This window comes from Pedobacter lithocola (assembly GCF_042650845.1).
In the GTDB taxonomy this organism is placed as follows: Bacteria; Bacteroidota; Bacteroidia; order Sphingobacteriales; family Sphingobacteriaceae; genus Pedobacter; species Pedobacter lithocola.
The window spans coordinates 57672-115342 of the sequence record NZ_JBHSBW010000001.1 but is presented as its reverse complement, the minus strand read 5'-3'; the positions used below and the strand labels follow the sequence as shown (position 1 = coordinate 115342).

General features: G+C 35.6%; 45 protein-coding genes (1 of these 45 only partly in view). 30 read left to right on the top strand and 15 right to left on the bottom strand.

The window, feature by feature from the left end:
• Positions 1–110 precede the first annotated feature (110 nt).
• The 3 genes from ACFOWA_RS00470 (at position 111) to ACFOWA_RS00460 (ending at position 3376) form a co-directional block, all read left to right on the top strand.
• Entirely contained in the window at positions 111–1292 is a 1182-nt protein-coding gene (locus ACFOWA_RS00470; RefSeq protein WP_378980859.1) for an asparagine synthetase B, read from the top strand.
• Between the two features lie 451 nt (positions 1293–1743).
• Positions 1744–2481 (top strand): porin family protein, encoded by a 738-nt coding sequence (locus ACFOWA_RS00465; protein WP_378980762.1) that lies wholly within the window; start codon positions 1744–1746, stop codon positions 2479–2481.
• Between the two features lie 223 nt (positions 2482–2704).
• On the top strand, positions 2705–3376 hold the full coding sequence (locus ACFOWA_RS00460) for a porin family protein (protein WP_378980760.1): 672 nt from the start codon (positions 2705–2707) through the stop codon (positions 3374–3376).
• A 63-nt stretch (positions 3377–3439) separates the two neighbouring features.
• Here the strand turns inward: ACFOWA_RS00460 and ACFOWA_RS00455 are convergent, their stop codons facing one another.
• From ACFOWA_RS00455 to lpxK, 3 genes are read right to left on the bottom strand one after another with little or no spacing between them, the layout of a single operon-like run.
• On the bottom strand, positions 3440–5479 hold the full coding sequence (locus ACFOWA_RS00455; RefSeq protein ID WP_378980758.1) for a putative porin: 2040 nt from the start codon (positions 5477–5479) through the stop codon (positions 3440–3442).
• Positions 5466–6281 (bottom strand): purine-nucleoside phosphorylase, encoded by an 816-nt coding sequence (locus ACFOWA_RS00450; protein ID WP_378980756.1) that lies wholly within the window; start codon positions 6279–6281, stop codon positions 5466–5468. Before ACFOWA_RS00450 ends, ACFOWA_RS00455 begins: the two co-directional genes overlap by 14 nt.
• Positions 6253–7314, bottom strand: a complete 1062-nt coding sequence (lpxK, locus tag ACFOWA_RS00445) for a tetraacyldisaccharide 4'-kinase (protein ID WP_378980754.1) — start codon at positions 7312–7314, stop codon at positions 6253–6255. Before lpxK ends, ACFOWA_RS00450 begins: the two co-directional genes overlap by 29 nt.
• Before the next feature lie 276 nt (positions 7315–7590).
• Here lpxK and ACFOWA_RS00440 point away from each other — a divergent pair, with 276 nt between their 5' ends.
• The 10 genes from ACFOWA_RS00440 to ACFOWA_RS00395 all read left to right on the top strand — a co-directional run bounded on the left by ACFOWA_RS00440 (position 7591) and on the right by ACFOWA_RS00395 (position 17459).
• The gene (locus ACFOWA_RS00440) at positions 7591–8730 is read left to right on the top strand and encodes a sterol desaturase family protein (protein WP_378980752.1); all 1140 of its coding nucleotides are present in this window, start codon (positions 7591–7593) and stop codon (positions 8728–8730) included.
• 98 nt (positions 8731–8828) lie between these two features.
• The gene (locus ACFOWA_RS00435; RefSeq protein WP_378980750.1) at positions 8829–9962 is read left to right on the top strand and encodes an NAD(P)/FAD-dependent oxidoreductase; all 1134 of its coding nucleotides are present in this window, start codon (positions 8829–8831) and stop codon (positions 9960–9962) included.
• Entirely contained in the window at positions 9962–10675 is a 714-nt protein-coding gene (locus ACFOWA_RS00430; RefSeq protein WP_378980748.1) for a methyltransferase domain-containing protein, read from the top strand. The genes ACFOWA_RS00435 and ACFOWA_RS00430 overlap by 1 nt, the downstream gene beginning before the upstream one ends.
• Positions 10672–11724: a type III polyketide synthase gene (locus ACFOWA_RS00425; RefSeq protein WP_378980746.1), complete on the top strand. Its 1053-nt coding sequence runs from the start codon at positions 10672–10674 to the stop codon at positions 11722–11724. Before ACFOWA_RS00430 ends, ACFOWA_RS00425 begins: the two co-directional genes overlap by 4 nt.
• 1 nt (position 11725) lies before the next feature.
• Entirely contained in the window at positions 11726–12175 is a 450-nt protein-coding gene (locus tag ACFOWA_RS00420) for a 3-hydroxyacyl-ACP dehydratase FabZ family protein (RefSeq protein ID WP_378980744.1), read from the top strand.
• Positions 12165–13442 carry a beta-ketoacyl-[acyl-carrier-protein] synthase family protein gene (locus tag ACFOWA_RS00415; protein ID WP_378980742.1) on the top strand — a complete coding sequence of 426 codons (1278 nt, stop codon included), beginning with the start codon at positions 12165–12167 and terminating at the stop codon, positions 13440–13442. The genes ACFOWA_RS00420 and ACFOWA_RS00415 overlap by 11 nt, the downstream gene beginning before the upstream one ends.
• Positions 13435–13695 (top strand): acyl carrier protein, encoded by a 261-nt coding sequence (locus ACFOWA_RS00410; protein WP_378980740.1) that lies wholly within the window; start codon positions 13435–13437, stop codon positions 13693–13695. Before ACFOWA_RS00415 ends, ACFOWA_RS00410 begins: the two co-directional genes overlap by 8 nt.
• Complete coding sequence (locus tag ACFOWA_RS00405) at positions 13685–14140, top strand: 4'-phosphopantetheinyl transferase family protein (RefSeq protein WP_378980738.1); 456 nt, start codon at positions 13685–13687, stop codon at positions 14138–14140. Before ACFOWA_RS00410 ends, ACFOWA_RS00405 begins: the two co-directional genes overlap by 11 nt.
• 138 nt (positions 14141–14278) lie before the next feature.
• The gene (gene pruA, locus ACFOWA_RS00400) at positions 14279–15913 is read left to right on the top strand and encodes an L-glutamate gamma-semialdehyde dehydrogenase (RefSeq protein ID WP_378980736.1); all 1635 of its coding nucleotides are present in this window, start codon (positions 14279–14281) and stop codon (positions 15911–15913) included.
• Between the two features lie 1285 nt (positions 15914–17198).
• Entirely contained in the window at positions 17199–17459 is a 261-nt protein-coding gene (locus tag ACFOWA_RS00395) for a hypothetical protein (RefSeq protein ID WP_378980734.1), read from the top strand.
• 147 nt (positions 17460–17606) lie between these two features.
• Here ACFOWA_RS00395 and ACFOWA_RS00390 read toward each other — a convergent pair whose 3' ends face one another.
• The 3 genes from ACFOWA_RS00390 to ACFOWA_RS00380 all read right to left on the bottom strand — a co-directional run bounded on the left by ACFOWA_RS00390 (position 17607) and on the right by ACFOWA_RS00380 (position 20531).
• On the bottom strand, positions 17607–18392 hold the full coding sequence (locus ACFOWA_RS00390) for a hypothetical protein (RefSeq protein WP_378980732.1): 786 nt from the start codon (positions 18390–18392) through the stop codon (positions 17607–17609).
• Between the two features lie 47 nt (positions 18393–18439).
• The gene (locus ACFOWA_RS00385) at positions 18440–20044 is read right to left on the bottom strand and encodes a SulP family inorganic anion transporter (protein WP_378980730.1); all 1605 of its coding nucleotides are present in this window, start codon (positions 20042–20044) and stop codon (positions 18440–18442) included.
• A 139-nt stretch (positions 20045–20183) separates the two neighbouring features.
• Complete coding sequence (locus tag ACFOWA_RS00380; protein WP_378980728.1) at positions 20184–20531, bottom strand: hypothetical protein; 348 nt, start codon at positions 20529–20531, stop codon at positions 20184–20186.
• Between the two features lie 265 nt (positions 20532–20796).
• Here ACFOWA_RS00380 and ACFOWA_RS00375 point away from each other — a divergent pair, with 265 nt between their 5' ends.
• The 11 genes from ACFOWA_RS00375 to ACFOWA_RS00325 all read left to right on the top strand — a co-directional run bounded on the left by ACFOWA_RS00375 (position 20797) and on the right by ACFOWA_RS00325 (position 34395).
• On the top strand, positions 20797–22338 hold the full coding sequence (locus tag ACFOWA_RS00375; protein ID WP_378980726.1) for an acyl-CoA carboxylase subunit beta: 1542 nt from the start codon (positions 20797–20799) through the stop codon (positions 22336–22338).
• Between the two features lie 205 nt (positions 22339–22543).
• Positions 22544–23698 (top strand): MFS transporter, encoded by a 1155-nt coding sequence (locus tag ACFOWA_RS00370; RefSeq protein WP_378980724.1) that lies wholly within the window; start codon positions 22544–22546, stop codon positions 23696–23698.
• Entirely contained in the window at positions 23676–24092 is a 417-nt protein-coding gene (locus ACFOWA_RS00365) for a GNAT family N-acetyltransferase (RefSeq protein WP_378980722.1), read from the top strand. Before ACFOWA_RS00370 ends, ACFOWA_RS00365 begins: the two co-directional genes overlap by 23 nt.
• Before the next feature lie 127 nt (positions 24093–24219).
• Positions 24220–25335, top strand: a complete 1116-nt coding sequence (locus ACFOWA_RS00360) for a M42 family metallopeptidase (RefSeq protein WP_378980720.1) — start codon at positions 24220–24222, stop codon at positions 25333–25335.
• A gap of 176 nt (positions 25336–25511) precedes the next feature.
• Positions 25512–25928, top strand: coding sequence for a DUF1801 domain-containing protein (locus ACFOWA_RS00355; protein ID WP_378980718.1), 417 nt, complete (start codon positions 25512–25514; stop codon positions 25926–25928).
• Positions 25929–26224: 296 nt separating this feature from the next.
• On the top strand, positions 26225–28642 hold the full coding sequence (locus ACFOWA_RS00350) for an alpha/beta hydrolase family protein (protein ID WP_378980716.1): 2418 nt from the start codon (positions 26225–26227) through the stop codon (positions 28640–28642).
• Positions 28643–28776: 134 nt separating this feature from the next.
• Positions 28777–29655: a DnaJ C-terminal domain-containing protein gene (locus ACFOWA_RS00345; protein ID WP_378980714.1), complete on the top strand. Its 879-nt coding sequence runs from the start codon at positions 28777–28779 to the stop codon at positions 29653–29655.
• 148 nt (positions 29656–29803) lie between these two features.
• Positions 29804–31378, top strand: coding sequence for a helicase HerA-like domain-containing protein (locus ACFOWA_RS00340; RefSeq protein WP_378980712.1), 1575 nt, complete (start codon positions 29804–29806; stop codon positions 31376–31378).
• A 273-nt stretch (positions 31379–31651) separates the two neighbouring features.
• Positions 31652–32551: a nucleotidyltransferase family protein gene (locus ACFOWA_RS00335; RefSeq protein WP_378980710.1), complete on the top strand. Its 900-nt coding sequence runs from the start codon at positions 31652–31654 to the stop codon at positions 32549–32551.
• The gene (locus ACFOWA_RS00330) at positions 32542–33615 is read left to right on the top strand and encodes a phosphotransferase enzyme family protein (protein ID WP_378980708.1); all 1074 of its coding nucleotides are present in this window, start codon (positions 32542–32544) and stop codon (positions 33613–33615) included. Before ACFOWA_RS00335 ends, ACFOWA_RS00330 begins: the two co-directional genes overlap by 10 nt.
• Before the next feature lie 189 nt (positions 33616–33804).
• On the top strand, positions 33805–34395 hold the full coding sequence (locus ACFOWA_RS00325) for a fasciclin domain-containing protein (RefSeq protein WP_378980706.1): 591 nt from the start codon (positions 33805–33807) through the stop codon (positions 34393–34395).
• Positions 34396–34573: 178 nt separating this feature from the next.
• On the opposite strand, the gene dnaK is transcribed toward ACFOWA_RS00325, so the two are convergent.
• Positions 34574–36487, bottom strand: a complete 1914-nt coding sequence (gene dnaK, locus ACFOWA_RS00320) for a molecular chaperone DnaK (protein ID WP_378980704.1) — start codon at positions 36485–36487, stop codon at positions 34574–34576.
• A 488-nt stretch (positions 36488–36975) separates the two neighbouring features.
• Here dnaK and ACFOWA_RS00315 point away from each other — a divergent pair, with 488 nt between their 5' ends.
• Positions 36976–38310: an MFS transporter gene (locus ACFOWA_RS00315; RefSeq protein WP_378980702.1), complete on the top strand. Its 1335-nt coding sequence runs from the start codon at positions 36976–36978 to the stop codon at positions 38308–38310.
• 231 nt (positions 38311–38541) lie between these two features.
• On the opposite strand, the gene ACFOWA_RS00310 is transcribed toward ACFOWA_RS00315, so the two are convergent.
• A complete protein-coding gene (locus ACFOWA_RS00310) occupies positions 38542–40254 on the bottom strand; it encodes a RagB/SusD family nutrient uptake outer membrane protein (RefSeq protein WP_378980700.1) in 1713 nt (570 codons plus the stop codon).
• Between the two features lie 15 nt (positions 40255–40269).
• Positions 40270–43500 (bottom strand): SusC/RagA family TonB-linked outer membrane protein, encoded by a 3231-nt coding sequence (locus tag ACFOWA_RS00305; protein WP_378980698.1) that lies wholly within the window; start codon positions 43498–43500, stop codon positions 40270–40272.
• Positions 43501–44030: 530 nt separating this feature from the next.
• Here ACFOWA_RS00305 and ACFOWA_RS00300 point away from each other — a divergent pair.
• Positions 44031–45332 (top strand): DEAD/DEAH box helicase, encoded by a 1302-nt coding sequence (locus ACFOWA_RS00300; protein WP_378980696.1) that lies wholly within the window; start codon positions 44031–44033, stop codon positions 45330–45332.
• Positions 45333–45461: 129 nt separating this feature from the next.
• Here ACFOWA_RS00300 and ACFOWA_RS00295 read toward each other — a convergent pair whose 3' ends face one another.
• The 6 genes from ACFOWA_RS00295 to ACFOWA_RS00270 all read right to left on the bottom strand — a co-directional run bounded on the left by ACFOWA_RS00295 (position 45462) and on the right by ACFOWA_RS00270 (position 50242).
• Positions 45462–46463, bottom strand: a complete 1002-nt coding sequence (locus ACFOWA_RS00295) for a bifunctional riboflavin kinase/FAD synthetase (RefSeq protein ID WP_378980694.1) — start codon at positions 46461–46463, stop codon at positions 45462–45464.
• 184 nt (positions 46464–46647) lie between these two features.
• The gene (locus ACFOWA_RS00290) at positions 46648–47508 is read right to left on the bottom strand and encodes a YitT family protein (protein ID WP_378980692.1); all 861 of its coding nucleotides are present in this window, start codon (positions 47506–47508) and stop codon (positions 46648–46650) included.
• The gene (gene truB / locus ACFOWA_RS00285) at positions 47505–48236 is read right to left on the bottom strand and encodes a tRNA pseudouridine(55) synthase TruB (RefSeq protein ID WP_378980690.1); all 732 of its coding nucleotides are present in this window, start codon (positions 48234–48236) and stop codon (positions 47505–47507) included. The genes ACFOWA_RS00290 and truB overlap by 4 nt, the downstream gene beginning before the upstream one ends.
• A gap of 26 nt (positions 48237–48262) precedes the next feature.
• Positions 48263–49057 carry an undecaprenyl-diphosphate phosphatase gene (locus tag ACFOWA_RS00280; protein ID WP_378980688.1) on the bottom strand — a complete coding sequence of 265 codons (795 nt, stop codon included), beginning with the start codon at positions 49055–49057 and terminating at the stop codon, positions 48263–48265.
• A gap of 79 nt (positions 49058–49136) precedes the next feature.
• Positions 49137–49364 (bottom strand): DUF3098 domain-containing protein, encoded by a 228-nt coding sequence (locus ACFOWA_RS00275; protein WP_378980686.1) that lies wholly within the window; start codon positions 49362–49364, stop codon positions 49137–49139.
• Positions 49364–50242 (bottom strand): cell division protein FtsX, encoded by an 879-nt coding sequence (locus ACFOWA_RS00270; RefSeq protein ID WP_378980684.1) that lies wholly within the window; start codon positions 50240–50242, stop codon positions 49364–49366. Before ACFOWA_RS00270 ends, ACFOWA_RS00275 begins: the two co-directional genes overlap by 1 nt.
• A gap of 200 nt (positions 50243–50442) precedes the next feature.
• On the opposite strand from ACFOWA_RS00270, the gene ACFOWA_RS00265 reads away from it, so the two are divergent.
• The 4 genes from ACFOWA_RS00265 to ACFOWA_RS00250 all read left to right on the top strand — a co-directional run.
• Entirely contained in the window at positions 50443–50847 is a 405-nt protein-coding gene (locus tag ACFOWA_RS00265) for a hypothetical protein (RefSeq protein ID WP_378980682.1), read from the top strand.
• Between the two features lie 363 nt (positions 50848–51210).
• On the top strand, positions 51211–53997 hold the full coding sequence (gene leuS, locus ACFOWA_RS00260; RefSeq protein ID WP_378980680.1) for a leucine--tRNA ligase: 2787 nt from the start codon (positions 51211–51213) through the stop codon (positions 53995–53997).
• 322 nt (positions 53998–54319) lie between these two features.
• Positions 54320–56533 (top strand): cation:proton antiporter domain-containing protein, encoded by a 2214-nt coding sequence (locus ACFOWA_RS00255; protein WP_378980678.1) that lies wholly within the window; start codon positions 54320–54322, stop codon positions 56531–56533.
• Between the two features lie 299 nt (positions 56534–56832).
• Positions 56833–57671, top strand: partial view of a DUF2157 domain-containing protein gene (locus ACFOWA_RS00250; RefSeq protein WP_378980676.1) — the 5' portion only. The gene runs 196 nt beyond the window's last position; only the first 839 of its 1035 coding nucleotides appear in the window; it begins with the start codon at positions 56833–56835; its stop codon lies off the right edge, out of view.

Below are 57671 nucleotides of genomic sequence, written 5' to 3'. Positions count from 1 at the left end.
CAGGTATTTTAGTGTTTTATGTAAATATGGTGGTTAAGAAAAAGTATTTCGTTTTGGTTTTTTGCCTGTTTGTAGGATTCTGGGCAAAGGCATCATCTCTATTAATTTATATGGATGAAGACCAAAAAAACCACCTTAAAGCTTACGGAATTGCATATTGGACAATCAGTAAACAGGTTGAGGTAGATTGGCTTCTAAATTATAGAGGAGGAAGCTTCTTAATCAAATACAATAAAACTGTTGAAGATGAATGCAAAATTAGAGGAGTTTCGTACGAAGTTATAGCTGATGGAAAAGTAGTTAATTTATTAAACGAAATTAGCGACCCTTCAGTTAATATGGAAATGGTTAAGCTAGAGAAAACGCCTAAAATTGCTGTTTACTCACCAAAAAGCAAACTTCCTTGGGATGATGCGGTAACACTTGTACTCACTTATGCCGAAATCCCTTATGAGGTAATTTATGATGATGATATTTTGCAAGATAAATTGAGCAAATATGATTGGTTACATTTACACCATGAAGATTTTACCGGACAATATGGTCGGTTTTGGTCGTCATTCAGGTATGCAACATGGTACCAGGAAGATGTTAAAAGCCAGGAAGCTTTAGCCAAAAGATTGGGTTACAAAAAGGTTTCGGAAATGAAATTGGCAGTTGCAAAGCATATTAAAGAATATTGTGCAGGCGGCGGTTTTATGTTCGCAATGTGTTCTGGAACAGACAGTTTCGATATCGCTCTCGCAGCAGAAGGTGTAGATATTTGTGCCGCTATGTTCGATGGTGATGGTGCAGATCCTAATGCTCAAGCAAAATTAGATTTTAATAAAACGCTGGCTTTCCAGAATTTTAAGCTCGATAATAACCCAATGAATTATGAGTTCTCGGATATTGATGTAACCAATAACCGAGGTTTAAATGAAACGAACGATTATTTTACCTTATTTGATTTCTCCGCCAAATGGGATTTAGTACCAACCATGCTTACTCAAAACCATGATAAAGTTATCAAAGGTTTTATGGGGCAAACCACCGCTTTCAGAAAGAATTTAATTAAAACAAGTGTTACCGTTTTGGGTGAAAATAAAGGTGCCGCAGAAGTTCGGTATTTACATGGTGAAATTGGTAAAGGCCAGTTTACGTTTTATGGAGGTCATGATCCAGAAGATTACCAGCACGCTGTAGGCGACCCACCCACCGACTTAAATCTGCATCCAAACTCCGCAGGTTATAGACTTATCCTAAACAACGTATTATTTCCAGCCGCTAAGAAAAAGCCACAAAAAACATAACAATAGATTTGTAGTGTTAAATGCTCTGGATATTCAGCTAGCACTAATTTCCGTGCCTTCTGCGTTTCTGTGGCTATTACTTTTCTTTGCCATTTATCTGCCACAGAAACACAGAATCTCACAGAACTAAGAGCAAATATTTATAGTTAACAACCTAAAGGTTCTTTTAAGTCTGATATCTTACCCAACCTTATTCAATGAGTATAAAACACTTCGCTTTTTACAACATTCCTGATTTCTATACATCTATTTCTTAACATCATTTAACATTAGCAACGTTGATTTAAACACTAAATCATTAAAAAATCATACTGTAAACCAACATATTAGCATATAAATTTGTAACAGCCATGATACTTTGGCATAGCTTTTGGAAAAGGGGAGATTAATTAACAGGGTTTCAACCTATAAAATTTAAAAACAAGATTCTTTACCTAAAAGAAAAAATATTATGAAAAAGTTATTATTAAGTGCGTCGGTTATTTTATTGGCTACAGGTGCTTTTGCACAAACAAAAATGACAGGTTCGGATGCAAGATTTGGTTTAAAAGCGGGTGTTAACTTAGCAAGATTTAATTCTAGCGGAACTACTGGTTCTGATGCATTTAACGACAATGTGAAAGACAATGTAGGCTTTAACGTTACCGCTTTTGCAGATTTTGGTGTTGGAAATAATTTCTTTATCCAACCTGGAATTTCATTACAAAATAAAGGTGCTAAATTTGAATCAACAAATTCACTTACATCAGGAAACACAACAGTTACTAACGTTTCTACAAATAAAACAAGTTTAATGGCTATTGAGGTACCAATTAATGCAGTATTCAGAATCCCTACAGGTGATGCTGGTGCAGTTCAAATTAGTGCTGGCCCATATGTTGGTTTCAACATTGCTGGTAAAAACAAATCAGAAACTACGACTACAACCCTTAACAACACTACAAACACAAGTACAGTTATAAATGGTTCAAATGAAAACGATTTATCATTTGGTAGCACAACAGACAAAAACTACGGAAGTACAGATTTTGGTGCAAACTTTGGTTTAGCTTACCGTACAACTTCAGGTTTCTTAGTAGGTGCTAACTATGGTTTAGGTTTATCGAATTTAATCGCAAAAGATTCTAGAGTTGGTGATTCAAAATTAACGAACCGTGTATTAGGATTTACGGTAGGTTATTCGTTCTAAACAACCTAAAATTAAAAGAAAAGCGTCCCGATTTAACATCGGGACGCTTTTTTTATGCCGTAAAATTAATCGTAAAAATCATACTGTAAACCAACATATTAGCATATAAATTTGTAGCAGCCATGATACTTTGGCATAACTTTTGGAAAAGGGGAGATTAATTAACAAGGTTTCGACCTATAAAATTTAAAAACAAGATCCTTTACCTAAAAGAAAAAATATTATGAAAAAGTTATTATTAAGTGCGTCGGTTATTTTATTAGCTACAGGTGCTTTTGCACAAACAAAAAGGACAGGTTCTGATGCGAGATTTGGATTAAAAGCGGGTGTTAACCTTTCAAGCTACAACGGAACAGGAATTTACGACCTTGATTATAAAAACAACATTGGTTATAATGTTACGGCTTACGGAGATTTTGGTATTGGAAATAATTTCTTTCTTCAACCGGGCATTTCATTACAAAATAAGGGTGCTAAAATAGAAACAACCGGAACTGTAACATTTAAACAAGATGTTATGGCTATTGAAGTACCAATTAACGCAGTAGTGAAAATACCAACTGGAGATGCTGGTGCATTTCAAATTAGTGCAGGTCCTTATGTTGGCTTCAACATTTCAGGAAAAAACAAATATCCAGAAACTTACACCAGCACCACGGTGGACTTAAGTACATTTAAAGATAGAGATTTAAATTTCGGTAGTGCAGTTGGTGATGATTTGAGCAGTATCGACTTTGGTGCAAACTTTGGCTTGGCTTATCGCTTAAATAGTGGCGTATCAATAGGTGCTAACTACGGTCTAGGTATATCAAACTTAATCCCTAAAGATGAGAGAGCAGGTGATGACAAATTAAGAAACAGAATTATTGGTTTTACTATTGGTTATTCACTCTAAACAACCTAAAATTAAAAAAAGCGTCCCGATTTAACATCAGGACGCTTTTTTTATGCCATAAAATTAATCGTAAAAGTTCCAGGTAACACCAAATTTTAATAATGCATCTGGCATAGGATAACGATTCACCGTGAAATATCCAGGAGATATTAAACCTTGGTTCAGGTAATCGTATTTCACAAAAATATTAGCTCGCTTTAGGTTTGCTTTTAAAAAAACATCTACAACAGGTGTAGATTTTAAAATATTAGCATCACCAACATAGAACTGAGATAGCGCTGGTGAGTAAGAATAACTTGCATAAGCGGTATTGTATCTTACATCAAAACCTATATTTGTTTTTAATACTTTAAAAAATGTTTGGTCGAAATAAACGCTATTACAAGTATAAAATTCTGGCGTTCTTAAAACACTTTCGTTATCTGTTTTTTGATAAGCTAAATAGTTCTCCAAAACAAATTTACCAAAACGCCATTTTTTCGATACATCTAGTCTAATCAAACTTATATCTTCTGTTTCTTGTAGAGGCTTAATATTAAAATTATTTATCCCTGTTATTGATGAACCAAAATATAAGTAATTACTGGTTAAGAAATACTTAGCTCCGGCCTCAAGCATTAGCTTATCATTTATGTAATTGAATGATAGATTTGCAACTTTGGTGTTCTTCAAATCAGAATTTATCCATACGAAGTGGTTTCCATTATAGTAATTAAAAAGTTCTGATGGCGATTGATTTTGAAGATAAGCACCAACTTCTATCCTACCGATGGTTTTACCTAAGGCAATCCTACTTTTAGCTTCATATAAATAATCACCTGCATTTCTTCCTTGAAAAATTTGTTGAACATCTAGGTTTAAATCGATATTACTGGTGAAGCGATAACCCAGAACGCCTAACACAGTTATGTTTTGAAAACCAAAAGAACGGGTATCATAAGTTGCTCCCGTCCTTGTTAAGCCTAATGAGTTGTATTGATAATAATCGTGACGAATACCGGCATCAATTTTTAATTCATTTTTTATAACTGATGAATTTTTTGGTCGAAGAAAAAAACTGTAAATAAACTCGTTTTTTACATGCTGCACATGTGTAGAATCGTTGGTGAATGTTGCATCTACCAGTCCATCACTTTTTGTTAGCGCTCTTGGAATTACAGTATTATCGTCGGCTTCGTCTTTAGAAAAGCTATAACTATCATTATTATATTCTACCGTGTAGGTAATTTTATTTGTTGGTTGTACAGAGCCATTTATGGTAGTTGAGCTATCAATGCGACCAACATAATAGGTTTGCTTTAAAAATATAGTGTTTTTACGATAAAGATTTCTGGCTGTTGATAAACGCGTTGCTTCAGCATCTCTGGGAAGTTTATCATAATCGGGCTCAAATATACTGGAATCACTTCTAACACCACCGTTTTCGAATGCTCGCATGGTATTAAAAATAGCCGAAGCCCACATATTATATCTTTTACTTGGAGATTGATACCAACTGAACAAAGCAATATTTAGATTATCTCCTCTTTGTCTGCTGTAAAATCCACGAGAGTCCATGCGGTTAAAATTTATACCTGCATTCCAATTCTTTTTAATGTTCTGACTATGAGTTCCTTTGAACATCTGTTCTTTTTGACCAGCACTTATTAAATATAAACTGGTAAATGGCGACCTTGCCTGATAGTAAATTATATCTTCAGGTGTTAATGCATAATAATCTAAAGAATGAAACCCAACATCAAAACCAATTCTTTTGGATGGCTCATATAATAATGGCCTTGCAACCTGCCCCATGCTACCTGTGGTAATGGTTGGGTGTTTTGGCTGCATTACCGGACTATAATTCTGAATATTAGTTGTTGAAGTATCGAGCGGTAAAAGCACAATACTATCTTTACTTAATGATAGTTTAGTGAAACGAATGTATTTGGCATTAAAAACTACCGAGTCTTTTGCACCCTCTTCTTTTTTACGTAAAGAATCGAGTTCTTTATTATTGCCAACATTTGTTTTTAAATCTTGTGCGCATACATCATTTGCACCAATAAATAGGAGAACTACAAAACAGAATAATACAACTTTACGCATTTTATAATTCGGCAATTAGTTTGGTTAAAATCTCGGTCATTTTAGGTTCTGCTTTTGCGGCTGCTTCTAAAATTTCATCTAAATTAAATGGTTGTAAATCTTCCGGAAAACCTTCATCAGTTAATACAGAAATGGCAAAAACAGGTAAACCTGCATGATTGGCAACAATTACTTCAGGTACTGTGCTCATTCCCACAGCATCGGCGCCAATTAAACGAAGGTATTTATATTCTGCTTTAGTTTCTAAATTTGGCCCCGAAACGGCTACATATACACCTTTATGGCATTTTACATCAATATCCTTAGCAATCTCTAATGCTTTAGCGATGATGGTTTTTTTATAAGGCTGGCTCATATCAGGAAAGCGAGGACCTAATTCACTTTCAATTAATCCCCGAAGTGGGTTATCGGGCTGAAGATTTATATGATCTTCAATTATCATTAAATCGCCTTTTTTAAATTCTGGATTTATAGAGCCAGCAGCATTTGATACAATTAAATTTTCGATACCCAAACCCTTCATTACCCTTACCGGAAATGTGATTTGTTGCATACTGTAGCCTTCGTAATAATGCAAACGGCCTTGCATGGCTATAATTTTTTTTCCGTTTAAAGTTCCAAAAATTAATTTTCCACTATGAAACTCTAGTGTTGAAATTGGGAAATTAGGGATATTTGAGTACATCAGTTGAAATTGCACCTCAATATCTTTAACTAAACCACCTAAACCGGTACCTAAAATTATTCCGATTTCGGGTTTAAAATTTTCAGTTTTGCGTTTTATATATTCAACTGTTTCTTCTATTGCTCTTAACATAGTTTAAAATAAGTTCATCAAAGGTAATCTTATCTTCTTCAAATAATTCAACCTCTACCGGCAAAAAGTATATTGGTAAATTTGCAGTCAAATCATTCAATTCAATAGCTCTTAAACGCTGACTATCCTTTTCTGTTGTTATAATAATTTTTTCGGCGTTTGTAGATTTATCAAATGCCGCTCTGAATTTAAGTATTTCAGCTGATGAAAACGTATGATGATCGGCAAACTCTTCATGATGAATATTATCAGAATATTTCTGTAATTCTTCAATTAAAGGTTCTGGATTTGCAATGCCGGTTATTAGAAATATCTCAAAATCTTTAATTTCCTTTAGTGGTAAAACTTTAGATTGATTCAAGTGATGTAAATCGCCATATTTTAAATAAGAATGCAACACGGGCTGATTACTATTTGGTTGCAACTCGTTTATTGATGCTTGCTGAGCCACATGCAATAGCGGAACTGGAGATTTTGTTACCAATAAAACATCGGCTCTTTTCCTTGATGAAAAAACATCTCTCAAATTTCCGGCAGGCAATAAAAACTGTAAAGTGCCTAATTTTCTAAATTCGAACAATAAAATATTAAAACCCGCACGAACGGCACGATGTTGAAAAGCATCGTCAAGAATAATTAAGTCGTGTGTTTCTTTGAGTTTATTAATGCCATCTGCCCTATCTTCGCAAACGGCTACAGTTATATTTTTTAATTTATTGTAATATTGTAAAGGCTCATCTCCAACTGTTTCGGCAGTAGCAGTCGCATCAGCCAAAATGTATCCCTTTGTTTTTCGACCATAACCTCTACTTAAAATAGCAATTTTATAATCAGCTAGAAGTTTAACCAAATATTCGGTTGTAGGCGTTTTGCCCGAACCGCCAACGGCTAAATTACCAACGCAAATCACTGGCAAATCAAATTTAACCGAACGCATAATACCCCAATCGTAAAGTTTTTTACGAAGCGTTATGGCCATACCATAAATTAAAGAAAATGGAAGGAGAAGTAGTCGTAAGTAGTTAATTAGCATATCAAATGGTTTTCAAAAATACGGATTTAATAAAATATTGAGGCATCGCTTTTTGCGATACACATTAATGCAACTATTACCTTAAAAAAAAGTTTGCTTGTTTTTAACAAAATATTTATTTTAATTTGTTTGCTGTCAGAGCTTAGCGATTACGGTATCTTGTCTAATCCCTATTTGTATTCTATCCCACTATATATACTAACATAACGGTATCGATTTATTTAAAATAAATTGAATGAATAATTTGTAACTAACAGTTTAAGAAAAATTTAATTAATGCCTTCAAATAAGCGTTTAGTAATTGGTCAGGGTCAAATAAGTGGTTATCTTTCCATATTTTTAGCTGTGTTAGCATTGCTAGGAATTCTTTGTTTTCATTATCCTGAAAAACTTACCACCCCAGAATTTAGAGAGATTTACACCAAAGATAGTATGGAGGCTTTGATGCTTGGTGGCATAATTGCTTCATTCTTTTTTGCAGCCTTGAGCGTAATTTTAAGTAAAAAATTTAAGTGGGGTTGGCCTGGATTTGCTTTATCAGCATTGGCCGTAATTTTAGGGGCTTTAAGCGTTGAAGGTAGAGATGTGGCAAAGTCGAGGTGGCATTTTGGACTAGATTGGATGATATTGGATCTACTCTTAATGGTGGCTATTTTTGTACCGCTCGAACTATTTTTTCCAAAAAACAAAAACCAAACCAAATTCCATGAAGAATGGCGGACTGATTTAACTTACTTTGTAATTAGTCATTTATTTATTCAATTTTTTGGCATTGTAACCCAAAAACCAGCCATAATTTTCTTTGGTTGGATTGGCTTAGATAAACTTCATATTTGGGTGCAAAGTTTGCCATTTGTACTGGCTCTGTTTTTAGCATTCTTTACAACAGATTTGTTTCAATACTGGGCACATCGTTTTTTCCATACTCGTGTTTCATTATGGCGTTTCCATTCCATACATCATTCTACACAAAATATGGATTGGCTAGCTGGAAGTCGGACACATTTTATTGATATTTTCTTTACCAGAGCTATGACATTTATACCGTTATATATTTTGGGATTTTCGTCTGCGGTATTTAACACATATATCATTTTTATAGCCATTCATGCGGTCTTAATTCATGCTAATACCAGAATTAACTTTGGTCTGTTAAAATACATTTTTACTACGCCACAGTACCATCATTGGCATCACTGTGAAGATCCAAAATATTATGGACATAACTTTGCATCCATATTTCCTTTTATTGATATGATTTTTGGCACCTATTATTTACCCGGAAAAAAATGGCCTGCAGGCACTGGCGTTCATGAGGCCGCATACCCAAAAGGATTTGTTAAACAATCCATTTATCCATTTACTAAAAGTCCTTTTGATACAGATTTAAATATGACAGAGACGAGTAATAGGTAAGCGTACACGTTTGGTAAATCTGATATTGGCTATTAATCATCAAAATTCCCTAACAAAGGTTAATTTAAAGTGTTACCTTGTATTATCCTTTCGATTGTATGCCCCTAGAAACAGAAATTTTAATTATTGGTGGTGGATTAGCTGGCTTAACTGCTGCAATTCATCTTCAACATTTCGGTTTAGCGGTAACTTTAATAGAAAAGCAAACTTACCCTCATCATAAAGTTTGTGGTGAATACATCTCAAATGAGATTTTGCCATATTTCCAATGGTTAAATATTGATTTAGATGAACTATTTCCTGCCAAAATTACCACTTTACAATTCACTTCAAATTCTGGTAAATCGGTTAACACAAAACTACCATTAGGTGGCATTGGTTTAAGCAGGTATGCAATTGATGAATTTCTATATCATAAAGCAATAAAAATTGGTGTAAACATAGTTAATGATGCGGCGCTAAATATTAAGTTTGAAAGCAATATTTTTAATGTTGAAACCTCAAACGGCGAACTCTTTACAGCCCATCATGTTATTGGTGCTTACGGTAAAAGAGCAGCTATAGATATTAAAATGGAGCGTAGTTTTATTAAAAAAAATTCGCCCTATTTAGCTGTCAAAGCCCATTATAATTCGGATTTTGATGAAAATTTAGTTAGCCTTAATAATTTTGAAGGCGGTTATTGTGGTGTTTCAAAAGTTGAAAACAACAAACTAAACATCTGTTATTTAGCTGATTACAATAGCTTTAAAAAACACAAAAGCATAGAAACATATCAAGAAAACGTACTTTACAAAAACAAAAACCTTAAAGCCATTTTCGAAAACGCAACAATGATTTTCGATTCACCATTAACCATAAGTCAAATTTCTTTCGAAGCCAAAGAACCTGTATTCGATCATGTTTTAATGATTGGTGATACGGCGGGATTAATACATCCACTTTGTGGAAACGGTATGGCTATGGCCATTCACAGTGCAAAAATAGTATCAGAACTTCTAATTAAATACCATAATGGCGCAATTGCGTCGAGAACGGAATTGGAAAAAATTTATGAATTGAGCTGGAAAAAATTATTTAGTAATCGCCTTCAAATGGGAAGAATGCTTAGCTCAATATTAAGTAAAAAAACAATTGAAAAATTCGCTATGAAGACCATTACAGCAATGCCCTTTGTATTAAATACAATCATAAAAAATACACACGGAAAACCAATTACAATACCAAGTTAATGGCTATAGATACCACTTATAGAAGCAATGCGCCCGAACTTATGGACGATTTCCAGATGGAGGGAGAAATTCTGAGAGATGCCCTGGATAAAATTGCAAGCATCAACCAATTACTAGGAGGAAATAAAGTTACCCTGGATGGAGTTAAAACTTTACTGAAAAGCAAACCGCATACTGAACTTATACGTATTACAGATATAGGTTGTGGCAATGGCGATATGCTTAGAGCATTAGCTGATTACGCCACTTCAAATGGACTAAACTTTATTTTAAAAGGTATCGATGCCAATAAATTTACCGTACAACATGCCGAAAATTTATCTAAAAATTACGCAAACATTTCTTATCAATGCAGTGATATTTTTGATGGTACAATAAGAAATGAAGCTAACGATATATTACTTTGTACACTAACCTTACATCATTTTAAAGATGATGAAATTATCAAATTGCTGACAGATTTTATAGCATCAGCAAAAGTGGGAATTGTAATAAACGATTTAGAAAGAAGTGCTTTAGCTTACAGGCTTTTTAAAACTTTATGCTTTGTTTTTAGGTTAAATGATATGTCTAGAGAAGATGGGTTAGTTTCCATATTACGTGGATTTAAATTAGCAGATTTACAGAAATACACCAAAATATTAAATTTAAAACATAGCTCTATTAAATGGAAATGGGCATTTCGCTACCAATGGATAATTAAAACGATATGAGTGTAATTGTAAAAGCAGTTGGTAAAGCCCTACCCGAATTTTGGAGAGCTACAGAAGATATAATACCTTTTTTAGATGTTTGGCTAAAAGACCAGGATGAGCGTTTTATTAGAAAAGTTAAAAAAATTTTTGAGGGTGCCGCAGTAGATAAACGGTATTCTTTCATGTCGCCCGAAGAGGTATTTAGCGATTTAAGTTTCGAAAAACGAAATGACATTTACATAAGAGAAGGCATTAAACTTGGTACGAAATGCTTAGAAACTGCGTTGGAAAAAGCAGGATGGCAACCAAAAGATTTAGATTATATAATTACAGTAAGCTGTACCGGGATAATGATTCCTTCTTTAGATGCCTATTTAATTAACGCTCTAAAGCTCCGCCAGGATATTGTTCGTTTGCCTGTTACAGAAATGGGTTGTGCGGCAGGCGTTTCGGGAATGATTTATGCGAAAAACTTTTTAAAAGCTAATCCAGGTAAAAGAGCTGCTGTTATAGCAGTAGAATCGCCAACTGCAACCTTTCAGCTTAACGATTACTCGATGGCAAACATTGTTAGTGCAGCGATATTCGGAGATGGTGCTGCTTGCGTTTTGCTAAGTTCTAATGATGAAGATAAAGGGCCAGAAATACTAGCCGAAGAGATGTACCACTTCTACGATGCCGAAGAAATGATGGGTTTTAAACTAACGAATACTGGCCTACAAATGGTATTGGATGTCGAAGTGCCTGAAACAATAGCAGACCATTTCCCACAAATTATACATCCATTTTTAAAGAAAAATAATTTAGAAATACAAGATATCGACCATCTGATATTCCATCCCGGAGGAAAAAAAATAATTCAGGTTGTTGAAGAACTTTTTGGCAAATTGGGCAAAAACATAAACGAAACAAAAGAAATTTTACGCCAATACGGCAACATGAGTAGTGCAACCGTTTTATATGTGTTAGAAAGTTACATGGATAAAAATCCTGCAGCGGGAGAAAGAGGATTAATGCTAAGCTTCGGACCAGGATTTTCTGCCCAAAGAATTCTTTTACAATGGTAATATGAATCATCAGGATATACTTAAAAAATTACCTTACGGAAAAGACTTTTTGTTTGTTGATGAGTTGTTGCATGTTGATGAAAATGGTGCTATTGGAACTTGTACCTACAACAAAAATTTATATTTTTACGATAGTCATTTTAAGAATCTCCCAGTAACTCCGGCAGTTATATTAACAGAAACTATGGCTCAAATTGGCTTGGTATGTTTGGGTTTGTATCTGCTTAAAGATGATTTGGATATAAACAAAGCGTCATTAGCGATGACGTCAAACTCAATAGATTTTTTAAAGCCTGTTTATCCTGGAGTTAGCGTTAAAGTAACCAGTGAGAAAATATATTTCCGCTTTAGTAAATTAAGCTGCAACGTAAAAATGGAAGATGAAACCGGAAATATAATTTGTAAAGGAACCATTTCAGGCATGTTAATTTCTAATCCAAATGAACAATAGAGTAGTAATTACCGGCCTAGGCGTTTGTGCCCCAAATGGTACAACTATTTCTGATTTTACTTATTCGATAAAAAACGGGCTTTCAGGCATCACACATCAACCTGACCTTGAAGCACTTGGTTTTTCATGCCAAATTGCAGGTAAACCACAGCTTAGTGATGATAGAATTGCACAATACTTTTCATCCTTAGAACTACGAAATTTAAACAGCACTGGTATTATTTATGGTGTTATAGCTGGTTTAGATGCCTGGGAAGATGCCGGTTTGGAAAAGAGCAGCGAAGATAGCCCGGATTGGGATAGCGGAACAATTTTCGGTACCGGCACTTCTGGAATTGATAAATTTAGATGGGCGATTAATAAAATCGACGACATGGAAATTCGCAAGCTTGGAAGTTCTGTTGTTATACAAACCATGGCCAGTGGTGTAAGTGCTTTTATAAGTGGTAAATTGGGTTTAGGTAATCAGGTAAGTACTAATTCATCGGCTTGTGCAACTGGCGCCGAAAGCCTTTTACTGGCATACGAAAGAATAAAATCTGGTCAGGCCAAACGAATGCTTGCAGGTAGTACGAGCGACAGCGGTCCATACATTTGGGGTGGCTTTGATGCCATGAAAGTTTGTACATTTAAACACAATAGCGAACCTGAAAAAGGAAGCCGCCCAATGAGCTTAACAGCTAGTGGTTTTGTACCAGGTAGCGGAGCCGGAGCACTGGTTTTAGAATCACTTGATTCGGCTTTGAAAAGAAATGCAAAAATTTACGCTGAGGTTTTGGGAGGGCATTTAAATTCTGGCGGACAAAGAGGTTTAGGTACCATGACAGCACCAAATCCTGAAAGTGTTCAGCGATGCATTACAAAAGCCCTGGAAAGTGCAAATATCCAGGCGAGTGAAATAGATGTAATCAACGGACATCTAACAGCAACAACAAAAGATTCGCTGGAAATTGAGAACTGGAAAATTGCCTTGGGTTCAACTGCTGAAAACTTTCCATACATAAACTCCTTAAAAGGAATGATTGGTCATTGTATAAGCGCTGCCGGAAGCATAGAATGCGTTGCTTCAGTGCTGGAATTAGAACAAAATTTTATTTTCCCAAATATAAATTGTGAGGATTTAAACCCTGAAATAACGGCATTAATTAATGAAAATCGAATTCCACAAACCTTAATCGAAAAAAAAATTAATGTATTGACTAAAGCCAGTTTTGGTTTTGGTGATATAAATGTTTGTGTTATTTTAAAAAAATATAACCATGAGTAAAGAAGAGATAATTGCAGAGTTGAAAATCATTATTAAGCCATACAGCGAAGAAATTTCGGCTTTAGAAAACATTGATGAAAACACCGATTTCATAACTGACTTAAAGATAAATTCTGCCAATTTGGTTGATATTGTGCTTGATATCGAGGAAAAATTCAAAATAGAAATCGACAATGATTCTATGGCAAAGATGCTCAATGTAAAAGCTACTGTAGAAGTTATAGAAAGCAAATTAAAAGCTAATGCTGGGTAATGATATCGTAGATCTTACCCTTGCCAAAGTTCAAAGCAATTGGAAACGCAAAGGCTATCTTGATAAGATTTTTACGGATGATGAGCAGAATAATATTTTAAAATCGAATAACCCTGATTTGATGGTTTGGATATTCTGGAGCATGAAAGAAGCTGCATATAAAATCCACAATCGAAAAACCGGTATCCGAAATTTTGCGCCAAAAAGTTTAAGCTGTACAATTCATTCCAGCACTTATGGCGAAGTAAATGTTGAAGGTGATTTGTATTTTACTAAAACTGAGATAAGTTTAAAATATATACACTCGGTTTCATCACCAGTTTTTAGTCACCTCGATAAGATAACAATTAATATCTACGAAGCTCCTGATAATGTTTTCGATTATAAAAGTACGGAGCCAGGTTGCGTAAGCCACCATGGAAGGTATTTGGCTCTGGTGTATTAGTATAATTCTTTATCCCTAAAAAACATTCATTATCAGTGGTGATTTATTCATCCATCCCATCCCCTATTTTCTTTACAGAAGAATAGAATTGCCTACTCCAAAAAGCCTTATATTTGCCCAAATCATAAAAAATTAAATATGCTTAAAGGATTTTTTAACGTACCAACTCCGGTAAACGAACCTATATTAAACTATGCACCTGGTAGCAAAGAACGCACTCTTTTAAAAGATGCGCTTGCTGAAGCCCGTTCATACAAACAAGATATCCCAATGTATATTGGCGGTAAAGCAATTCATACCGATAAAAAAGGTAAAGTTGTTGCACCGCATGATCATCAACATGTTTTAGCGCAATTTAGCATTGGCGATAAAACTCACATTACTCAAGCCATTGATGCTGCTTTGGCAGCAAAAGAAGATTGGGAAAACCTTGCTTGGGAACATAGAGCAGCAATCTTTTTAAAAGCTGCTGATTTAATTGCTGGCAAATACCGCTATAAACTAAATGCAGCAACTATGCTTGGCCAAAGCAAAAATGCTTATCAGGCAGAAATTGACGCCGCTTGCGAATTGATTGATTTCTTGCGTTTTAACGTAAGTTACATGGCCGATATTTATAAGCAACAGCCTCCTGTTTCGCCTCGTGGTAACTGGAATCGTGTAGAGCAACGCCCTTTAGAAGGTTTTGTATTTGCACTTACACCTTTCAACTTTACCGCAATTGCAGCAAACTTACCTGCATCTGCAGCTATGATGGGTAATGTTTTGGTTTGGAAACCTGCTGATACCCAAATTTATGCGGCTAACCTTTTAATGGAAATTTTCCGTGAGGCTGGTGTGCCAGATGGCGTAATTAACCTGGTTTATGCTGATGGACCAGAAACTGGAGATGTAGTATTTAATCACCCAGATTTTGCAGGTATTCATTTTACTGGTTCTACAAAAGTTTTCCAGGAAATTTGGAAAACAATTGGTACAAATATTCATAAATACAAATCATATCCTCGTATTGTTGGCGAAACTGGTGGTAAAGATTTTATTCTTGTTCACCCATCTGCGCAAACCAATGTTGCAAGTACAGCCATTGTTCGCGGTGCTTTTGAATACCAGGGACAAAAATGCTCGGCAGCTAGTCGCGTTTATATTGCAGAAAGCCTTTGGCCTGAAATTAAAGAACTCATGCTGCGTGATTTGGCCACCTTTAAAATGGGCGGAACGGAAGATTTCACTAATTTTATTAATGCCGTTATTGATGAGCGTTCTTTTGATAAACTTGCGAAATATATAGACCAAGCTAAACAAGATACTGGTGTAGAAATTATTGCTGGTGGCAATTACGATAAAAGCAAAGGTTATTTTATTGAACCTACAGTTTTAGTAGTTGATGACCCGAAATATACCACTATGTGTGAAGAATTATTCGGACCGGTTTTAACTGTTTATGTTTATGCAGATAAAGATTTTGATTCGATTTTAGAAGTTATCGACACAACATCACCTTACGCTTTAACTGGTGCTTTCATTGCTCAAGATAGATATGCAATCGAAAAAGCATCACACGCTTTACGTAACTCGGCTGGTAATTTTTATATTAATGATAAATGTACTGGCGCTGTTGTTGGTCAGCAGCCATTTGGTGGAGCTAGAGGTTCTGGTACAAATGATAAAGCCGGATCGATGATTAATTTGTTGCGTTGGGTTTCTCCTCGTACCATTAAAGAAGTTTTCGAATCGCCTACTGATTATCGCTATCCATTTTTGGCCGAAGATTAGATTGAGGTTAAGGTTGAGACTTAGGTTGAGGTTGAGGCTAAGATTGAGATGAACCTATAAAATAATAGAGTTGATAAATTTCATATTATAAATTTGTCAACTCTTTAAACTTTTATTCTTTGTATACAAACCCCTTGTTTATAAACCCGACAGCATCGAGCATACCGATTCTTCATCGGTATAAAGCGAACGGCGGGAATACTGACCTCCATTAGCAGTAGCTTTAATTTCCAAAAATTAGACCATTAAATCAAAATTAATTTTATAAAATCCTTTATTTTTGGAGCGCAATGCTTTTGCATATCAATTAATTTCTTCCTGTGTTCCGCTTGTACACTTTGCATCGTCGTACCTCCTCGCTGCAGGGTACCGCTACACCCAGGGCTAGGTGGCTAAAGCAGTAATAATTTTTACCGGTTTGAAACAAACCCCTTGTTTATAAACCCGCCATTCGCCTTATACCGATTCTTCATCGGTATAAGGCGAATGGCGGGACTGCTGACCTCCATAAGCAGTAGCTTTCATTTCCAAAAAAAGCACTTTTAATTTATAAATTTATTAGTCTAGTATTTGGAGCGCAAGGCTTCTGCATATCAATTAATTTCTTCCTGCGTACCGCTTGTACGCTTTGCATCATCGTAACTCCTCGCTGCAGGGCACCGCTACACCCAGGGCTAGGTGGCTAAAGCAGTAATAATTTTTAACGGTTTGCAACAAACCATAGTTCTTAAACCCGACAGCAGCGAGCATACCGATTCTTCATCGGTATAAAGCGAATGGCGGGACTGACGTTTCCGAAGAACTACAGAACCATTCATTTCCTAATCCACTTCACATTCAATAATATACTTTTCTTTTAAGTTCCAATACATTAAAGAACAACCCTTGTTTACAAACCCGACAGCAGCGAGCATACCGATTCTTCATCGGTATAAAGCGAATGGCGGGACTGATGTTTCCTAAGAACTACAGAACCATTCATTTCTTAATCCACTTCACATTCAATAATATACTTTTCTTTTAAGTTCCAATACATTAAAGAACAACCCTTGTTTACAAACCCGACAGCAGCGAGCATACCGGTTCGTCATCGGTATAAAGCGAATGGCGGGACTGATGCTTCCTAAGAACTACAGAACCATTCATTTCCAAATCCCTTCCGATTTTATAAATACACATACAGATTAACACAAAATTTTTAAGTCTAAAATGAACTATTCTTTTCGAAATACCTTTTAAAACTATCCGTGTTTATTGCTGTTCTATTTATATAAAACATAACATCATGGAAAATCAAAAAGATACCAACGAAAATTTAAGTGATAAAAACGCTGACAATGCTGCAGATGCAACCAACATGCCTGATGGATTGGTTCCTCGCCACCACAGCGATGAAAATAACGAAAAGAACAAGGTAAAATCAGACGCCGGAAATTTGGGTAGAAATTTTGGAAAAGGAGATTTCGGTTCGGAAGAAGCCCGTGAAGATGCTGATAAAGGCAACGAAGGCCATGCAGGCAATATGCCAAACTCAGAAGAAAAATAGATTAAGATAAAGCGAAAGTAACTAATATTTACTTTCGCTTTATTTTTGCGTATAATTTGATGGTTTACACGGAAAACTCCACATCACTAAATCTTAAGGAAACTATTTTTTTGTTTGTTTAAGGGTGTTTGTTAGATTAAAATATATCTAATTTTCAATTTGTTCGATATGCTCCAAATAACTCATCACCTTTTTCTCTGTATTATTCTGTAAATTAATATCGCTACCATATAACTCCGCTCGGAGTTCTTTATATAAAGAAACGGCACTTTTTAAACTTTTTAGCAATGATTTTCTATCGTAAGTAGGTACGGTTAACATAAGTTGGGCTAAATCATTACTTTCTATATCCATTTCCATTTTCCTAACTCCACGGGGTAATTTACCATTCTTAATGAGCAATAATGGACCAAAAACCACCATTCTTAAAAAACCCATGAAATCGTATGCTTCAAAGTACTCACCTCTCCCAATTTTAAGTAAAGCATAATGTATCCAAGTCCAAATCCTATCTTCTATCCATTGATAGTCGGGATATGGAAACTTTGCTTCTGAATTATCAATAGCATCCTTAAGTTGTCCGGTTTTATCAAGTAATAAATGTGGTGTTTCAATCCTTGTATAAAACTCATCAAGCGTCAAAAATTTTATATCGACATGTAAAAGTGGATTATCATAAAGACAAATGAGCACTCTGGGCTCACCAACATGCTCGCCTGTAAACCCAGATAAAAAGTTACCTAATCTTTGTGCGTACTCCAACATTAAACCTTTTTCACCAGATACTTTTTGCTTAGTAACAAGAATTAAATCTAAGTCAGAAAACTCATCAATTTCATTTGTTAGCCATGAACCAGTTACTGCCAAACCAATAACATTATCATCTGAAGCTAAAATTGTCTTTGCATTGTTAGCAAATTCTTGCTGTATCATGTATAAGCACTCAATTTTGTGGTTAAAACTTTAGCAAATATACTCAACTAACTATTTATCTCCTCAACAACTTTATTCGTTAATTTAGGTACAGTATAATGTTTTTGTATATGCTCTAAAGTAACTATAATCCCTTTTGTGTAAGCATTATGTTTATAATTGAAGATGGTTTCCAATACATCAGGATCAATAAATCGGGCGTTAGAACCATCAATAATTACATTAGTTTCTTTTGGGATGTTTGTTAACAATACCTGAATTGCTGCCTTGTTTAAGAATGAAACTTCTTCGGCAAGTTTTATACGGATATTCTTTTTATCGCCCTCATTTGTAATTCTATAAAAGAATGGATTACGCATATTGGTTCGCAATAAATAGAATATAGAAACCAACATACCAACTGCAACACCTTTTAGTAAATCGGTAAATAATACCGCTACAATGGTAACCACAAATGGCACAAACTGATCCCAACCTTTATGATACATGTGTTTAAAAAGGCTGATTCTGGTCAATTTATAACCGGTTACCAATAAAATTGCCGCCAAACATGAAAGCGGTATCATATTAATTATCTGTGGGATAAACAATAGCGATAACAATAACCATGTACCATGATAAATAGCGGACATTTTCGTTCTGCCACCGGCATTAACATTTGCCGAACTACGAACGATAACCGAGGTCATGGGCAAACCGCCCACCATACCACTTGCGATATTTCCAATGCCTTGAGCAATTAATTCTCTATTTGTTGGTGAAACACGTTTTATCGGATCAATTTTATCAATGGCTTCGATACTTAATAAAGTTTCTAAACTTGCCACAACAGCAATAGTTGCTGCTACGATATATACATTTTTATTTGCAAGTTGAGAAAAATCGGGCATTGTAAATAAGCCCATAAATTCGCTAAAACCCCCAACAACAGGTATTTTTACAATCTGGTCGGCTCTTAATGCGTAATCAGTTCCTGCAAAAACCATGCTCCCAATTACACCCAACAAAACGACCAAAAGTGGCGCCGGAACTATCGCAAGTTTCGGGAATTTAGGCCAAATAATTAATATGGCTATCGATAATAGGCTTATTACAACAGCTGCCAAACTAAAATGCCCAAGTGCTGCTGATATTGCAGAAAATGTATTTTCATGATCTTGCTGAAAGAAACCTTCATCGCCACTAAAATCGGTATCAACACCTAGTGCATGCGGAAGCTGCTTTAAAATAAGTATTAAACCTATTGCCGCAAGCATGCCTTCGATAACGCTCGAAGGAAAATAGTTGCCAATGGTTCCAGCTTTTACCAAACCTAATATTAACTGGAAAACTCCCGCCAAAACTACTGCCAGTAAAAATGTTGGGTAACTGCCTAATGATGTAATTGCCCCCAACACAATAACTGTTAAACCCGCAGCCGGACCACTTACACTTAACTGCGAACCACTACAGGAAGCTACTACAATACCACCAATAATACCGGTAACTAAACCAGCAAATAATGGTGCTCCTGAAGCTAAGGCAATACCTAAACACAGCGGCAATGCCACTAAAAAAACTACAATACTTGCAGGTAAATCCTTTTTTAAATTCTTTTTAAGAAAGTATTTCTTTACATCCGAACCTGAAAAGGCTGGGTTAAACTTTTGCATAACGATATAAATTATCTGGTAAATTTTAACGAATAAATCGTGATGCTAGAATCGCTTATCTTAAAAAAGGTGATAAATTTAAGGTTCGAACCAAAAAGTTACAGCAATTAAAAAGGTTAGATAGGATTATAACACCTTATTACGAGATAAAGTTAGGTGGCGGTGTTGGTACCGTGGCGTGATATGGATCTACATATCTTTTGAAATGCTCTATAAAACTATTCTTCAAAAAGAAATGACTTGAAGAAAATTCATAAGAAAAAATTGGGTGACTTAATTCAACATATTTAAAATCTGAATATTTGATGGTTTCCTTGCCCGCATCCTTCCCGCCATCATGCTCCAATTCAATTTGCATAATAACAGCATTCATAATTTCCTTATCAATACTAGCACAAAAAACAGGCGCACCAGATATCACCATCTTCGCACTGAAGATTAGCATAAATGCCACAACGATTAAATATTTGTACTTTCTTAAAAACATTTCGTTTTCTAATGCTATTCTAATGTTGCTTACAAAATTAATCGGATAATTGGTTTTTCAATGCAATTACCTTAAATATATTTGTAAAAATATAGCGTAACTTATTGCCATTGTTATTATTGACTTAGATATTTTTTTAAGCTTATTAGATTTATAATGAAGTTAGATTCGACATTGTAAAATCTTCTTCATACTCAGCAATCTTATTCGCTAAACTTGCAATACCAATTGTTATTTTTAATTTTAAAATCTCGTATGATCAAATATGGATAAGAAAATAGCTTTACTTCAAGACAAAATAAATCAGGCCAACCTTGGCGGCGGACAAGCAAGAATTGACAGTCAGCACAAAAAGGGAAAATTAACCGCCAGAGAACGCATTCACTTTTTAATGGATGAAGGAAGTTTTGAAGAAATTGGCATGATGGTTACCCACCGTAGTACTGATTTCGGTATGGAACGAGAAAAGTATTTGGGCGATGGTGTAATTACGGGTTACGGAACCATCAATGGTCGTTTAACATACGTTTTTTCTCAAGATTTTACAGTATTTGGAGGTTCATTATCAGAAACTCACGCTGAAAAAATATGCAAATTAATGGATATGGCCATGAAAAATGGAGCGCCTTTAATCGGGTTAAACGATAGTGGTGGTGCACGAATTCAGGAAGGTGTAGTTTCATTAGGTGGTTATGCAGATATCTTTTATAAAAATGTTCAGGCCTCTGGTGTTATCCCACAATTATCGGCAATTATGGGTCCTTGCGCTGGTGGTGCTGTATATTCGCCTGCCATTACCGATTTTATATTAATGGTTGAAAATACTTCATACATGTTTGTAACCGGACCAAATGTTGTAAAAACGGTAACACATGAAGAAGTAACTTCAGAAGAATTAGGCGGTGCAAATACGCATGCTACAAAATCTGGCGTAACGCATTTTGCTTGTGCAAATGAAATTGATGCCATTACACATGTTAAAAAACTGTTGAGCTATATGCCTCAAAATTGTGAGGAAATGGCAGAACAATTGCCATACGAACCGACGGATGAAAGCAGACCTCAGTTAAATACTTTTATGCCTCAAAACGCTTCTCAACCTTACGACATAAGAGAGATAATAGGATTAGTTGCTGATGCAGACAGTTTTTTAGAAGTTCATGAAGCATTTGCCGAAAATATAGTTGTAGGTTTTGCCCGCTTAGCGGGTAGAAGTATCGGCATTGTGGCCAATCAACCTGCTTATTTAGCTGGCGTTTTAGATAGCAATTCATCAACAAAAGCTGCTCGTTTTGTACGCTTTTGCGATTGCTTTAATATTCCACTATTGGTTTTTGAAGATGTTCCTGGCTTTCTTCCGGGCACAGACCAAGAATGGAATGGAATTATTACCAACGGCGCTAAGTTGCTATATGCCTTTAGCGAGGCTACAGTTCCAAGAATTACTGTTATTATCAGAAAAGCCTATGGTGGCGCTTACGATGTAATGAACAGTAAACACATAGGCGCAGACATGAACTATGCATGGCCAAGCGCCGAGATTGCAGTAATGGGTGCTAAAGGTGCAGCAGAAATTATCTTTAAAAGAGAAATTACTTCTGCCGAAAACCCACAAGAGAAATGGCTTGAAAAGGAAAAATTATATTCGGATATTTTTGCAAACCCATACCGAGCAGCAGAACGTGGCTTTGTAGATGAAGTTATTGAACCCGCACAAACCAGAATAAAACTGATAAAAGCTTTTAAGATGCTTGAAAATAAAGTTGTAAATAACCCAAGAAAAAAACACGGCAATATACCATTGTAGGGATGGATGAGGGAAGATGGTTGATGGAAGACAAGCAAGGCGAAAAATCTATATCAGCCATATTACATCTTAATATTTTAACATTGAATAATGGAATATGGAGGACACACCCATTATCCATTTTACATCTAACATCTTACTCCATCTTACATTTTCCATATTTTTACATCCTTTACATATGTTAAAACGAGCTGATATAATTTTAATGGCCTTTTGCACCGGCTTAATTGTTGCAAATATTTATTACTGCCAACCACTCGTAATTTTGGTGGCTAAAGATTTTAAAATTCCTGAAAGTGTTGCAGGTAGAATTACATATTTAACTCAAATTGGTTACGCTTTAGGTTTATTTCTTCTTGTGCCACTTGGTGATATGTTTGAGCGGAAAAAGCAAATTTTAACTATCTCGGCGTTAGCCATATTAGCGCTATTTGTTGCTGCTTTTTCTAAAACATTTTTCCTCCTCGAAATTGCTTCCGTTTTAATAGGTGCATGTTCTATAGTGCCTCAATTGATACTGCCTCTTGCTGCCAACTTAAGTTCGGATGAAAATCGTGGCGCTAACATTGGTGTAATTATGAGTGGCTTACTGGTTGGCATTTTAGCATCAAGAGCTGTAAGCGGAACCATTGGTTTTTGGTTAGGTTGGCGTGCAGTTTATTTTATGGCGGCAGGAATTTGTGCATTATTAATTGCTCTAATGTCAAAACGTTTTCCTCAAAGCTACCCATCTTTTAAAGGTGGTTATCAACAACTAATGAGTTCGATGTTTAGTTACATCAAAACCCAACCTGTTTTACGCGAAACATCTATAATTAATTTTTTAGCGTTTGCCATAATTAGTGCATTTTGGACAACCATGGTTTTATTTCTGGCCAATCCTCCATTTAATTTTCAAACCTTACAAATTGGTTTATTCGGTATTGCAGGCGCAGCAGGTGCTTTGGCGGCACCTTTGGTTGGTAAGCTGAGCGATGGAAACAATCCTCGCAAAAACCTTATGATTGGTTTTGTACTACAAATCATCAGCATTGCCTTATTTTATTTCACCAAAAATCACTTGTATTTATTTGTAATCGGAATTGTATTAATTGATGTTGGTCAGCAGGCGATTCATGTTACCAATCAAACCCGAATTTACACCCTGATACCTGAAGCAAGAAATCGATTAAACACTATATTTATGTCGGTAAGTTTTATTGGCGCAAGTTGTGGTTCGGCATTAGGATTGTTTTTATGGGATAAAGGCGGATGGAATTTATTTTGCTATGGCATGACGGCCATTATAATTTTGAACATCTTAATCTATAAATTTTACGGAACTAAAAATTTAACACTTGGAAACGCTAATACAAATTGAGCAAATTTTTCCGTCCCTAACCTGGCGCATCAGGCATGAAGCGATGTACCCTGATATGCCATTCGATTCTGTAAAACTTAAAGATGACTTTGAAGGTGTACATTTTGGTTTATACGCTGAACACAAACTTACTGGTGTTGTTTCTCTATTTTCGCAGGGCGATGTATATCAGTTTAGAAAACTTGCCGTTTTGCCAGATGCACAAAAACTTGGTTTTGGCACAAAATTGATGGAATATATCTTAGATTATTGTAAAATTCAGAACGCAACCGAGCTTTGGTGTAATGCCCGTGTTAATGCAAAGGAATTTTATTTTAAATTTGGCTTTAGCGAAACCGAAGATACATTTTACAAAGATGGCTTCGATTTCGTTGTGATGGAACTGGCATTTTAGATTGTAGAATTACAATTTAAATTATTCAGATTTAAAAAATAGAATTCAAATAATAAAAAACTAGATTTCGATTTGTTTTGCTCCATACCAATCTAAATTCGTAAATCTAAAATCGTAAATCAAAATCATGGCTAAAAAAAAAGAAGACGACAAAAAGAAGCACGTAGCTGTTGTAACCAAAAAATCGTTACAATTTCTTGAAGAATATATAAATAATCCTGCTCCAACTGGTTATGAATGGGAAGGACAAAAAATTTGGCTTAATTACCTAAAACCATATATCGACGAACATTTTATTGATAACTATGGAACTGCGGTTGGTGTTATTAACCCAAAGGCTGCTTATAAAGTTGTTATAGAGGCACATGCCGATGAAATTTCATGGTATGTAAATTACATTACTGCCGATGGTTTAATTTATGTTATACGCAACGGAGGTTCAGACCATCAAATTGCACCATCTAAAAGGGTAAATATCCACACCGAAAAAGGTTTGATTAAAGCTGTGTTCGGATGGCCTGCCATACACACTCGTCATGGTGAAAAAGAACAGGCACCAGAATTAAAAAACATCTTTTTAGATTGTGGTTGCACAACGAAAGAGGAAGTAGAAAAATTAGGCATCCACGTGGGCTGCGTAATTACCTATGAAGATGAATTTATGGTATTGAACGATCGCTATTATGTTGGTCGTGCTTTAGATAATCGCGTTGGTGGTTTTATGATTGCCGAAGTTGCTCGTTTGTTAAAAGAAAATAAGAAAAAGCTTCCATTCGCTTTGTACATTGTAAATTCTGTACAGGAAGAAATTGGCTTACGTGGTGCTGAAATGATAGCACAACGCATAAAACCTGATGTTGCCATTATTACCGATGTAACCCACGATACCACAACTCCAATGATTAATAAAAACATTCAGGGAGATTTATCGGCCGGTAAAGGACCAGTGGTTTCTTATGCACCAGCAGTTCAAACCAATTTAAATAAGCTTTTGATTAAAACGGCTGAGAAAAACGAAATTCCATTTCAACGCCAGGCTTCATCTCGCTCTACAGGAACAGATACCGATGCTTTCGCCTATTCAAACGGTGGTGTGCCATCTGCATTAATTTCTTTGCCTTTGCGCTACATGCACACAACTGTAGAAATGGTTCACAAAGAAGATGTTGATAATGTTATCAGCTTGATTTATGAAAGCTTGCTAAACATAAAAGACGGTCAAGATTTCAGGGAGTTTAAATAATTGATAATAAAATATGAAAAAGGCTTGAGTTAAACTTCAAGCCTTTTTTTTATGCCTAACGTTTTCCATCAAATCATTTTCCCTCCTCAAATTCAACTGCATCCATCTTAAAAAATTTTAATAAATTATTTTGCAATAAAATAATTATATATTTTTATTTATTAGTAAAATTTAAAATGGCGAAAAATAAAACAACTGAAAACAATAAGGATGTAGCTGCATTTTTAAATTCAATTACTGATGAAAGTAAGCGAAAAGATAGCTTCGAATTGGTTAAGATATTTGAAGACGCATCAGCTCATGAAGCTAAAATGTGGGGTACGGCTATTGTTGGTTTTGGAAGCTATCATTACAAATATGCAAGTGGACATGAAGGCGATGCACCTCTCGCCGGCTTTTCGCCCCGCAAAGATGCTTTCGCTTTATACTTTTCATTAAATAATGATGATAGAGAAAGGTTACTTAAAACCTTTGGCAAACATAAAAGTGGGAAAGCTTGTGTGTACATTAAAAAACTGAACGACATTAACACTTCCATTTTGAAGGAAATGATTATTACTTCGATAGCAGAAATTAAGAAACTATACCCTTAGTAAGCAAATGGGTTTTCGTTGCCAAAAGCAATAAATTTGCCGAATAAACCTGATTAAACGGATAGCCTGAAGCCCAATTTAACCCGCTACAATTATTTTTATTATGGTTGCGTATTTATAGCACAGGCTTTTTCGGGCGAGGACTATGAGTGAAAGCAGGACTGATTGAACAAAAGAACTACTTGCTTTGCTTTTCTAAATATTTTTTAAAGCGTGTAAATAAGCAGTTACGCTACCTTTTTGGTCGGTTTATTTTGCAATATTTGATTTTCCATATCAAATAACCAAACCGGATTATGTTTAAAAAACTACACTTCTATTTTTTAATAGCTGGCACCTGCATTTCATTAAATGCAACCGCACAAGATGCAGTAAGTTATCAGCTTCCACCAAAAGAAATTGCTGATTTGTTGCTTGCCAAACCTACGCCAGGCGTAAGTATCGATGATAAAGCCGAGTGGATTTTGTTTAGCGAGCGGAATTCATATCCATCTGTAGAAGAATTGGCAATGCCAGAATACCGCATTGCTGGCTTACGTTTAAATCCAAATAATTATTCTCCAAGCAGAATTACCTACATCAATAATTTTAGCTTAAAAAACATTAAAACCGAGAAAACTTTTCCGGTTTCGGGTTTGCCTGCGCCATTGTACGCGAGTAACATCAGTTGGAATCCAACCCAAACTAAAATTGCTTTCACCAATACAACACAAAAAGGTGTAGATTTATACATCATCGATGTTGCCACTAAAAAAGCAACCAAAACTAATAAGGCTTTCTTAAATGTGGTTTTAGGAAGCGGTTTAACGTGGTTAAATGATAATACAATTATCTACAGAGCTGTAACCAAACCTGCAAGCGCAGCTCCTGTGAAACCTTTAATGCCTCAAGGTCCAACTGTTCAGCAAAATTTGGGTAAGGCCGCACCAAGTCCAACTTATCAGGATTTAATTAAATCGCCGTTCGATGAGCAGCTTTTTGAATTCTACGGCACATCACAATTGGTAAAAAACATAGCTGGTGTAGAAACCCCAATCGGGAAGCCTGCTATTTATAGCTCAGTAAACTTATCACCTGATAAAACATTTATGCTAATTGAAACCATTCGCAAGCCATTTTCTTATCTGGTTACAGCAAATGGTTTTCCATCAACAGTTACCATTACCGATTTAGCTGGTAAAGCGGTTAAAGTTCTGGCAGAATTACCATCATCAGAAGGCACGCCATCGGGTTATGATAACATGCAGAATGTTCCTCGCGGTTTTTCTTGGAGAGATGATGAACCAGCGACAATAACTTGGTCTAAACCTTTAGATAGTGGATTGATTAAGAAAAATGTGCCTTTCCACGATGCTGTTTATGCTTTAAGTGCTCCGTTCTCTGGTGCTGAGAAAGAACTTTTTAAAACCCAAACCCGCTTTCGTGGCGTACAGTGGGGCGATGCAAATTTAGCTTTAGTGATGGAGGGTTTAAGAAGCAAACAAACCAGCAAAGTTAGCAGATACAATCCATCAACAGGCGCTTTAGAAGAACTGTATAGTCGCAACCAAACCGATGCTTATGGCAATCCAGGATCACCAGTTACTACAAAAAATAAATACGGCCGCTCGGTAATTCATACTGTTGATAATGGAACAAAATTATTGATGAATAACACGGTTGGTTCATCGGATAAAGGTGATTTACCTTTCTTAGCGAAATTTGATTTAGCAACCAAGAAAAATGATATTATTTGGCGTAGTGCAGAAGGAACTTTTGAATATGTAAGCGATGTAATTGATGCTGAAAAACTGATTCTATTAACAAGAAAAGAGAGCCAGAAACTTGTGCCGAATTATTACATCAAAAATTTAGTGCTTCGTATTGCCGACAGACCAGTTACTGCATTTTCGAATCCATATCCATCTTTAGATGGTGTTGTTAAAGAAAAGATTTCTTATAAACGAGCCGATGGAGTTGATTTAACAGGAGATTTATATTTGCCTAAAGGTTACAATAAAGAAAAAGATGGACCACTTCCAACCATCATCTGGGCTTATCCTCGTGAATTTAACTCTGCAGCTGATGCCGCACAAATCCGTGGCTCGAAAGATAAATTTACCGCAATTGCATGGGGTTCACCTATTTATTGGGTAACAAGAGGTTATGCTGTGTTAGACAATGCCGAAATGCCTATCGTTGCAAAAGATGGCAAAAAGCCTAACGATACATTTGTAGATCAGTTAAGTTTAAATGCCGAAGCGGCCATCAATAAATTATCTGATTTAGGTGTTGGTGATAGAAAACGTATGGCCGTTGGCGGACATAGCTATGGTGCATTTATGACTGCCAATCTTTTAGCGCACACCAACTTATTCGCTGCTGGTATTGCCAGAAGCGGCGCCTATAACCGTACATTAACTCCCTTTGGTTTCCAGAATGAAGAGCGTACGTATTGGCAGGCACCACAATTGTATTATGAAATGAGTCCATTTAGTTATGCAGATAAAATTAAAACACCGCTGTTGCTAATCCATGGCGATTCTGACGATAATACAGGTACATTCCCAATAAATAGTGAACGCTTATTTGCAGCAATAAAAGGTGCTGGTGGTACTGTTCGATTTGTGTTTTTACCTTACGAAGCACACGGCTACCGTGGTAAAGAAAATATTTTACACGCCCTTTGGGAACAAGACCAATGGTTAGAAAAATACGTTAAAAACAAAAAATAAAATTTTATAATAAATAATTTAAATGCTCCAATATCGGAGCATTTTTTTTTTAACATTAGTGTTGTTTACGGTTATTAAGTAATTTTACATTTTAAATTAATAGCGCCCTCTATAAATACTATTTGCAATAAATTATGGATTACATAGATTACTATAAAGTTCTGGAAATTACGAAAGATGCCACAACAGATGATATTAAAAAAGCTTACAGAAAACAAGCCCGAAAATACCATCCCGATTTAAATCCTAATAATGAAGAAGCAAATAAAAAATTTCAACAAATAAATGAGGCTAACGAGGTTTTAAGCGACCCGGAAAAAAGGAAAAAATACGATAGATACGGTAAAGATTGGCAGCATGCAGGTCAGCAAAGTTCGCAGCAGCAAAGGCCACAAAGCGGCGGTTTTGGTCGTGGATTCTCTGGAGGCTTCGGCGGCGATGACTTCTCTGATTTCTTCTCTTCGATGTTTGGAGGTGGTGGACAACGAAGTAGTGGTCGATCTCCTTTTAAAGGTCAGGATTTTACTGCAGAACTGAACTTAAATTTATTGGATGCTTATACCACGCACAAACAAACGTTAACCGTTAACGGTAAGCAAGTGCGAATAACAATTCCTGCAGGTGTAGAAAACGGACAAAAAATCAAGCTTCCTGGTTATGGCGCTCCCGGCCCGAATAATGGTCCAGCAGGAGATTTATACATCACTTTTAATATAGCCGAACACCATAAATTTAAGCGAAAAGGAAACGACATTTATATACAACAAGATGTAGATTTATATACGGCAGTTTTGGGTGGAGAAGCAATTGTAGAAACTTTAAACGGTAAGGTAAAACTTAATATCCCTGCCGGCACACAACCAGATACCAATTTACGCTTAAAAGGAAAAGGCTATCCAGTATATAAAAAAGAAAATCAATTCGGCGATTTATACGTTAAATGGCAAGTAAAAATACCAACTAACTTAAACGCCAAGCAAAAGGAATTATTCGAACAATTATCGAAACTCTAACGGATAATCTACCTGGGTATTTGGGATATACTTAAACTCATTTGTATAGAAGAAAATCATTCATGTTGATAAATTGTCTTGCTCCTCAAAGCTAAAAAACCATTATTGTAACATTAGTTTATTAAATTGTGGCATTAAAACTAAAACAATGAGTGATTCTTCTATAAAATTTATTGAAAAAATTAAGGCTGCATATTCTCCTACAGGCTCATCAATTTATCTAGGGGCTGGCATTTTAGAAGGCCAGGTTTACGGAGATGCCGAAGTAAATTTATCCTTAAAAATGATGAACAGGCACGGTTTAATCGCTGGTGCAACTGGAACAGGTAAAACCCGCACACTTCAATTGCTTGCCGAACAGCTTTCTGATGCAGGTGTACCTGTTTTTATGCTTGATGTTAAAGGAGATTTATCGGGCTTAAACCAACCCGGAAGTGTAAATCCGAAAATTGAAGAGCGGTCTGCTCAATTAAATAAACCTTTTACGCCAACCGGCTTTCCTGTTGAAATATATTCGCTATCAGGCAAACTTGGTGCGCAAATGCGGGCAACCGTTTTAGAGTTCGGTCCTACACTTTTATCAAAAGTTTTAGATTTAAACGATACTCAATCGGGTGTGATGGCTGTTATTTTCAAATATGCAGATGATAACAAAATGCCTATCATTGATCTTAATGATTTAAAAAAACTAATCTCTTACCTTTCAGAAGGTACTGGTGCAGCAGAAATTAAAGAAAGTTATGGTAGTATTTCAACCGCAACTTCAGGTACTATTTTAAGAAAGATTGTTGCCATCGAACAACAAGGTTTAGCAGGAATGTTTGGAGAAAAATCTTTCGATGCCGATGATTTATTTGAACGGGTAGATGGTAAGGGCGTTATCAGCCTGTTAAACATTGCCGACGTTCAAAATCAACCCGTTTTATATTCTACTTTCTTGCTCAGCCTGCTAGCTGAATTATTTAATACGCTGCCAGAAGTTGGAGATTTGGACAAACCGAAATTGGTTTTCTTTTTTGATGAAGCGCACTTGCTTTTTAACAATTCTTCGAAAACATTTTTAGAGCAAATTGAAACGATAATCAGACTAATACGATCAAAAGGTGTTGGCGTTTTCTTTTGTACGCAATCCCCTACTGATGTGCCAGAAAGTGTCTTAGGTCAGTTGGGAAATAGAGTACAGCATGCGTTGCGGGCATTTACACCTAATGATGTAGATGCATTAAAAAAGACGGTTAACACCTATCCAAAATCTGAGTTCTATGAAATTGATAAAGTATTAACTTCACTTGGAACCGGACAAGCATTAGTAACCGTTTTAAACGAAAAAGGAATTCCTACAGAAGTATCGGCTACCATGCTAACGCCACCAAGAGCAGTAATGGGACCACTAACTGCCGCTGATTTCGAAAAAGTTGTATCAGGAAGTCAAATGTACACGAAATACAAAGATGCAATTGACCCTGAAAGTGCTTACGATATTTTAACTAAAAGAATTAACGAACAAACCGCAGCAGCAGAGCAACAAAAGCAAGAAGCTGAAGCACAAAAACAAGCCGAAATTGAAAGTAAACCTAAACCAGGCGAAAAAAGTTTGGTAGAGAAAGTTATGGGTGCTACTATTACCCGCCAAATAGGAAGAGAAATTGTTAGAGGATTATTTGGGATGCTGACTGGAAAAAAAACACGCACTAAAAGTGGTGGTGGCTTATTTGGATTTTAAAAATTCATTTTGGTATAAATCTTTAGGCCATCTAACAATCTTCAAGGAATACAATAAAATTAACGGTGTAACATGAAAATGCGGTACCATTGCAAAATAAAAGTTCAAAACAAAAACTATTTTAGCTTTATTTCGTATTAAACAAAGTGAAATTGCAGGTTGCAATAATTGAGATTACGCTTAACGGATTAATCTTAATAAATTTAATATTCTACACTAAAAAATTAACGCTTATACTAATTGAAAAACCATTAGTATTATTATTTTCGTAATATGAAACCTACCCTATTAATACTGGCTGCCGGAATGGCAAGTCGCTATGGAAGCATGAAACAGATTGATGGATTTGGCCCGAACGGTGAAACCATTATTGATTATTCTATTTATGATGCAATTAATGCTGGTTTTGGCAAAGTTGTTTTTATCATTAAAGAAGAATTTGTAGATAATTTTAAATCTATTTTCGAACCAAAATTAAATGGAAAAATTGAAACAGATTATGTTTTTCAAAATTTCGATTTAAAGCAATTCGGTATAGAAGAAGAAATATACAGAGAAAAACCTTGGGGTACTGCTCATGCTATACTTTCAGCTAGAAACGTAGTTAAAGAACCATTTTGCGTAATTAATGCTGATGATTATTATGGTTACGATGCATTTAAAAAAATGGTAGATTTCTTATCTGATGAAGCTTCAGACAGTAATTTTTCTATCATTGGATACGAAGTTGGTAAAACACTTTCAGAATTTGGTGCAGTTTCTCGTGGAGTTTGTAAAGTAGATGCTGCTGGTAATTTAGAAGAAATTATTGAGCGTACTAAAGTTTATCCAAAAGATGGAAACATCTTTTATGAAGAAGATGGAGAAGAATTTCCATTAAGTTTCGAAACACCAGTATCGATGAATTTTTGGGGCTTTACTCCTGCTGTTTTTAAAATAACTGAGAAATTATTTGTAGAGTTTGCAATGGCAAATAAAGATAAACCGAAAGCAGAATTTTTTATTCCTTTAATCGGCGAAAATCTTGTTAAAAGTGGAGAAGCTACATTTCAAGTTGTACCAACTTCGAACAAATGGTTTGGCGTAACCTACAAAGAAGATAAACCTTATGTTCAGGATAGTATTAACCAATTGGTTAATAACGGAACATACCCAGAAAAACTATGGAATTAAATTTAGATTCTGAAGTTTTAAAAGCATACGGGTTTAATAAAGAAAATATCAAAATTACTCAAATAGGTACAGGTCTAATAAACCGTACCTATTTGCTTTCGCCTTCAAGCACAACCAAACAATACATTCTTCAACATATTAATACGTTAGTTTTCGCTAATCCTTTAGCAATGGCTAATAATTTAAAAGCAATAGCCAACTATCTGCTTAAAAAATTCCCTGAATATCTTTTTATAAAACCAATTTCTACCATCGGCGGAGAGGAAATGGCTTATGTTAATGAAGAATATTGGCGGTTATTACCTTTTGTAGAAGATACGGTTTCATTAGATGTTTTAGTTGATGAAAATCAGGCTTATGAAGCAGCCAAGCAATTCGGAAAATTAAGTCGTTTATTAAATGATTTCGATGCTTCTACTTTGGAGCCCACCATCCCGGGTTTTCATGATTTAGGCTTGAGATTTAAACAATTTACAGTAGTGGTAAGCGAAGCTTCGAAGGAGCTAAAAGACGAAGCCAAAGCCGAAATTGATGATGCTTTAAGATATAAATACCTTTTAGATTTCTTTAAATCTTATTCACACAGAGCTGATTTCCCCGATCGTGTGATGCATCATGATACAAAAATTAGTAACGTATTGCTAAATGCAGAAACCTTTGAAGGTGTTTGTGTAATCGATTTAGATACCATAATGCCAGGTAAATTCATATCAGATTTAGGCGACATGTTGCGTACTTATCTTTGTGCGTTTTCGGAAAATGAAATTGATTTAAGTAAAGTTAAAATACGCATAAATTATTTTGAAGCCACCGTTAAAGGTTATTTATCTGAAATGAAGAATATTCTTACTGATACAGAAAAAGAATTGATTTTATTTTCTGGCAGATATATGATTTACATGCAAGCTTTACGCTTTTTAACTGATTTTTTAAGCGGAAATGCTTATTATCCAACTAACTATCCTACACAAAACTTAGATAGAGCGAAAAATCAATTCAAGCTGCTACAAGAGATTTCTGCAAACGAAAAAGAGCTGCAGGATATTATCGATGGAAATTTGTAAGTGATTGATTTTGAAAGCTTAAATTTTTGATTCTCTTTTTAAAAAGGATAATTGGAAAACATGATTGTATATTTTTTGAAGGATTATTCTGCAACCTAAATGTTACTCACCTTTTTTCTTAAGGAAGAACCGCTTGCCAGTTTCTATCGTAAGTACCCGAATTATAAACTTAAACAAAAAACAAATAGCATGAAAAAGCAATTTTTAAGTCTGGCAATGGGTGCAACATTTTTAGCTTCTATCGTAGCTTGTAGTTCTCCTAAAACAGATTCATCTGCAGACAGTACAGTAGTAGATTCTAGTTCAATGGCGATGGATACTACCGCAAAAGAAACTGGTGTTGAAGTTGGCGGTGCAATGATGGTACCTTCAAAAAACATTGTAGAAAACGCAATTGAATCTAAAGATCACACTACATTGGTAGCAGCGGTAAAACAAGCAGGTTTAGTTGAAACTTTAAGCGGTACAGGACCATTTACTGTATTTGCTCCAACAAACGAAGCATTTGCAGCAGTTCCAAAAGCTACTTTAGATGGTTTAATGAAACCAGAAATGAAAGCAGATTTGACTAAAATTTTAACTTACCATGTAGTTCCTGGTGCGTTAAAAGCAGCAGATTTGAAAGATGGTGAAGAGTTAACTACTGTACAAGGTGGCAAACTTAAAGTATCTGTTAAAGATGGTAAAGTAATGATTAACGGTGCAAACGTTACTATTGCAGATGTTGTTTCAAGCAACGGAATTACCCACGTTATTGATGGCGTTTTAATGCCAAAATAATTAGGATTATTTTTGTTATCACCTTTCATTTAATTCATAGCATTAATATGCTGGAGAACTTATGAAAGAAGGTTATACAAAAAGCCACTGCATAAAAAAAGCGTCCCGATGTAAAATCGGGACGCTTTTTTTATATGTCATCTTCGGCTTTTCAACCTCAGACTTTCGGACTGAAAAATTACTTTTTCTCTTCGTCTTTCACTTCTTCGAAATCAACATCAGTAACGTTATCGCCACCAGCTTGAGGCTGACCATCAGCTTGTGGTTGTTCACCACCGCCTTGAGGCTGCTCACCAGCTTTGTACATTTCTTCTGACGCTACATTCCATGCATTTTGCAATTCAGCTTGTGCTGCATCGATATCTGCAAAGTTACGAGACAAATGTGCTGCTTTTAATTTCTCTAAACCAGCTTCGATTGGTGCTTTTTTATCAGCTGATAATTTATCACCAAACTCTTTTAATTGTTTTTCAGTAGAGAAAATTAATGCATCAGCACCGTTAATTTTATCAGCTTCTTCTTTCTGCTTAGCATCATCTGCTGCATTAGCTTCTGCTTCTTCTTTCATTTTTTTAATCTCAGCATCAGTTAAACCCGATGATGCTTCGATACGGATTTTTTGCTCTTTACCGCTCGCTTTATCTTTTGCACTTACGTGTAAAATACCGTTAGCATCGATATCAAAAGCAACTTCTACCTGAGGCACACCACGAGGTGCTGGTGGAATACCATCTAAAATGAAACGACCAATTGTACGGTTTTGAGCTGCCATAGGACGCTCACCTTGTAAAATATGGATTTCTACTGAAGGCTGGTTATCAGCTGCAGTTGAGAACGTTTCTGATTTTTTAGTTGGAATGGTTGTGTTAGACTCGATTAATTTAGTCATTACACCACCCATAGTTTCGATACCTAATGATAGAGGAGTAACATCTAATAACAATACATCTTTCACATCACCCGTTAAAACACCACCTTGAATAGCAGCACCGATAGCCACAACTTCATCAGGGTTAACACCTTTACTTGGTTCTTTACCAAAGAAAGCTTTAACAGCATCCTGAATTGCTGGGATACGAGTTGAACCACCAACCAAGATAATTTCGTCGATATCGCTTGTGCTTAAACCAGCATTTTTCAAAGCCGATTTACATGGGTCGATAGTACGTTTAATTAAATCGCCAGCCAATTGCTCAAATTTAGCACGAGATAATGTACGTACTAAGTGTTTTGGTCCGCTAGCATCAGCAGTGATATATGGCAAGTTAATTTCAGTTGAAGTAGTGCTCGACAACTCAATTTTAGCTTTCTCAGCAGCTTCTTTCAAACGTTGTAATGCCATTGGGTCTTTAGCTAAATCCATGCTGTTTTCAGCTTTAAATTCGCTAGTTAACCAATCGATAATAATGTGGTCAAAGTCATCACCACCTAAGTGTGTATCACCATCAGTAGATTTTACTTCGAAAACGCCATCACCTAATTCTAAAACAGAAACGTCATGCGTACCACCACCACAGTCAAAAACAACAATTTTCATGTCTTTGTGGGCTTTATCTAAACCATAAGCTAAAGCAGCTGCAGTTGGCTCGTTAATGATACGTTTTACTGTTAAACCAGCAATTTCACCAGCTTCTTTAGTAGCCTGACGCTGTGCATCATTAAAATAAGCAGGTACAGTAATTACCGCTTCTGTAACTTCTTGACCCAAGAAATCTTCAGCAGTTTTTTTCATTTTCTGCAAAATCATTGCAGAAATTTCTTGTGGTGTATATTTTCTATCGTCGATTTCAACACGTGGTGTGTTGTTGTCGCCTTTAATCACTTTGTACGGTACACGTCCAGCTTCTTTCGCACTTTCGTCGTAGCTGCTACCCATAAAGCGTTTAATTGAATAAATCGTTTTTGTTGGGTTAGTTATAGCCTGACGTTTAGCTGGCTCGCCAACTTTACGTTCGCCGTTCTCTGCAAAAGCAACAATAGACGGTGTAGTACGTTTACCTTCACTGTTTGCGATAACTACAGGCTCGTTGCCCTCCATTACGCTCACGCAAGAGTTTGTTGTTCCTAAGTCTATTCCAATAATTTTTCCCATTGTATTTTGTATTTCTTTCTTTAAAGTATTATAATTTCAACAGCTATTAAACAATGCTTGTGCCAATTGGCATTTGGCAGTTAATATGTATAAAAGACTGATAAAATGTAAAAATATATTGGAATTATGACTGACAGCATGACAGAACGATAAAAGATGCCGGACGGAATGATTCTGGATGCTTATAAATATCGGCTCACTAAATGGCAAACATTTATGTGTAATTTTTCATTTGTTCTTTAGCTAAATTACCTATGTATCATAAAATTAAAAACTTAAATTGCAGTCGCAGTAAAATTCTATTGACAGATATTAATTTGGTGAAGCAGGGTTAAATGTACGGTGAAACTTGCTTTATAAACCTGATTGGAGTGAACATGGAGCAGCGACCTTTTTCGGGTTGCTGCGTAATAAAACGAAAAGCAGGACTGATATACCCGAAGAGAACAGGAATATGCTTTTATAAAAATAGGCGTAACATTTAATTAATGAATAAAACACTTTCCTTAAAACAAGAAGTTGCTTACGCGGCTGGTATGATTGGCTGGAGTACGATGACAAATATTATCATTGTAATGTTGCCCTATTTTTATTTGCCCCCAAGCAGTTCAGGATTGCCACCCTTAGTACCACAACTTGTTTTTTTAGGTGCTTTCAACATCCTCTCAATAATTGCCGCATCGGGCAGATTGGTTGATGCCGTTTTTGATCCTTTTATCGCTTCCAAAAGCGATGCAAGCAAAAATCCAAATGGAAGAAGGATGCCTTTTATGAAATGGGCAATTGTGCCTTCCATGATTTTCTGTGGATTGGTTTTTTATCCTATTGATAAAGGAGAAAGTTTGCATAATGCATGGTGGCTAACCATAATGTTGTGTTTGTTTTTTGTTTCGGTTACCACTTACATTATTCCCTACAACGCATTATTGGCCGAAGTAACTAATACGCCAAGGCAAAAGGTAAAATTATCTAGCTACCAGCAAGTTGGTTTCGTTATTGGGATTATATTATCGGCATGTACCAATAACTTTGCAGATTTAGCACAAGATGATTTTTACTTCGCAAACCGTAGCCAGGCAGTTCAAATTGCGATATGGGGTTTATGTATTTTTTCTGGCTTGGTGATGTTGCTGCCTATATTTTTTATTAACGAAAAAGAATTCTCGGTAGCTAAACCAACACATGTACTATTGTGGCCGGCAATTAAAAACACTTTTAGAAATAGCAATTTTAAATATTATCTTATATCTGACTTTGCTTTTTATACTGCTTTAAGTATTATTTCGAGCGGTTTATTGTTTTTTTGTACCGTACTTTTAGGTCTGGATGAATCAGAGGGCGGGAAGTTTATGGGTGCCATGGTGTTGGCGTCTTTACTTTTTTACCCAATTGTAACTTTTGGCTCGGCAAAGATTGGTAAAAAGCCATTTGTATTGCTGGCATTTGGTGTACTCTGTTTAATTTTTGTTACGATATTTTTCCTTGGTAAGTTGCCCTTTGGCGCTTACACACAAATTTACATACTCGTTTTATCGGCTTCGTTCCCGCTTGCTGCATTGGGTATTTTGCCCACAGCAATATTAGCCGATATTGCCCAAAAAGACACTTTAGAAACTGGCGAAAACCATGAAGGAATGTTTTTTGCGGTTAAATATTTATTTGTAAAACTTGGTCAAACCTTAGGCATTGCGATTTTTGCAATGTTAACCATTTATGGTAAAGACCCGGGAAACGATTTTGGATTACGATTAAATGGAATTGTAGGATTTGCACTTTGCCTAATTGCTTTATTGTTTTTTAGTAGATTTAAAGAGAGTAGGTAGATATTAATGTTAATTATTCCTTAATATTTTATCACCATAATTCTGAACATTAAGGAATTAAGGTAATTAAGATTTTAAGAAGCATTCAGAATTATAACTTTTAGATAGGAACTAAGAATTATAAAGTATTCAGAAATATTAAGACTGAACCAACAAAAAAAAATGCATGAATATTAATGAGATTTTAATCATCACCAATATTCATGCATTTACAGTATCAGGTGCTAACTTTTAGTAGCCTGGACTTTGTTTAAGTGTTCCCTTGCTCCTATCAATTTGATCTTGTGGTAGAGGAAAATACTCATCTCTTGCTTCGATATTTATTCCTTTTAGATAATCAAAGAAACCGCCTTCGAAGGCAAAATAGCTTTCTAAAGTTTGTTTTACAACACCCCAACGAACTAAATCGAAGAATCTGTGACCTTCCATGGCCAACTCTAATCTACGTTCGAAACGAACTGCATTTCTAGCGTAAGCAGCCGTTGGAAAAGATGTGTATTGACTTACTCTATAAGCTGCAGCAGGTGTTCCATTAACTTGCTGAGGTGTTATTTTTGCAGCTCTTTGTCTAACCGCATTAACAAGGGATAAAGCTCTTGGCAAATTGCCATTCTCTACAGCGCATTCCGCTGCCATTAAATACACGTCACCTAATCGTATTAAGTTTACATTTAAACCTGTAACGTTGGTTGTGCCAGGTGCAGTGCCGCTTGCAATTTGAGCAGATTCGATAGTGTTTTTTACGGCAACAAACGGACCTCCATTACTTGCATCACGAATCCAGGTATCACCTGCCATAATCCCCCAATCGCGATAAGGTACTCCTCGTCTGCCGATAGTTGATTCTATACGAGGATCTAACGGAAGCGTTTTATCTAGAACATAATTATCTTTTGCAGCGCCAACTAACCCAAAATCTGATTTGTAAGCGTTTGTTCTGTAACTGCCATCAAGTAAAGGCAATCCGTTTGCATCTACTTTAAATGAATTTGCTAAATCGATAGTTGGTTGGAAGAAACCGCAGCAGTTAATTGGTGTATTGCCATAAGGGAAATTTAAAATATCACCAACATTTCCGTTATCACCACCGGTACCATCTGTACCAACAGAATGCTCAACAGACATAATGGCTTCTGGTCCACCCTCTTTAGTAATATCAAAATTATCAGAATATGGCAGCGTAGTTAAATCTGGCTTAGCCAAGATTACTGCATTTAATAAATCGTATGCTTCGGTATATTTTTTCTGATATAAATATACTTTCCCTAGATATGCCTGAGCTGCATATTTATCTACACGACCTTTTTGATTTCTAGGTTTAGCGGTAGTTAAATTGGCGACAGCAAAGGTAAGATCATCAACAATGTTTGGATAAATATCTTTATCATTAGGTACAAAAGTACCAGTTGTAGCTTCTGTAACGTAAGGCACCGATTTGAAAACCCTTACTAAAAAGAAATAATAATGAGCACGTAACAAGCGAGCTTCTCCTTGAATTTCTTTAGCACGAGCATCACTAAATTTAACCGTTCCTTGTCCACCTTGTAAGTTACCTAAAATTTTAAGCGTGTTATTACAACGTTGAATGCCTTCGAAACATCTATCCCAAAGGTTAGACAAATTATCGTTTGTACTGGTTGGTGCATGTTGCTCAATTGCATTCATATTTGGCTGATCACCTACACTACTGCCTTTATGTGCATTGTCAGATGCTACTTCCCCAAACAACCATTGGCTTGGTGCTGCACCGTAGTTTCCGTAGGTACCATTCACATTACCATTTAATAAGCTGTATGCACCAACAAGCAAACCTTCTACACCATCTTGTGTGGTTAATTGCGATTCTGTAAGTTCTCCCTGAGGCTGAACCGTTAAGAATTCCTTCTTGCAGGAAATCGTACTGCAAATTAGTAGTGAAAGGAATATATATTTTATTTGTTTCATCTTTATATCTTTTAATTAAAATCCAACATTAATACCAATTAAGAACTGACGAGGAGTAGGATAAACACCCTGATCTACACCCGGAGCAGAGAATGTATCTGTAATTTGACTTACCTCTGGGTCCATACCGGTGTATTTGGTAATGGTAAATAAGTTTGTTGCACTTACATAAACTCTAAATCTATTAATCGCAACCTTCGAACCGAAAGTTTTAGCCGTAGGAATAGAATAGCCAATTTGTAAATTTTTCAACCTTACAAAACTTCCATTTTGAATATAGTAGCTAGAAGATGCAAACTCTAAATCAGATGCGCCTGCATAAGCAGATGGTATTAGACTTGAAGTGTTTGAAGGACTCCAGGCATCTAACAATCTTGTGCTTTTAGCTCCATCGAATGATGGGAAATCGGTAAAATAACGTGTGGCTTGAAAGATGTCGTTTCCTTGTACGCCATAAATAAATGCTGATACATCAAAGTTTTTGTACGATACATTTAAATTTAAGCCTAAAGTGAAATCAGGATTTGGGTCGCCGATAATGGTACGATCTTTCGGGTCGATTACACCATCGCCATTAATATCCTGGTAGCGTAAACCTCCAACACGTGCACCTGTGTACGATGGGTTATTTTGAATATCTGCTGCACTTTGATAAATACCTGCAGTTTTGTATCCAAAGAAAGAACCAAATGGTGCACCTTCTTGCAATACACTGGTTTGCAAACTTCTATAATTACCATAAACCTGATTGAAAATGCCAGGAGCCAGTTTGACAATTTTATTAACGTTTTTAGAAAAGTTTAAGCCAATATCAAACTTAAGTGGGCTTTCAGCCTCTCTGCCATAATGATAAGCCACATTAAATTCGACACCCTTATTGCTCATATCACCAATATTAACAAATGGCGAACTACCTAAACCAACTTGGCTAGAAGGCAAAGGAAGATTATAAAGCATATCAGATGTTTTTTTGCTGTACCAATCAACCGATCCATCGAAAGCTCCGTTCAATAATGTAAAATCTAAACCTACGTTTAACGCTTTTAAAGATTCCCATTTCACATCAGCATTTTGATAGGCATTTTGCCATACACCAGTTGTTAAACTGTTTGCTCCACCAACTGCATAAGCAGAATTAATAATTGAACTTTGGAAACGGTTAATGTATTGATATGGAGGTATTCTTTGGTTACCGGTTTGTCCGTATCCAACACGAAGTTTTAAATCGCTAATCCATTTAACATTTTTCATAAATTCTTCTTCTGATAACCTCCAGGCTGCACTTGCTGCCGGATAGAAACCATATTTATTGGCATCACCAAAGTTAGAAGAACCATCTCGGCGAATCGTAATACTAGCCAAATAGCGGTCGTTGAATGAATAATCTACCTTACCGAATAAAGAGAAAAGAGAACCAACTGAACCAAAACTAGTATTGCTGATGTTAGATGAACCTGTACTTAGATAGTAATAATCTTGATTGCCTAAAATAAAGAAATCATTTCTACCAGCATTTAATTGTCTTGAGCGAGATCTAATTGCTTCAGTACCGGCCAATATATTAACACGGTGCTTTTCGTTAAATACTTTACTATAGTTTAAAGTATTGGTCCATGTCCACTCTGTATTGTAACCCTGGTATTCGTTTAAGTTATTGGAGTTGTTACCTTCAGAGAATTCCAAATTAGGGTAACGCATTGATAAACCATTAAAATTTTCATATCGTAAACCAAAATTGGTTTTGAAAACTAAACCTGGTAAAATATCTGCTTCGGCAAAGGCATTACCAAAAAAGAAATTACTCTTGTTTAAATTATCTTTTGAACGAAATAAAACAGCAAGTGGGTTTTCTGCATTACCCAACTGGCTACCACGGCTACCAGCAAAATTTCCGTTGATGTCATACACAGGAATAATGGTAGGAATACGATAAGCCCATCCCAATGCACTTCCTTGATCCTGATATCCACCTGGAGTATTGGGATTTACACCAAACCCAAAGCCTTCAGAGTAACTGTATTGAGCGTTTTCTCCAAATCGTACATGCTTGTTAAATGCCGATACAGTTGTGTTTGATCTAAAATTATAGCGTTTAAAACCAGTGTATTTTATAGTACCCTTTTGATTTAGGTAACCTCCCGAAAATGCATAAGTAGCATTTTCTCCACCGCCAGTAGCACTAATTTGATAATTTTGAACAGGTGCTGCATCGGTAATTTCATCAAACCAATTGGTACCTTGTTTATTTGCTCTTGTTATTTGATAAAAAAGATTCGGGTCGCGACTGTAGTTATATTTGGATGGATCAGCATCTGCAGCCGTAACATCTTGTCCAAGTTTAGAACCTGCTACCAAATACTCTGGCAATACTGGTGTTGTACCAGAACCATAATTTCTACCTGCAGCAATTGCCTTACCTGCATTATTGTAACCATCAAAAACATATTGTGCATATTGTTGCGGATTCATCATTTCAGGAAAACTACTTTTTCGTGGTGATTGTGTTCCGTAATAAGAATCGAATGTAATTCTTGGCGCACCTGCAACACCTTTTTTAGTAGTGATAATTACTACACCATTATTGGCTCGAGAACCATAAATTGAAGCTGAAGATGCATCCTTTAAAACTTGCATACTTTCGATATCATTTTGGTTAAGCCATGATAGTTTACCTTCAAAAGGAACACCATCAATAACGTAAAGCGGTTCGTTATTATTAATTGTACTTGTACCACGAATACGAATTTGAGGCGTAGAACCTGGCGCACCATCATTTATAATTTGTACCCCAGTTGCTTTACCTTGTAAAGCTTCAACAGCACTTGCGGCAGGTTGCGATTTTAATAAATCCATACTTACTACCACTACTGCACCAGTTAAATCTTTTTTCCGTTGCGCAGAATATCCAGTTACAACAACCTCCGAAAGGTTATTATCTTCGGATTGTAGTACGACAGAAATATTGGTTTGTGTCCCAACGGGTACTTCTTTAGATAAATATCCAACAAAAGAGAAAACTAAAACATCAGTAGGATTTACTGCAATTGAAAATGTACCATTTGCATCTGTTGTGGTGCCATTAGCAGCATTTTTTACTTTGATGGTTGCACCGATTACCGGTAGTTTTTCGTCACTGGAAGTAACCCTCCCGGTAACTTTCGTTTGAGCCTTTGCAAAAATTGCAAACAGCAAGCCCATGCACAAGAGAAGAGAGCTCCTCTTGAAAAAAGATAGATTTTTTTTCATACGTTGATGGTTAGATATTGATTTTAATCAGCCTGCAAGTCAGCAAAGTTTAATTGCTGTATACAAGAGTATTGCATTAATGTTAATTGGTGAAATGTTTCAGAAATTTAGAGGACAAGTTCTTTTTTAAAATTTGCGCAACTGTGGGGGGAAATCGATCTGTTAAAATGATTTGATAGGGTCTTCATAATAGATTTGGTTAGAAATGATATAAAAATCATAAGCTGCTTGTTAAAAACAGATTATAAAACTTATTATGAAAATAAATATATAAAATATTTTGATTAAATAAAAAAATTATTGACCAATGTGATTTTTAATATTTCAGGTCTTTAAGTTTAAGCACGAGAATATTTTAACTAACATTAATTGATAAACAACCTGTACTTTTTATTTCCCCGATTATAATAGTATCTTTGCAGCGAAGCAGGAATTAGGGCTTGCCATTCTTATGGCATATTCTCTCCGCAAGTTAGTCCTTCATAAAATGATCGTTCTAGCTTCTTCGATAAATATTACACAAAAAATACATGTTATTCAAAGAATTAAACCTCATAGAGCCAATTTTAAAGGCACTTGAGACCGAAGGTTATACACAACCTACCCCAATACAAGAGCAATCTATCCCAACAATACTAAAAGGAAAAGACTTATTAGGTTGTGCACAAACTGGTACAGGTAAAACTGCTGCGTTTGCAATACCAATGCTGCAACTATTGCACGAAAAACACATTAACACTAAGGCTACAAAAAATATTAAAGCCCTAATTTTAACACCAACCCGCGAACTTGCCATTCAAATTGAGGAAAGTTTTAAAGCTTATGGCCGTAACTTAAACTTACGCCATTTGGTAATTTTCGGTGGCGTTAGTCAGCACAGCCAGGTAGAATCTGTTAGAAAAGGAATTGATATTTTAGTAGCTACACCTGGTCGATTATTAGATTTAATGAACCAAGGTATTATCAGCTTGAATACCATCGAACTTTTTGTTTTAGATGAAGCCGACCGTATGTTAGATATGGGCTTTATCCACGATGTAAAAAGAGTTGTTGCTAAATTACCTGCAAAACGCCAAACTTTGTTTTTCTCTGCAACGATGCCAGATGAAATTCAAAAATTAGCAAATACGATTTTATCAAACCCGACAAAAGTAGAAGTTACGCCTATATCATCAACAGCCGAAACGATTGTTCAATCGGTTTATTTTGTTGATAAACCTGATAAAAAGAAATTATTAATTCATCTTTTAGATGATAAAAAAATTGAAACTGCATTAGTGTTTACGCGTACCAAACATGGTGCAGATAGAATTGTAAAAGATTTAGGTTTTGCAGGAATTAAAGCCGCTGCAATACATGGTAATAAATCTCAAAATGCTAGACAAAGGGCTTTAACCGAATTTAAGGATAGAAAAATTCGTGTTTTAGTGGCTACAGATATTGCTGCCCGTGGTATTGATATCGATCAGTTATCTCACGTAGTAAATTACGAATTACCAAACATTCCTGAATCTTACGTACACAGAATCGGTCGTACAGGCCGTGCCGGAGCAAATGGTATTGCAATTTCTTTTTGCGATGCTGAGGAAAATGAATATCTACTTGATATCCAAAAGCTGATAAAAATTACGCTTCCTGTGGTTGATGACCATCCATATCCATTGAGTTGGGAAAATATGATGGCAAAAAATCAAATTAAACGCAAACCACAGGCCCAATCGAAAGGCGGCGGTGGTGGCGCTAAACGAAGCGATGGCAACATGAGCGGCAAACCTCGTAATGCTAGCAATAACCGCAGATTTGGAGGAAACAGAAATAAAGCAAAAGCTTAATTTTTAAGCTGACGTTAATAATATAAAAACCCGGGTTATAAATAACAGCCCGGGTTTTGTTTTTATTTGCAATTTGTATGATTAATCCAGAAGGCAATAAGAAGCAACTGATAAAATCAATTTTTTATATTACTCTGATGCTAATGAATTAAAATAGGAAAGTGTATTTTCTTTATCTTGCTGTAGCTGAACGGTTAAGGCTTCTAATCCGGTAAATTTTACATCATGACGAAGGAATTTTAAAAAGTTCATCCTGATATCCTGACCATAAATTTCCTGATTAAAATCGAATATATTAACCTCAATGTTTCTGGTCATACCATTTATTGTTGGTCGCTGGCCAATATAAGCCATGCCTTTAAATGTTGAAGATTGAGCATTTGAAGCTGGAGGAGTATCAGTTAGATCTGATTTCGCTTCCTCATCTTTAATGTTCATTGTTACGGTTACCGCATAAATCCCATCGCCTGGAATTAGTTTATAAGTCTCTTCAACAAAAATATTAGCTGTTGGAAAACCTATTGTTCTTCCAATTTTATCACCCTTAATAACCCTACCAAAAATTGAAAATGGATAACCTAAGTAATCAGAAGCTAGGCTAACATCGCCAGCTAAAAGCGCCTGACGAATTTTTGATGAACTTACAGCAACATCGTGAATATCTTGCTCCATAATTTCCTCTACTGTAAAACCAAAATGCAAGCCAGCTGCTTTTAAATCGGTTAAATCGCCTAAACGATCTTTCCCGAAACGATGGTCGTAGCCAATTATAATGTGCTTTGTACCAATGGTATTTACCAAAATATTTCTAATGTAATCTTCTGGCAGTTGATTTGAAAAATCTCTGGTGAAAGGCGTTATAATTAAATGATCTACCCCTAAAGTTTTCAAAATCTCAGCCTTCTCATTTATGGTACTAATCATTTTCAAGTCTTGATTTTCGGGGTCGATAATCATCCTCGGGTGAGGGAAAAATGTTAGAATTACACTTTCTCCTCCATCAGCCTTCGCTTTTGCTACTAGTTGTTTTATAATTTTTTGATGCCCAAAATGTACACCATCAAATGTACCAATGGTTACTATTGCATTGGTTAATTTATTAAAATCGCTGAGGTTATGGTATATTTTCAATGGTAATTTTTTTTATGAATTTTCGTCTTTGCATGAGCGATGGAAGCGATATCCCCCGATTTAAGCATTGTTGTTTATTATTTTGCGGCATGCTTGCTTGTTTCACAGGTTTCATCGGGGATTTAGCGTACAGCCCGACCCCTTGCGCAGCTTGGGGGCATGCCCGAATTATTGAAATTAGTTATTAATGTAGCGCATGTCTTTTAACAACACCACCTTTTATATCGGCAATTTGCTGTTGTATTATAAAAGCATCGGCATCGATTTGTCTTATTGCTGTTTGTAATTTACTCATTTCCAGTTTAGTAACAACAGTAAATACTATATCTATATCTTTTTTATCTCCATAGCCTCCTTCACCTTTATAAATGGTTACACCACGTTTCATATCGGTAATAATGTAGGCTTTAATGGCTTCCTGGTGTTCTGATATAATGGTAACACCGGTGTATTGCTCAATACCATTTACTATAAAATCGATTGTGCTTGAAGCCGATAAGTAAGTTAAAATTGCATACAAGGCTGTTTCGATGTTTAAAAAATAGGCGGCAAAGGCAAAGATTATAATATTTAAGATAAGGATAATGTTACCAACCGTTAGTATGCTATTTTTACTAATGTAAAGTGCTAAAACTTCGGTTCCATCAATCACACAGCCGCCTCTCATTGCAAGCCCGATACCGCCACCAAGAAACAACCCACCAAAAAATGCAATCAGTAATTTATCGTGTGTTATGGGTTGAAATGGAAGTACAATTAAAGCAATTGACAGAGCGGCAATGGCTACAGCAGTTTTAAAAGCAAAGCCTTTGCCTATTTGCTTATAACCTAAAATTACAAATGGAATATTTATAATTACAATTAAGTAAGATAAATTCCAACCGGTTAAAGTGCTTAGCAATAGGGAAATACCGGTAACACCACCATCAATAAAATGACTGGGCATTAAAAAACTTTTTAAACCGAAACAAGCAGAAGTAACACCAGCAATTATCAAGAAAATTTCTTTTAAATATCTGGCATTTTTGTTTTTGATTTTGCTCATTCTTGCGTTTGCGTTTTTACTTCTTCTTTCTTACTGCGAATATAATTAACAAGTTCTAATACCTCAAACGCATTGCTTAGTAAAAAGTTTCCGCTGCGGGTTCGGGTAAGTTTAGAAAGGTAAGCTCCACTATTTAAGTGTTTGCCAAAATCAGAAATTATAGAGCGGATGTAGGTGCCTTTGCTACAAACAATTCTAAAATCGATTTCAGGTAAATCTATTCGGGTAACTTCAAATTCGGGTACGTTAACGAAACGTTTTCTAAGTTCTACTTCTTCGCCCAATCTTGCCTTAACGTATAACCTTTCGCCATTAATTTTTACAGCCGAATGTGCTGGAGGATATTGTTCTATATCGCCGATAAACGGTTTAGTAGCAGCGTAAATTTCTGCTGCTGTAGTTTTACTAATATCGAAGGTTTCATCAACCTCAGTTTCCATATCGAATGATGGAGTGGTGGCGCCCAATATCATTGTGCCGGTATATTCCTTTTCTTCGGCCTGGAAGGTATCAATCTGCTTGGTTAATTTACCTGTACAAATTATTAATAAACCTGTGGCCAACGGATCTAAAGTACCTGCATGACCTACCTTAAGTTTTAATGGTTTTAGTGAATTTCTAATTTTTCCAACCACGTCAAAGGAAGTCCATTTGTATGGTTTATTAATTAAGAGCAGTTCGCCCTCAGCGAAATTGAAATCTTTAAATTTTGAATTTTCTGTACTCACAAATCTTTTTTGCGCAAAGATACAGATTATATAATTTGTAGATTATGGCCAGATAACAGCAAAATGATAATGATTAAGCCCGCTGCAATTCTATAATACCCAAAAACTTTAAAACCATGTTTGTTTAAATAGCCAATAAAACTTTTAATGGCCAGAAGTGCAACAATAAAAGCTACTACATTTCCGATAATCAGCAGGCTAGTTTGCTCATGAGTTATGGTGTTTCCTTCTTTGTAAAAATCATACAGTTTTTTACCAGTAGCAGCAAACATGGTTGGAACAGCTAAAAAGAATGAAAACTCTGCCGCTACTTTTCTGCTTAATTTTTGTGTCATTCCACCTACAATGGTAGCTCCAGAGCGTGAAACGCCAGGAATCATGGCAATGCATTGAAAGAAACCGATTTTTAAAGCGGTTAAATAAGTGATGTTTTCTTCCTCATTAATGGTTGGCTGATTAAACCATTTATCAACAAATAATAAAATTATACCACCGACTAAAAGAGATATGCCAACAGCCATCGGACTTTCTAAAAGTTCATCTATCTTTTTGCTTAATAAAAGACCGAAAACAGCTGCAGGGATAAAGGCAACCAAAAGTTTAATGTAAAAATTAATCGATTTAAAAAACCTTTTAAAGTATAGCACAACTACCGAAAGAATTGCGCCGAGTTGTATTGCAATGGTAAAAAGTTTTACAAAAGGATCTGCCGCTATACCCATAAAGGATGATGCAATAATCATGTGACCAGTGCTTGATACAGGCAAAAACTCGGTTAAGCCTTCGATAACTGCTAGGATAATGGCTTCAAAAGAATTCATAATTGCTATAGAATGGTATAAAACGGAGAAAACGCTCAATTAAAATTAAAGCGTTTTCGTAATAATTGAAAGGATAGAATTATTTCTTTAAAATAGCATAAATACCAAAAGCAAAACCTGCCAATACCACAAGTGGTGCCAATAAAGTTCTTCTAAAATCGTAAATATCTCCAGTTGTGCCCATCATTAAAATAAATCCAACAACAACTATAGCAATGCTGATTAATAATAATTGGTAATTCTTTTTGGTAAAAACCAACTCACTTTTTACGTCCTTAACAATCGGACTTGTTTTTTTTTCTGCCATTATCTGTAAAGATGATAAGATTTTAAACGTAAATACCTACTTACTGCAAACCAAGTGCTTATGCCTGTAATAAAAATTCCGATAATTAATAAGCTAACAAATACAAATCCAAATTCTTTGTAATTATTAAGGATAATTATTTCAGGAACTTCTTTTCTAGCATAGATTAATGTTGCCAACAAAATAATTATTGCTATAAAAGCAGCAATTAAACCATGCAAAGCTGCGAATAATAAGAAAGGACGTCTGATAAAATTTTTCGTTGCACCAACCAATTGCATACTTTTAATTAAAAAGCGTTGCGAGTAAATTGCAAGTCGTATTGTGTTGTTAATCAATGCAATAGAAATAACCAAAAGCACAACCGCAAATGCTAAAATGATTAAGCCAATTGTACTAATGTTTTTATTCACCATGTCTATTAGGGAACTTTGATAAACAACTTCTTTTACAACCGGATTTTTAGAAATATTAGCTTTCAAAGCATCTATGCCTTTATTATTTGCATATTCTGCTTTTAAATAAACGTCAAAAGTAGAGGTTAATGGATTGTAACCTAAAAAGTTAACAAAATCTTCACCTAAATCTTGAGTTAAATTCCTGGCAGCAAGTTCTTTATTTACATATTGAGTTTGTTTAACCGCAGGATTTGAGTTTAGGTCTTTTTGGAAAGCTAATATATCTGCCTCCTTAGCGCCTTCATCAACAATAATATTTAAAACAATATTTTCTTTAACGTAATTAGATAGGTTTTTGGCATGTACAAGTACCAACCCAAGCAGCCCTAGCATTAATAAAACCAATGCAATACTAAATATAGTAGAGATATAAACAGTTTTGGTTTTCTTAGATGCGTCACTTACTTCGAATTCTTCCATGTATTTCAATTTTGTTTCTGCGAAAATATAAATTATACCTGATAAACACCAATATAAAGCTTTTGTAATAAATAATAACGCTCTGAAAGTGTTTTTCGTTCGGTATTTAAATTGCCATTAAAGCATAACATTTTAATATTTGGTACCAAACTTAAAGAAGCTGCGTTTATAAACTGACTTAAAACAAAAAACTCCCAAAAATGAAAAAACAAATTACGAGGCTTTGCCTATTCCTTATTTCGGCTATAATTCTATTTTCTTGTAAGAAAGATAATACATCTGTAAAGGCAAGAATAATTGGAAAATGGACTGTAAATAAAATTGAAGTGACTGGCAATTCTAACGAAAGCTTAAATGGAACTTTCAATTATACCATTAACGATTACTTGGATTTCAAAGCTAATAATGATGACCAAGTTGAGTTAGGTTTAAATAATCAGCGTACCATTGGTTCTTATATTGTTTCTTTAGGTAGCGAATTTCAATTGATATTTCCTGAAGGAACATATTATTGTACAGTTAGTACGCTCAGCGGAACACAGTTTCAATTTTCTGCCAAAATGGATAAAACTAATGTTACTAAAATTTATTATCTAACGAAATAGAAGCTTTATCAAATAACTGTATCACAGAGACAAATTTTAAACTTTTTTTAGTATCCTACCTTACCTCACCCTATAAATTTTTTTTGGTTTGGCTTATGTTGTGTTGTCCCTCTCCTTTAAGATCGGGATTTAATTAAAACTTTGAGTAATATCCAATGGTTCAACGTACAACCATTCGTTTCCCTCTCCTCAAGGAGAGGGATGCAATGTCTAAACAATAACAAATACCTTTCATAGAGTGAGGTTGAGTATCGAACTATTTATTTAATTAAAGCTTAAAACATGTATACTACTACTGAAATTATGTTTTAGTAAACCCCTTAATTTCCGTAATTTCGCCCCTTTAAAAATTTAAAACTTGCAATGGATTACCAATTCAAAGAAATAGAACAAAAGTGGCAGAAATTTTGGGCAGATAATCAAACATTTAAAGCCGAAAGCAATTCTGATAAACCAAAATATTATGTGTTAGATATGTTTCCTTATCCATCAGGAGCAGGTTTACACGTTGGTCATCCACTAGGTTACATTGCATCAGATATTTTTTCAAGATACAAACGCCTCAAAGGTTTTAATGTATTGCACCCAATGGGTTACGATTCTTTCGGATTACCTGCTGAGCAATATGCCATACAAACTGGTCAACACCCTGCAATAACCACAGAGGCAAATATTGCAACTTATCGTCGCCAATTAGACCAAATTGGTTTCTCTTTTGATTGGAGCCGAGAAGTAAGAACCAGCGAACCATCTTATTATAAATGGACGCAATGGATTTTTATGCAGTTGTTTAATTCGTGGTATAACATCGAGAATGACAAAGCTGAAGACATTTCAACTTTAATTGAGAAATTTAATACCTCTGGAACAGCCGATGTAAAAGCTGTTTGTGATGATGATATAAAATCGTTTTTACCGAGTGATTGGGCAACCTTTTCGGAAGAAGAAAAACAGCAAGAATTATTAAAATACAGATTAACTTATTTAAGAGAAAGTACCGTTAACTGGTGCCCTGCTTTGGGAACTGTGCTAGCTAATGATGAAGTAAAAGATGGCTTTTCTGAGCGTGGTGGTTTTCCTGTTGAACAAAAGAAAATGATGCAGTGGAGCATGAGAATTACTGCTTATGCCGATAGACTTTTGCAAGGTTTAGACACCATCGACTGGCCAGAACCAATTAAAGAAATGCAACGCAACTGGATTGGGAAAAGTGTTGGGGCATCTGTTAAATTTCAGATTGATGGTAATGATAAACAAATCGAAGTTTTTACCACCCGTGTAGATACCATTTTCGGAGTTTCTTATTTGGTTTTAGCACCAGAACACGAATGGGTTGCTGAATTAACTACACCCGAGCAAAAACAAGAAGTTGAGAATTACATCGCTCAAACTAAAAAGAAATCGGAATTAGACCGCATGGCGGATACAAAAACAGTTTCTGGTGCTTTTACAGGAAGTTATGTAATTAATCCCGTTAATGGCGAACGTGTGCCATTGTGGATTGCTGATTACGTGCTTGCTGGTTATGGAACAGGTGCAGTTATGGGTGTGCCAAGTGGCGACCAACGCGATTGGTTGTTCGCAACACATTTTAATTTGCCTATTATCCAAATTTTAGATGGACAGAAAGACATTGATGTTCAGGCTGACCCTACCAAAGAAGGCAAATACATTAACTCAGGTTTCATCAACGGAATGACATATAAGGAAGCTATTCCTTTATTAAATAATTGGTTAGAAGAGAAAGGATTTGGGAAGGCTAAAGTAAATTTCCGCCAGCGTGATGCAATTTTTGGTCGCCAGCGTTATTGGGGTGAGCCAATTCCCGTTTATTTTAAAGATGGTTTACCTTATTTAATTAAGGAAGAAGAGTTGCCATTAATCTTACCAGAAATTGATAAATATTTGCCTACTGAAACCGGAGAGCCTCCTTTGGCAAGAGCAGAAAACTGGGCTCCAAAAGAAGGCGGCGATTATGAGCTAAGCACCATGCCGGGTTGGGCAGGAAGTAGCTGGTATTGGTACCGTTACATGGATGCCAATAACGATCGTGATTTTGCATCAAAGGAAACTGTAGATTATTGGAAAGCTGTAGATTTATACATCGGCGGTTCTGAGCATGCCACCGGACACTTATTATACAGCCGTTTTTGGAACAAGTTTTTGAAAGATTTAGGTTACACACAAGAAGAAGAACCTTTCAAGAAATTGATTAACCAAGGGATGATTCAAGGTAGAAGTAATTTTGTATATCGTATTAACGACGAAGATGGAAAACCTACAAATACTTTTGTTTCAGCTGGATTGAGAAAGGAATATAAAACTTCTGCATTACATGTAGATGTTAATATTGTAGAAAACGACACCCTTGATTTGAGTAAATTTAAAGCCTGGAGAGAGGAATATGCCAACGCTGAATTCATTCTTGAAGGAGGAAGATATATCTGCGGCGTAGAAGTAGAAAAAATGTCGAAATCAAAATTCAATGTGGTTAACCCCGATGATTTGATTGAACGTTATGGAGCAGATACCCTACGGATGTACGAAATGTTTTTAGGTCCGTTGGAACAAAGCAAGCCATGGAACACAAATGGCATTGAAGGTGTATTTAAATTTTTGAGAAAATTTTGGAGATTATTCCACAATGAGGCTTGGGAATTTACAGTTTCTGGTGCCGAACCGACCAAAGCTGAGTTAAAATCGTTGCATAAAATCATCAAAAAAGTTCAGGATGATATTGAGCGTTTCTCATTTAATACTTCCGTTTCTAGTTTCATGATTGCTGTTAATGAGTTAACAGATTTAAAATCGAATAAACGCAGTATTTTACAAGATATGGTGATTTTGCTATCGCCTTATGCACCACATATTTGCGAAGAACTTTGGGTACAATTGGGTAACGAAGCAGGAAGTTTGTCTTACACGAAATTACCAACATTCAATCCAGAGCATTTGGTAGAAGATGAGTTTGCTTACCCGGTTTCCATCAATGGAAAAATGAAAATGAATTTAAATTTAAGTTTAACCTTGGCGCAAACAGAAGCAGAAGCTATTTTAATGGCCGATGAACAATTTACAAAGTATTTGGATGGGAAATCGCCAAAGAAAGTAATTTTCGTAAAAGGTAAAATTATTAATGTAGTTGTTTAAGCCAAAAGCTTTTTAACAGCCTTAATCGCTTTAAAACGATATATTATCTCGAGTTTGTCGAAAAAATCGTAACAACAAACCTACGATTGGTTTCGGCAAGCTTGATTTAGCAAAAGTCTATAAAGTGATTTAAATTTTCTCGATAATCGTGTAACATTTATCTCAATTGAAAAAAAAATGTTGTAACACAAATTGAGTCAATCATTTTACATTCTGTCGAAATTTAATCATCAATACTCTTAAAAAACGCATCTATCTGATAAAAAAATCTATAGCTCAACTATAGTTTTGTATATTACTACTTCAGTACAAAATTTAATAGATGCACTTACCTGATTTAATAGCCGATTTAGGTTTAATCCTTGCCTCAGCAGGAATAACCACTCTTATATTTAAAAAAATTAAACAGCCATTAGTATTAGGCTATATCCTTGCTGGCTTATTAGTTGGCTCTCATCTAAGTTTTTTTCCATCCGTTACCGATACCAAAAGCATTAACATTTGGGGTGAAATTGGCGTAATCTTTCTCCTTTTTAGCTTGGGTTTAGAATTTAGTTTTAAAAAGCTGGTTAAAGTGGGTGGTTCAGCATCTATCACAGCAATAGTTAAAGTCCTGTTTATAATTTTTGCTGGCTATTTAGCGGGCAAAGCGATGGGATGGAAGGATATGGACAGCCTGTTTTTCGGTGGAATTCTATCCATATCATCAACAATGATTGCTATAAAAGCTTTTGAAGAACTTGGTTTAAAGCATAAAAAATTTGCAGGTCTGGTTTTTGGGATTTTAATTGTTGAAGATTTGGTAGCCATTTTATTACTGGTGCTATTTTCAACTTTAGCAGTAAGTCAGCAATCGGCCGGTACCGAAATGCTATTCTCTATTCTTAAGCTTGCTTTTTTTCTGGTATTATGGTTTTTGGGCGGCATATTTCTCATACCATCTTTTTTAAAAGCAACTAAAAAACTAATGAATGATGAAACCATGTTAGTAGTTTCATTAGGCTTATGTTTGGTTATGGTTTTGCTGGCTGATAAAGTTGGCTTCTCTCCTGCCCTTGGTGCATTTATTATGGGTTCCATTTTGGCTGAAACTACTCAAGCCGAACGGATAGAACACTTAACCAAATCAGTAAAAGATTTGTTTGCAGCGGTATTTTTTGTTTCAGTTGGTATGCTTATCGACCCTGCAATGCTGGTGAAATATGCAGTTCCAATTTTAGTATCAACGTCGGTAATTATCTTTGGCAAAATTCTTTTTACCATTTTAGGCGCTTTATTATCGGGTCAGCCTTTAAAAACTTCAGTACAATCGGGAATGAGTTTGGCACAAATCGGGGAATTTTCATTCATCATCGCTTCATTAGGCTTAACATTAAAAGTAACCAGCGATTTTCTTTACCCGATTGCTGTTGCTGCAGCGGCCATTACAACATTTACTTCGCCCTACCTAATTAAACTTTCCGAGCCTTTTTACGAATTTCTAAAACGTACTTTACCACAAAAATGGCTGGATGGAATAGAAAGATACAGCTCAAGCACAGAAGGCATTACAAAACTTAGCGATTGGAAAATACTGCTTCGCTCCTATATCTTCAATACGATAATACATTCGGTTATCATCATTGCTATAATCTTCCTAACGTATCGCTACATCCAGCCATTTATTGTTAAAAACATTGCAAATAGTTTAACGTCAATTATTATAAGCATAATAGTTTCCTTTATATTAATGGCACCTTTTTTATGGGCATTATCTATCCGAAGAATTCAGCGAACTGCTTATTCTCACCTTTGGTTAAACAAAAAATATACCCGCGGACCATTAATAGCAATAGAATTTTTCAGAATAGCATTAGGTATTTTCTTTGTTGGATTTTTAATGTATGAGTTTTTTGACACGTGGACCGCAGCATTAATTGCCTTGGCATTAATAGTTTTGGGAATGATAATTTTCGCTAGACGTTTACAATCATTTTATGATAAACTGGAGAAGCGTTTTATGCTAAATTTAAACGCTCGAGAAAACCAAAAACCTGACATTTTACCTTGGGATACACACCTTGCAGAACTAATGGTCTCACCAGAATCAGAAGTTGTAGGCAAAACCCTATCTGAGCTTATGATTCGTGAAAAATATGGTGTTAACATTGCCATGATAGAACGCGGCAGAAATGCGATACCAACTCCGGGCAGAGAAGAGCGTTTGTACCCAAATGATAAGTTACTTTTAATTGGAGCCGATGACCAATTGGCAGCTGTAAAAACCATTTTAGAGGTAGATTTACCCGAAACTGAACAAGAAAAAAGTTTCCCCGATAAAGAGATGACCCTACAAAAAATTGTTGTCCATTCAGAATCGCCGGTTTATGGTTTAAGCATAAGAAATGCTGGTATTCGTGAAAAAGCACAAGCATTAATTGTTGGTATAGAACGCGGAGCGGATAGAATTTTAAATCCATCATCTGATTTTGTTTTTGATAGCGGTGATGTGATTTGGATTGTGGGAAACAATAAAAAGATAAGAGAGGTTATTTAATTTAGGTTTAGGCTATGCGAGTTAAAATTTTAAAAAACCTGAGTTAGATTAATATTTTTAGAAAACATTGGTTTCCGTCATTGCGAGGAACGAAGCAATCTATTTAGCCAAAAACTATGCTTCAGCTCTCATAAGTCCAACTTCGCAATTACGACTGTTCGTATTAAACGCTTATGGCTATAGTATAAAGCATGTTAATAATCGAACTCAGTTTAAAAGAGTTATTTAATAAAATTGGTCTTGATACTTGATACCAACATCTTGATACTAAATTTATATCTTCGTGAACAAGCCTACATATGAAAGTTGACAGAGAAAAGAGTGAGTTTTTAGATGATATGATTGAGCAATGGCAAAACGATGGCTTAATTAATGAAGATACTGGCAACAAACTCAGAAAAAGTTATGAAGCTAAAAACTTCGATTGGCTTCGCTTGGCTCAATACGCTTTTTGGGTAGCACTAGCCTGTGGTTTTATCGCTTTAGGTTCGCTTTTAATTGATAATACAATCCTAAATTATTTAAAAAGAGTTTACAACACACCAAATATTGTAATTGCAATTATTTCTGGTGGCTTAGCAGGCTGGTTATATATTTTAGGATTTCGGAGAAAGAAAAAGCTTTCTCATTTAAAATTTAGCAATGAGGCCATTGTATTTTCTGCCATTTTACTTACCGCAAATGCGATTGCCTATTTTGGTAAATCGATTGATAATGGTTCTGGTAATTTCACCATTCTAATCTTAATTTCCGTTTTTATTTATGGTGGTTTGGGTTATGTTTTTAATTCAAGACTAATCTGGATTTTTGCTTTAATATCTCTCGGTGCGTGGTTTGGTACAGAAACCGGTTACTTAAGTCGCTGGAATTATTATTTCCTTGGGATGAATTATCCCTTACGTTTTGTAGTATTTGGCGCCGCATTAACGGCAGCTTCTTTTATTATGAAAGCTTTACCTAAAACCAAGCATTTTTTTCAGGTAACTTACCTAGCAGGAATGGTCTATTTATTCGTTTCACTTTGGGCATTATCCGTTTTCGGTAACTTTGCAAGCTTAGAAGAATGGTACTCCGTTAGGCAATTAAGCTTATTTTATTGGGCATTAATATCTGCCGCTGTATGCGTAGCAAGTACCAT

Coding starts and splice junctions, on each gene's coding strand:
- ACFOWA_RS00470 (WP_378980859.1), top strand. CDS start 111: ATGGATGAAGACCAAAAAAACCACCTTAAAGCTTACGGAATTGCATAT.
- ACFOWA_RS00465 (WP_378980762.1), top strand. CDS start 1,744: ATGAAAAAGTTATTATTAAGTGCGTCGGTTATTTTATTGGCTACAGGT.
- ACFOWA_RS00460 (WP_378980760.1), top strand. CDS start 2,705: ATGAAAAAGTTATTATTAAGTGCGTCGGTTATTTTATTAGCTACAGGT.
- ACFOWA_RS00450 (WP_378980756.1), bottom strand. CDS start 6,281: ATGTTAAGAGCAATAGAAGAAACAGTTGAATATATAAAACGCAAAACT.
- lpxK (WP_378980754.1), bottom strand. CDS start 7,314: ATGCTAATTAACTACTTACGACTACTTCTCCTTCCATTTTCTTTAATT.
- ACFOWA_RS00440 (WP_378980752.1), top strand. CDS start 7,591: ATGCCTTCAAATAAGCGTTTAGTAATTGGTCAGGGTCAAATAAGTGGT.
- ACFOWA_RS00435 (WP_378980750.1), top strand. CDS start 8,829: ATGCCCCTAGAAACAGAAATTTTAATTATTGGTGGTGGATTAGCTGGC.
- ACFOWA_RS00430 (WP_378980748.1), top strand. CDS start 9,962: ATGGCTATAGATACCACTTATAGAAGCAATGCGCCCGAACTTATGGAC.
- ACFOWA_RS00425 (WP_378980746.1), top strand. CDS start 10,672: ATGAGTGTAATTGTAAAAGCAGTTGGTAAAGCCCTACCCGAATTTTGG.
- ACFOWA_RS00420 (WP_378980744.1), top strand. CDS start 11,726: ATGAATCATCAGGATATACTTAAAAAATTACCTTACGGAAAAGACTTT.
- ACFOWA_RS00415 (WP_378980742.1), top strand. CDS start 12,165: ATGAACAATAGAGTAGTAATTACCGGCCTAGGCGTTTGTGCCCCAAAT.
- ACFOWA_RS00410 (WP_378980740.1), top strand. CDS start 13,435: ATGAGTAAAGAAGAGATAATTGCAGAGTTGAAAATCATTATTAAGCCA.
- ACFOWA_RS00405 (WP_378980738.1), top strand. CDS start 13,685: ATGCTGGGTAATGATATCGTAGATCTTACCCTTGCCAAAGTTCAAAGC.
- pruA (WP_378980736.1), top strand. CDS start 14,279: ATGCTTAAAGGATTTTTTAACGTACCAACTCCGGTAAACGAACCTATA.
- ACFOWA_RS00395 (WP_378980734.1), top strand. CDS start 17,199: ATGGAAAATCAAAAAGATACCAACGAAAATTTAAGTGATAAAAACGCT.
- ACFOWA_RS00390 (WP_378980732.1), bottom strand. CDS start 18,392: ATGATACAGCAAGAATTTGCTAACAATGCAAAGACAATTTTAGCTTCA.
- ACFOWA_RS00385 (WP_378980730.1), bottom strand. CDS start 20,044: ATGCAAAAGTTTAACCCAGCCTTTTCAGGTTCGGATGTAAAGAAATAC.
- ACFOWA_RS00380 (WP_378980728.1), bottom strand. CDS start 20,531: ATGTTTTTAAGAAAGTACAAATATTTAATCGTTGTGGCATTTATGCTA.
- ACFOWA_RS00375 (WP_378980726.1), top strand. CDS start 20,797: ATGGATAAGAAAATAGCTTTACTTCAAGACAAAATAAATCAGGCCAAC.
- ACFOWA_RS00370 (WP_378980724.1), top strand. CDS start 22,544: ATGGCCTTTTGCACCGGCTTAATTGTTGCAAATATTTATTACTGCCAA.
- ACFOWA_RS00360 (WP_378980720.1), top strand. CDS start 24,220: ATGGCTAAAAAAAAAGAAGACGACAAAAAGAAGCACGTAGCTGTTGTA.
- ACFOWA_RS00355 (WP_378980718.1), top strand. CDS start 25,512: ATGGCGAAAAATAAAACAACTGAAAACAATAAGGATGTAGCTGCATTT.
- ACFOWA_RS00350 (WP_378980716.1), top strand. CDS start 26,225: ATGTTTAAAAAACTACACTTCTATTTTTTAATAGCTGGCACCTGCATT.
- ACFOWA_RS00345 (WP_378980714.1), top strand. CDS start 28,777: ATGGATTACATAGATTACTATAAAGTTCTGGAAATTACGAAAGATGCC.
- ACFOWA_RS00340 (WP_378980712.1), top strand. CDS start 29,804: ATGAGTGATTCTTCTATAAAATTTATTGAAAAAATTAAGGCTGCATAT.
- ACFOWA_RS00335 (WP_378980710.1), top strand. CDS start 31,652: ATGAAACCTACCCTATTAATACTGGCTGCCGGAATGGCAAGTCGCTAT.
- ACFOWA_RS00330 (WP_378980708.1), top strand. CDS start 32,542: ATGGAATTAAATTTAGATTCTGAAGTTTTAAAAGCATACGGGTTTAAT.
- ACFOWA_RS00325 (WP_378980706.1), top strand. CDS start 33,805: ATGAAAAAGCAATTTTTAAGTCTGGCAATGGGTGCAACATTTTTAGCT.
- dnaK (WP_378980704.1), bottom strand. CDS start 36,487: ATGGGAAAAATTATTGGAATAGACTTAGGAACAACAAACTCTTGCGTG.
- ACFOWA_RS00315 (WP_378980702.1), top strand. CDS start 36,976: ATGAATAAAACACTTTCCTTAAAACAAGAAGTTGCTTACGCGGCTGGT.
- ACFOWA_RS00310 (WP_378980700.1), bottom strand. CDS start 40,254: ATGAAACAAATAAAATATATATTCCTTTCACTACTAATTTGCAGTACG.
- ACFOWA_RS00305 (WP_378980698.1), bottom strand. CDS start 43,500: ATGAAAAAAAATCTATCTTTTTTCAAGAGGAGCTCTCTTCTCTTGTGC.
- ACFOWA_RS00300 (WP_378980696.1), top strand. CDS start 44,031: ATGTTATTCAAAGAATTAAACCTCATAGAGCCAATTTTAAAGGCACTT.
- ACFOWA_RS00290 (WP_378980692.1), bottom strand. CDS start 47,508: ATGAGCAAAATCAAAAACAAAAATGCCAGATATTTAAAAGAAATTTTC.
- ACFOWA_RS00280 (WP_378980688.1), bottom strand. CDS start 49,057: ATGAATTCTTTTGAAGCCATTATCCTAGCAGTTATCGAAGGCTTAACC.
- ACFOWA_RS00275 (WP_378980686.1), bottom strand. CDS start 49,364: ATGGCAGAAAAAAAAACAAGTCCGATTGTTAAGGACGTAAAAAGTGAG.
- ACFOWA_RS00270 (WP_378980684.1), bottom strand. CDS start 50,242: ATGGAAGAATTCGAAGTAAGTGACGCATCTAAGAAAACCAAAACTGTT.
- ACFOWA_RS00265 (WP_378980682.1), top strand. CDS start 50,443: ATGAAAAAACAAATTACGAGGCTTTGCCTATTCCTTATTTCGGCTATA.
- leuS (WP_378980680.1), top strand. CDS start 51,211: ATGGATTACCAATTCAAAGAAATAGAACAAAAGTGGCAGAAATTTTGG.
- ACFOWA_RS00255 (WP_378980678.1), top strand. CDS start 54,320: ATGCACTTACCTGATTTAATAGCCGATTTAGGTTTAATCCTTGCCTCA.